This window comes from Streptomyces sp. NPDC057854 (assembly GCF_042797055.1).
Taxonomy (GTDB): domain Bacteria; phylum Actinomycetota; class Actinomycetes; order Streptomycetales; family Streptomycetaceae; genus Streptomyces.
In genome coordinates this window covers 1-56,528 of sequence record NZ_JBHVMF010000024.1, presented here as the reverse complement: position 1 = coordinate 56,528, position 56,528 = coordinate 1, and the positions used below count along the sequence as shown (strand labels likewise).

Genomic DNA, 56,528 nt, shown 5'->3' with positions numbered 1-56,528 from the left:
GGTGGTGACCTTGTCGGCCTTCGCGACGTCCTGGAGCTCCTTGATGCGGGCGGGGCTCGGCTCGGACTCGGGGTCCATGCCGGAGATGCCCTCCTGGTCCAGGTGGTAGCGCTCGGCGAGGTAGCCGAAGGCGGAGTGGGTGGTGATGAAGGTGCGGGTGGCGGTGTTCTTGAGGCCGGTCTCGAACTCGGTGTCCAGCGCGCCGAGCTTCTTCACCAGGGCGTCGGTGTTCTTCTCGTAGTCCGCCGCGTGGTCCGGGTCGGCCTTGGCGAAGGCGGCGCCGATGCCCTTGGCGACCTCGGCGTACTTCACGGGGTCGAGCCAGACGTGGGGGTCGTTCCCGGCCTCGGAGCCGTGGTCGTGGCCCTCGTGGGACTCCTCGCCGGCGTGCTCCTCGCCCGCGTGCTCCTCGCCGGCGTGGGACTCCTCGGCGGCGTGGTCGTGGCCCTCGTGGCCTTCGCCGGCCCCGGTGCCGTGGGCTTCGAGGGTGGTGAGAGTGGCGGCGTCGACCGTGTGCGTGACGCCGGCCTGGGCGATGGCCTCGTCGACGGCGGGCTGGATGCCCTTGAGGTAGAGGAGCACGTCGGCGTCGGCGAGCTCGCCGATCTGCCGGGGCTTCAGCTCCAGGTCGTGGGGTTCGACGCCGGGCTTGGTGAGGGTCTGGACGGCCACGTGGCCGCCGCCTATCTGCTCGGCCAGGTACTGCATGGGGTAGAACGACGCGATGACGTCCAGCTTGCCGTCCGCCCGGTCGGCGGCCGAGGAGCTTCCCCCGCAGGCGGAGAGGGTGACGAGGCCGAGGGTGACGGCTCCGGCGACGGCGGTGGTGGGTATCAGACGGCGTACGTTCATGACACTCATTTTCAACAAAAGTGGAAACGGTTGTCAATTGCCCGAACTGTGGTACCGGCCACGCCCGCCCCGCCGGGAGCCGGCCGCCGAACCGATTTGATACGGGGGGTGCGGGCGCCGGTAACCTGTGGCATTCGCACTTCGTCGTCGTAATGAAGAGAGCACCGTGGCCGCCGACAAGATCGACACCATCGTCAGCCTGAGCAAGCGCCGTGGCTTCGTTTTCCCCTGCAGTGAGATCTACGGCGGTCAGCGCGCCGCCTGGGACTACGGGCACCTGGGCGTCGAGCTCAAGGAGAACATCAAGCGCCAGTGGTGGCGTTACATGGTCACCTCGCGCGAGGACGTCGTCGGCATCGACTCGTCGGTCATCCTGGCGACCGAGGTCTGGGAGGCCTCCGGTCACGTCGCGACCTTCACCGACCCCCTGACCGAGTGCACCTCCTGCCACAAGCGCTTCCGCGCCGACCACCTGGAGGAGGCGTACGAGGAGAAGCACGGCCGCCTCCCCGAGAACGGCCTCGCCGACCTCAACTGCCCCAACTGCGGCAACAAGGGCACCTTCACCGAGCCCAAGAACTTCTCCGGCCTGCTCTCCACCCACCTCGGCCCGACCCAGGACTCCGGCTCCATCGCCTACCTGCGTCCCGAGACCGCCCAGGGCATCTTCACCAACTTCGCCCAGGTGCAGACGACCGCGCGCAAGAAGCCCCCGTTCGGCATCGCGCAGATGGGCAAGTCCTTCCGGAACGAGATCACTCCGGGCAACTTCATCTTCCGGACCCGCGAGTTCGAGCAGATGGAGATGGAGTTCTTCGTCAAGCCGGGCGAGGACGAGCAGTGGCAGGAGTACTGGATGCAGCAGCGCTGGAACTGGTACACCGGCCTCGGCCTGCGCGAGGAGAACATGCGCTGGTACGAGCACCCGCAGGAGAAGCTGTCCCACTACTCGAAGCGCACCGCCGACATCGAGTACCGCTTCCAGTTCGGCGGCAGCGAGTGGGGTGAGCTGGAGGGCGTCGCCAACCGCACCGACTACGACCTCTCCGCGCACGCCAAGGCGTCCGGCGCCAACCTGATGTTCCACGAGCAGGAGAGCGGCGAGCGCTACACGCCGTACGTCATCGAGCCCGCCGCCGGCGTCGGCCGCACCATGCTCGCCTTCATGCTCGACGCGTACACCGAGGACGAGGCCCCCAACGCCAAGGGCGTCATGGAGAAGCGCGTCGTCATGCGCCTCGACCACCGCCTGGCCCCGGTCAAGGCCGCGGTGCTGCCGCTCTCCCGCAACCCGCAGCTCTCCCCGAAGGCCAAGGGCCTCGCGGCGGACCTGCGGCAGAACTGGAACATCGACTTCGACGACGCCGGCGCCATCGGCCGCCGCTACCGCCGCCAGGACGAGATCGGCACCCCGTTCTGCATCACCGTCGACTTCGACACCCTCGACGACAACGCCGTGACCGTCCGCGAGCGCGACACCATGAAGCAGGAGCGCGTCTCCCTGGACCAGATCCAGGGCTACCTGGCCGCCCGCCTGATCGGCTGCTGACCCGGACCCGCGCGTACGGCGGAGCCCCCGGTCCCGAGAGCGGGACCGGGGGCTCTCCCGTGCCCCGGGCCGGAAAAACCGGATGCCCCGGGCCCGGCCGCCCCGCTAGCGTGCGGGGCATGCACGCACACCTCCCGATCTACGAGTGAGAGCGGTGCCGCTCCGGCGGACCACCGACGACCCACCGCACACCTCACCGAAGGGGAGAACCCCATGGCCAAGGGCCGCAACAACCTCCTCGGCGTCGGCGGACAGCGCAAGAAGCTGTCCCGCGCCGACCAGCAGGGCGCGCAGCGCGACCGCGCCGCCGACCGCCGCACGGCGGACGAGAAGAAGCAGGACCTCCTGAAGAAGATGCGCGAGCGCAGCCGGAGCGCGGAAAGCGGTGACAGCGCGGACACCGCTGCCACCGCAGACAGCGCCGCCGGCGCTGCCACCGCTGACTCCGCAGGCACCTCCGCGGAGTAGGACCCGGGGCGAAGGGCCCGGGCCGCCCATGCGCGGCCCGGGCCCTTCGTCGTACCCCGGGCCCGCCGCCCCACGCGGCCGGCCGGGGCCCCTCAGCCCGCCGCTCGCGGCAGCCGGAGGGCGTACAGGCCGGTCAGCAGGGCCAGGCCCAGCTGGACCAGCAGCGTCGTCGCCAGCGCCGTCCCCACGGAGCCCGAGGCCGCCAGCGACAGGAAGAGCGAGCCCAGCGTCGCCACGCCCAGCGCCAGCGCCGCCTGCTGGGTCGTCACCATCACCCCGCTGCCCACGCCCGCGCGCTCCGCCGGGACCTCGGACAGCACCACCCGGAACAGCACCGGCAGCTGGAGCCCCTGCCCCAGTCCCGCCACCGCCATCCCCGGCGCCAGCGTCCACGGCGTGACGTCCGGCCAGGAGTGCCAGGCCGTCCACGCCAGCATCCCCAGCCCGGCCGCCTGCACCACCGCGCCCGCCGGGATCACCCGGGTCCCCCAGCGGGCCACCAGCCGGGGACCGGCCAGCGAGGCGCCGAAGAAGGCCAGCGCCATCGGCGCGAGGGCCGCGCCCGACGCGACCGGGCCCAGCGCGAGACCCTGCTGCAGCGCCACCGCGATCACCAGCATGAAGCCGCCGAAGCCGCCGGACAGCGGCAGCACCAGCACCAGGCCCCGGCGCAGCGGCGTCAGCCGCAGCAGCGACGGCGGGACCAGCGGGGTGCCGCCCGCGCGCTCCACCCGCCGCTCGGTCCGCCAGAACACCGCCGCCGCCACCGGGAACGCCGCCAGCGCCCCCCACGCCCACACGGGCCAGCCCGCCGCCCGGCCCTCCGTCAGCGGGACGAGCAGCGCGGCGAGCGCGACGGCCAGCAGCACCGTGCCCCGCACGTCCAGGGGCGCCGGAGCCGCCGCCCGGGTCTCCGGGACCGCCCGCAGCGCCGCCGGCAGCACCGCCAGGATCACCGGTACGTTCACCAGGAACGCGGCCCGCCAGCCGAGCCCCGCCACGTCCGCCGCGACCAGCAGGCCGCCCAGCATCTGGCCGGAGACGAACGCGAGGCCGTTGGTCGCCCCGTACAGCCCGAGCGCCCGGGCCCGGCGGGCTCCCGTCGTCGAGGAGTGAAGGGTCGCGAGCACCTGCGGCAGCAGCAGCGCCGCCGCGGCACCCTGTGCCACCCGGGCGGCGACCAGGCTCCACGCCGTCGGCGCCACCCCGCACAGCAGCGACGTCACGCCGAAGGCCAGCAGGCCCGCCAGGAAGAGCCGGCGCCGGCCGAACAGGTCCCCGAGCCGGCCGCCGAGCACCAGCAGCACCGCGTACGCCAGCCCGTACCCGGCGACCACCAGCTCCAGCACGGTCTCGTCCGCGCCGAGGTCCTGCCCGATCGACGGCAGGGCCACGTTGACGATGAAGAAGTCGACGAGGGGCAGCGCCGCCCCCAGCAGGACGGTGCACAGGCCCAGCGGGCCGAGGGCGGGCGCGGGCGGCCGGGCGGCCCGGGTCGTTGTCGTGGTCACCCCCCGACGATCGGCCGCCCGCCCGCCTGGTACCAGAGCCTCCTCATCCTGGTACCAGAAGTGCCTGGCACCCGGCTGCCCGGACGGGCAGGCTGGACCCATGGACATCGTCGCGACGACCGGACCGGACGCCCGGCGGCGGGAACTGGCCGCCTTCCTGCGCAGCCGCCGCGAGCGCATCACCCCCGAGCAGGTCGGCCTCGTGCCCGGCCGCCGGCGCCGCACCCCGGGCCTGCGCCGCGAGGAGGTCGCGCAGCTCTCCGCCGTCGGCGTCACCTGGTACACCTGGATCGAGCAGGCCCGGGACATCCAGGTCTCCCCGCAGGTCCTCGACGCCCTCGCCGGCGCGCTGCTGCTCGACCCCACCGAGCGCGCCCACCTCTTCGCCCTCGCCGGGCAGCCCGACCCGCGCCCCGGCACCCCGAGCCCCGCCGTCACCCCGGCGGTGCGCGCCCTGCTCGACCAGCTGGAGCCGGTGCCCGCCGCCGTCCAGAACAGCCGCTTCGACCTCCTCGCCCACAACCGCACCTTCGGGCGGCTCTTCCGCGACCTCGACGCGCTGCCGCCGGAGGACCGCAACACGCTCTGGCTGGCCTGCACCGATCCCGAGTTCCGGGCCGCCGTCACCGACCTGGAGGAGCTGATCCCGCTGCTCGCCGGGAAGCTCCGCGCGCAGATGGCCGAGCACCTCGCCGAGCCCGCCTGGAAGCGGCTCGTCCAGCGGCTGGAGGCCGCCTCGCCCGAGTTCCGCGCGGTCTGGGCCCGGCACGACGTCGTCGCCCCCGGCGGCCGGACCAAGGTCGTGCGCAACGCCCTCGTCGGCCCGCTCCGCTTCGAGCACACCAACCTGTGGCTCGGCCCCGCCCCCGGACCCGTCCTCGTCACGTACGTGCCGCTGGACGAGGAGACCCGGTCCGGCTGCGCCCGGCTGCTGGAGCTGGTGGCGCGGGAGGGGCGCCCGCTCGCCGTGGCCTGAGGTCACCCGCGCGGGTGCGGGACAATGGGCCCATGACCGCGTTCTCCCCCCTCTCCATCGGCCCGCACGTCGTGCAGCCCCCGGTGGTGCTCGCGCCCATGGCCGGCATCACCAACGCCCCCTTCCGGACCCTCTGCCGCGAGTTCTCCGACGGCAAGGGGCTGTTCGTGAGCGAGATGATCACGACCCGGGCGCTGGTGGAGCGCAACGAGAAGACGATGCAGCTCATCCGCTTCGACGCCACGGAGCAGCCCCGCTCGATCCAGCTGTACGGGGTGGATCCGGTGACCGTCGGCAAGGCGGTCCGGATGATCGTCGACGAGGACCTGGCCGACCACATCGACCTCAACTTCGGCTGCCCGGTGCCGAAGGTGACCCGGAAGGGCGGCGGCTCGGCGCTGCCGTACAAGCGCCCGCTGCTGCGGGCGATCCTGAACGAGGCCGTGTCGAACGCCGGGGACCTGCCGGTGACCATGAAGATGCGCAAGGGCATCGACGACGACCACATCACGTACCTCGACGCGGGCAGGATCGCGGTCGAGGAGGGCGTGACGGCGATCGCCCTGCACGGGCGGACGGCGGCGCAGCACTACGGCGGCACGGCCGACTGGGACGCGATCGCGCGGCTCAAGGAGCACGTGCCGGAGATCCCGGTGCTGGGCAACGGCGACATCTGGTCGGCGGACGACGCGGTGCGGATGATGCGGGAGACCGGCTGCGACGGCGTGGTCGTGGGCCGGGGCTGCCTGGGCCGGCCGTGGCTCTTCGCGGACCTGGTGGCGGCGCTGGAGGGCGGCGGGGAGTACCGGACGCCGGGGCTGCGGGAGGTCGCGGAGGTGATGGTGCGGCACGCGACGCTGCTGGGCGAGTGGATCGGCGACGAGTCGCGCGGTGTCATCGACTTCCGCAAGCACGTGGCCTGGTACCTGAAGGGCTTCTCGGTCGGTTCGGAGATGCGCAAGCGGCTGGCGGTGACCTCGTCCCTGGACGAGCTGCGCGCTCAGCTGAGCGAGCTGGACCTGGACCAGCCGTGGCCGGCGGGCGCGGACGGTCCCCGGGGCCGTACGTCCGGGAACAACCGGGTCGTGCTGCCGGACGGCTGGCTGAAGGACCCCTACGACTGCGCCGGAGTGAGCGAGGACGCCGAGCTGGACACGTCCGGGGGCTGAGATTTCCGGCCTGCCGGGGGAGTGATCCTCGCCACCCCTGAGGGGGGTGACGCTCAGATGAGCGTGTTGCCGAGGGTTGCGGCATCTGAAGGGGTGGCACCGGGTGCCACCCCTTTTGCGTTCAAGAGTTGAACGCAAATGCGCAGAGAACCTGCTCATCTGAGCGCGTTGTCCCTGGTTTGGGTCAAGCGGACTTCGGGCCGTGAATGCGGAAGCTTCGCGTCGGTAACTTTCGAAGTGGTGGCGGACGGGTGGTTACGACCGTGTGACCGCTAGGCGTACCTCCCTAGAAGCCTTCGATCTGGGTATGTTCCTCGCCGTCAGGGCAGCCAACCGAGTCGTCGAGGAGTCGAGACCCGTGTCGGAAAACAATGATCAGAAGTTCGTGTACGACTTCACCGAGGGCAACAGGGACCTGAAGGACCTGCTCGGTGGCAAGGGGGCCAACCTCGCCGAGATGACCAACCTCGGCCTTCCGGTGCCTCCGGGCTTCACGATCACCACCGAGGCGTGCAAGGTCTACCTCGAGTCCGGCTCGGAGCCCGCCGCCCTGCGCGACGAGGTCTCCGCCCACCTGGACGCCCTCGAGCGGAAGATGGGCAAGAAGCTCGGCCAGGCCGACGACCCGCTGCTCGTCTCCGTCCGCTCGGGCGCCAAGTTCTCCATGCCGGGCATGATGGACACCGTCCTCAACATCGGCCTCTCCGACGAGTCCGTCGAGGGCCTGGCCCGCCAGGCCGACAACGAGCGCTTCGCCTGGGACTCGTACCGCCGCCTCATCCAGATGTTCGGCAAGACCGTGCTGGGCGTCGACGGCGAGCACTTCGAGGACGCCCTCGACGAGGCCAAGGCCGCCAAGAAGGTCACCAGCGACACCGACCTGGACGCCGCCGACCTCAAGAAGCTCGTCGCGCGGTTCAAGGAGATCGTGAAGGCCGACACCGGCCGTGACTTCCCGCAGGACCCGCGCGAGCAGATGGACCTGGCCATCAAGGCCGTCTTCGACTCCTGGAACGGCGACCGCGCCAAGCTGTACCGCCGCCAGGAGCGCATCCCGCACGACCTCGGCACCGCCGTCAACGTCTGCTCCATGGTCTTCGGCAACCTCGGCCCGGACTCCGGCACCGGCGTCGCCTTCACCCGCGACCCCGCCTCCGGTCACCAGGGCGTCTACGGCGACTACCTGCAGAACGCGCAGGGCGAGGACGTCGTCGCCGGCATCCGCAACACGGTGCCGCTGGCCGACCTGGAGTCGATCGACAAGAAGTCGTACGACCAGCTGATGCAGATCATGGAGACGCTGGAGACCCACTACAAGGATCTCTGCGACATCGAGTTCACGATCGAGCGCGGCCAGCTCTGGATGCTCCAGACCCGCGTCGGCAAACGCACCGCCGGTGCCGCCTTCCGCATCGCCACCCAGCTCGTGGACCAGGGCCTGATCGACGAGGCCGAGGCGCTCCAGCGCGTCACCGGCGCCCAGCTCGCGCAGCTGATGTTCCCGAAGTTCGACGAGGACGCCAAGGTCGAGCAGATCGGGCGCGGCATCGCCGCCTCCCCGGGCGCGGCCGTCGGCAAGGCCGTCTTCGACTCGTACACGGCCGTCAAGTGGTCCCGCTCCGGCGAGAAGGTCATCCTGATCCGCCGCGAGACCAACCCGGACGACCTGGACGGCATGATCGCCGCCGAGGGCATCCTCACCTCGCGCGGCGGCAAGACCTCGCACGCCGCCGTCGTCGCCCGCGGCATGGGCAAGACCTGTGTCTGCGGCGCCGAGGAGCTGGAGGTCGACACCAAGCGCCGCCGGATGACCACCGCCTCGGGCGCGGTCGTCGAGGAGGGCGACGTCGTCTCCATCGACGGCTCCACCGGCAAGGTGTACCTCGGCGAGGTACCCGTCGTGCCGTCCCCGGTCGTCGAGTACTTCGAGGGCCGCATGCACGCCGGCGCCGACGACGCCGACGAGCTGGTCCAGGCCGTGCACCGGATCATGGCCTACGCCGACCGCGTCCGCCGCCTGCGGGTCCGCGCCAACGCCGACAACGCCGAGGACGCCTCCCGCGCCCGCCGCTTCGGCGCCCAGGGCATCGGCCTGTGCCGCACCGAGCACATGTTCCTCGGCGAGCGCCGCCAGTACGTCGAGCGCCTGATCCTCGCCGACACCGACGCCGAGCGCGACGACGCCCTCAAGGCGCTGCTGCCGCTCCAGAAGGCCGACTTCGTCGAGCTCTTCGAGGCGATGGACGGCCTGCCGGTCACGGTCCGCCTGCTCGACCCGCCGCTCCACGAGTTCCTGCCCGACATCACCGAGCTGTCGGTGCGCGTCGCCCTCGCCGAGTCCCGCAAGGAGCCGCACGAGAACGACCTGCGCCTGCTCCAGGCCGTGCACCGGCTGCACGAGCAGAACCCGATGCTGGGTCTGCGCGGCGTCCGCCTCGGCCTGGTCATCCCCGGCCTGTTCACCATGCAGGTCCGGGCGATCGCCGAGGCCGCGGCGGCGCGGATCGACGCCAAGGGCGACCCGCGCGCCGAGATCATGATCCCGCTCGTCGGCACCGTCCAGGAGCTGGAGATCGTCCGCGAGGACGCCGAGAAGGTCATCGCCGAGGTCGTGGCGGAGACCGGCGTGGAGCTGAAGCTGGCGCTCGGCACCATGATCGAGCTGCCCCGCGCGGCCGTCACCGCCGGCCAGATCGCCGAGGCCGCCGAGTTCTTCTCCTTCGGCACCAACGACCTCACCCAGACGGTCTGGGGCTTCTCCCGGGACGACGTGGAGGCCAGCTTCTTCACCGCCTACCTGGAGAAGGGCATCTTCGGCGTCAGCCCCTTCGAGACCATCGACAAGGACGGCGTCGGCTCCCTGGTCCGCTCCGCGGTGCAGGCCGGCCGGGCCACCCGCCCCGACATCAAGCTCGGCGTCTGCGGCGAGCACGGCGGCGACCCGGAGTCGGTGCACTTCTTCCACGAGGTCGGCCTCGACTACGTCTCCTGCTCGCCGTTCCGGATCCCGGTGGCGCGCCTGGAGGCGGGCCGCGCGGCGGCCGGGTCGAAGGGCAGCGACAGCCGCTGACCCGAGGGGCCCCCGGGCCCCGCAGAGCCCCCGGGGCCGCCGCCGGCCATCCCTTCCGAACCCTCACCGGCGGGCGGCGGCCCCGGATCCGAAAGAGACGGGACGGACACCTTGTGCGGAGGTGTCCGTCCCGTCGTTTTCACGTCAGATTCATGCGCAATTACGTCCGCATTGAATTATTGGAAATTGAACGTCTGTGTTTGCGGATGTTTCGGCCGCGGCCCCCGGATCCCCACCCGGGGGCCCCAGCCTTTTCACGGTGTCGGGCAGGTGAGCCGCAACCCTCGCCGACCGCCGCCGGACGGGCAAAGCCCCCCACGGTCTTCACCACGTCACCTCGGTCCTGAAGGTTTCCTGCCCGACCCGCACAGCATTTCCGGTGGGCCCTGTTCGCCGCGATGCTTTTCAACTGTGGCTGAAACACCCTGGTAACGTGCAGTGATGGAGTGCATACTCGATCGCGGGGTGGTTGCGAGTGCACAGGTGGGGACTTCATGCTTCGTATTCATTTCACCGCGGACGATCTGGCGGGGGTGCGGATCGCCGCCCGTCCTGACGTCCTGTGGGAAACGATTCTCAGCTTTCACCGTTTAAGGGACCGGCGCGGACCGGTGGTGTTCGGCGGATGGCGCACGGAAACGCGGACGCGGCTCGGCGGGGAGACCCGGCTGCTGGCCGCCCTCGTCCCGAGCCGCGGCTATTTCCCCGATTTCCTCACCCCGGCGGAGGGCCTGCACGGCCTCGACGACGGGCTCCAGGCGGTCCGCGCGACCCCGTCCGGCCGGCTCCGCTCGGAGCTGTCCCTGCTGGCCGCCGACCGGAGCGGCGGCCGGACCGTGCCGCACTCGCTGCGGGCCCTCGCCGACGGCGGCCCGGAGCCCTTCGACCGGCTCCTCGGGGCGCTGCGCAGCTACCACCGGGCGGCCGTGGAGCCGTACTGGCCGCACATCCAGGCCCGGGTGGAGGCGGACCGGGCGCGCCGGGGCCGGGCCGTCCTCGACGGCGGGGCGGAGGAGCTGCTGGGCTCGCTGCCGCCGATGCTGACGTGGCGGGCGCCGGTCCTGGAGGCGGCCTACCCGGTCGACCGGGACGTGCACCTGGACGGGCGGGGGCTGCTGCTCCAGCCGTCGTACTTCTGCCGGGGCACGCCGGTGATGCTGCGGGACCCGGCGCTGCCGCCGGTGCTGGTCTACCCGGTGACCCACGGGGAGGCGCCGACGGTCCGCCCGCCGGGCGCCTCCTCGCTGGCGAAGCTGGTGGGCCAGACCCGCGCGGAGGTCCTCCAGGCCATCGGGGACGGCGGGACGACGAGCGAGCTGGCGCGCCGGGCCGGGGTGTCGCTCGCCTCGGCGAGCCAGCACGCGGGCGTGCTGCGGGAGGCCGGCCTGATAGCGACCCTGCGGCACGGGAACGCGGTGCTGCACACGCTGACGCCGCTGGGCGCCGCGCTCCTCGGCGGAGGCGGGGCGGCCCAGCGGCGCGGGGAGGAGCGCTGTTACGCGCGGAACGGGCCGGTCACCTCGTAGGTGATGCCGCCGGAGGAGCTGCCGGAGGTGCCGCGCTGGCTGGAGAAGTACAGCCGCTTGCCGTCGGGGGAGAAGGCGGGGCCGCAGATCTCGGAGGAGGACTGGCCGTTGATCCGCAGGAAGGGCGCGACGGTGTCGTCCGGCGTGATCAGGCAGATCTCCATGTTGCCGCCGTCCTCGGCGACGAACAGGTCGCCGGAGGAGGAGCCGGTGACGTTGTCCACGCCGGTGAGCGGGGCGGCGCCGCTCGGCACCAGCGAGTCGTCGTAGGCGAGCTCGTAGGTGTTGTTCAGCAGGTTGAGCTGCCAGAGGCGGTTGTCGCCCTTGGTGGTGAACCAGACGGTGTCGTTGGCGTAGTGGCAGCCCTCGCCGCCGCTGAACTTCTTCGCGCCGGAGACCTGGGTGCGGGTGGTGGTCGGGGAGCCGTCCGGGTCCGGCACGTTCTGCCAGGTGAAGGAGCCGGAGGTGGCCGTGCCGGCCTTGAGGACCTGGAGGGTGCCGGACGAGAGGTTCCCCCAGGTGGTCGGTATGAACCGGTAGAAGCAGCCGTCCGACTCGTCCTCGGTCAGGTAGATCACCTTGCGGACCGGGTCGGCGGCGGCGGCCTCGTGCTTGAAGCGGCCCATGGCGTCCCGGCGGACGGCCGCGTTCACGCCGTAGGGGTCGCTCTCGTAGACGTACCCGAGGCTGACCTCCTCGCAGGAGAGCCAGGTGTTCCACGGGGTCTTGCCGCCCGCGCAGTTCTGCCGGGTGTTCGACAGGATCCGGTACGCGCCGGTGATGGCGCCGGTCGAGGAGAACCGGACCGCGCTGGCGCCGCCGCCGGGGTTGATCTCCGAGTTGGAGACGTAGATCCAGCCGGTGCCGTCGGCGTAGCAGGCGCCGCCGTCGGGGGCGTTGTGCCAGGTGTACGAGGTGCCGGGGACGGTCTGTCCCGAGCGGGCGATGACCCGGCTGGTGAACCCGGCCGGCAGCATGATGCCGTTCGCGTCCGACGCGCCGAGTGCCCCGTACGGCCCGGCGCCGGGCTGGGCCGGGGCCGCGTAGGCCGCGCCACGCATCAGGGTGCCGCCGAAGGCCGCCGCCGAGGTGCCGATGACCGCTCCACGCAGGAAACTGCGTCGCTCCACGTTTTCTCCAGGGGGTGTGTGACCGCCCGCCGCACGGTCAGCGGCGGGGCCGCGCGAGGGGAATCTAGGAGTGCGGAGTTGACTGTGCATCAACAAACGGTGACGGGGAAGGGGCGGGCGGGGGGCGGGGGACCCGGGGCCGGCGGCGAACGCTAGGTTCGCGCCATGACGATCACCGCACAGCTGCTCGGATCGGTACGGCTGCCGGGCGGGGCGGACCTCGTGGACGGCCCGGTCCGCGAGGCGGGCCCCGGCGGCCTCGCGCTGCGGCGGGCCGGCCGCCTGGAGGTCCACCGGCTCCCGGCGCTCTTCTCCGGGGCGCCGGAGCCGGCCGCCGTCTTCCCCGCGCCCTGGCCCGGCTGGGACCGGGGCGTGGACGCGGTCGCCCCGGACCTGGGCTTCGCCGTCTTCGCGGGCCAGCGGGCGGTCCGGGCGGTGGCCGCGGACGGGCGCGCGCTGTGGGAGTACCGGCACGGCTGCTGGGGCCCGGTGATCGGCCACCCCCACACCGGCGACGACCAGGAGGTCTGCTCCGGCCTGGAGCACGGCTCGGTGCTGGTCTCCGCCGACGGGCGGCTCGTCTGGGCCCACGTCGTCGGGGAGGACGAGCAAGAACGGTGGGCGGTGCTCGACGCCCGGGACGGGTCCGAGATCGGCCGGATCCCGCTGGAGGACAGCGTCGCCGCGGGCTCCCACCAGCGCACCCTGCCGGACGGGGAGACCGTCCTGCTCTGCGTAGGGATGGGCCAGGACGGGGTGCTGCTGTACGCGGGGCGCCGGGACGGAGCGGCGGTGACGGTACGGGACCTGGGGGACGGGCTCGACCGGATCCTGCTCGACGTCCACCCCGCGCGCCCCCGCCACCTGACCGTCGAGCACGGCTGCCACGACCTCCAGCTGCACGCCCCCGACGGCAGCGTCCTCGCCGAACGGGACGCCGCGGACCTCGGGGGCGACCGGAGGTGGGACTTCGCGGCGGGGTTCGCCGGCCCGGACACCGTCGTCGCCGTCGCCGAGACCGCCGGCGGCGAGGACGGCCCGGGCCACTGGCTCCTCGACGGAGAGCTGCGGCCGCTCGGCCCCGTCGCGTACCCGTCCCGCGTCTCCGGCTGCGTCCGCCCCCTCGGCGACGGCACCTGGCTCACCCACGACCGGGCGACCGGCACCCTCAGCCGCTGGACCCGCGCGGCGTCCTGAGCGCGGGCGGGACCTTCGGCACTGGGGGTGCGGGGGCGGGGGAGGGGAGACTGGACGCATGCGCGAGACACGGGAGCCCACCGACATCGGCGGTCGCGACGACCTCGACGTGCTGCTGCGCCGGTTCTACGGGGCCGCCTTCGCCGACCCCCTCATCGGGCCGTTCTTCACCGAGGTCGCCGGCACCGGCCTGGAGGTCCACCTGCCGCGCATCGCCGACTTCTGGGAGCGGGCCCTCTTCCGTACCGCCGCGTACGGCCGGGACGCCTTCGCCCCGCACGCCGCGCTGCACTCCGCCCGCCCCCTCACTCCCGCCCACTTCGGGCGCTGGGTCCAGCTCTGGCACGCCACCGTCGACGGGCGGCACCGCGGCCCGCGCGCGGACCGGGCCAAGGCGATGGGGGAGCGGATCGCCGTCTCGATGCTGAAGCGGCTCGGCGGGCCCGGCGCGGAGGCCGCCGCCGCGTCCGGCGGGACCGGCGGCTTCGTCCCGCTGGCGGCGCTCACCCTGCGCGCGGCGGGCTGAACGAAAAAATCCGTCCGGCGGGCGATGAGTTCGGGCCGTCCCGCCCGTCTTACCTCTCGACAGCACCGCACGACGGAGGAGAGAGAGCGCCATGGCCCCGCAGATGATCTTCGTGAACCTGCCCGTGAAGGACCTCGACGCCAGCAAGAACTTCTACGAGAAGCTCGGGTACGCGATCAACCCGCAGTTCAGCGACGAGACCGCCGCCTGTGTGGTGATCAGCGACGCCATCTTCGTCATGCTGCTCACCGAGGAGAAGTTCGCCGGCTTCACCGCGCCGGGCAAGGCGATCGCCGACGCCTCCGCCACCACTCAGGTCCTGCTGACCCTGAACGCGGAGAGCCGCGAGAAGGCCGACGAGCTGGCCGACCGGGCCCTGGAGGTGGGCGGCAGCCCGGCGAAGGAGCCGATGGACCTGGGCTTCATGTACGGCCGCTCCTTCGCCGACCCGGACGGGCACCACTGGGAGGTCTTCTGGATGGACGAGTCCGCCGCGCAGGGCTGACCGCCCCCTCCGGCGGGCTCAGGCGGAGACGCCGCCGTCGATCACCAGGTCGGTGCCGACGGTCGAGCCCGCCGCGTCCGAGGCGAGATGCAGCACCGCCGCCGCCACCTCGGCCGCCGAGACGACCCGCCCCAGCGGCGACTGCTCCTTCATCCGGAGCTCCCGGTCGGCCTCCGTCTCGCCGGGAAGCAGCGACATCGCGGACTCGGCGGCGCCCGGGCTGACCGCGTTGATCCGCACCCCGTCGGCGATGTGGTCGCGGGCCGCGGCGCGGGTGAGCGCGGAGACGGCGGCCTTGGAGACCTGGTAGCCGAAGACGCCCGGGACGCGGACGTGCGGGCCCAGGTTGGACGAGATGTTGACGATCGCGCCGCCGCCGTGCGCCCGCATGTGGGCGACCTCGGCCTGGAGGGCGTGCAGGACGCCGGTGACGTTGGTGTCCAGCAGGGCCTGCCAGTCGTCGAGGGGGAAGTCGGCGGCGCTGTGGCCGCCCCGGAAGATCCCCGCGTTGTTCACCGCGACGTGCAGCCCGCCGTACGTCTCCACCGCGCGGCGGACCAGGGCGCGGGTGGACTCGGCGCTGGTGACGTCGGCGGTGACGGCGGTGGCCGTCCCGCCGGCGGCCTCGATCAGCGCCACCGTCCCGTCGAGCGCGGCGGCGGTGCGGCCGGCCGCCACCACCCGCGCGCCCTCGGCGGCGAAGGCGCGGGCGATCTCCCTGCCGAGGCCGGAGCCGGCGCCGGTGACGAGGGCGACGCGGCCGGTGAAGCGAGCGGACATGGGTTCCTCCCCGAAGAGTTGCGGACCACAGCTTTATGGACCGTACGTTCCAGAATGAAGGCCGGAAAAAGGGCGCCCCTGAGGGCGCCCGTCGAGCGGTGGCTCAGTCCAGCAGGCGCAGGGCCTCCTCCGCCGCGTCCCGCACCCGGGCCGGGTCCGCCGACGCCTTGCCGACCACCCGGATCCCCTGGAGCAGGACCAGCAGCGTCCGGGCGAGCGCGCGCGGATCGCGGCCCTCCGGCAGCTCGCCCTGGGCGCGGGCCCGGACCAGCGCCGCGTGCAGCAGGGTCTCGACCTGCTCCCAGCTCAGCTCCACCCGCCGGGCCACCGCCGGGTCGCGCGCGGCGAGTTCCGACGCCGAGTTGGTGACGAAGCAGCCGTTCCGCCGCCCGTCCCCGTCCGTCGCCTCGGCGGCGAAGCGGCGGACCAGCGCCCGCACGGCCGGCAGTGCCGGGCCCGGTCCGGCCAGCTCCCCGAAGAGCTCCCCGTCCCGGGTCTCCTGGTAGCGCTCCAGCGCCTTCAGGTACAGCTCGTGCTTGCTGCCGAAGGTCGCGTAGAGGCTGGCCCGGCCGATGCCGAGGTGCTCCACGAGGTCCGCCATCGACGTCGCCTCGTAGCCGCGCGCCCAGAACAGGTCGAGCGCCGCCTGGAGCGCGGCCGAGGGATCGAATTCCTTGGTCCTGGCCACGCGGTGACCGTACGTCTTTCTGGAACGAGCGGTCAAGTCAGCTGAGGCGGACCGGATAGACCGCCACCGCCACCTCGTCGTCGTCCAGGCAGCGCCCGGTCACCAGGTCGAAGCGCTGCTTCAGCAGCGGCGACGCCACGTACGGACGCCCGTCCGCCGTGCCGAGCAGCCCCCGGGACAGCACCTGCGCCCCGGTGAAGGGATCGCGGTTGTCGATCGCGTACGCCCGCCCCGCCCGGTCCCGGAAGACGGCCGCCTGCCGGCCGTCCGGCAGCAGCGCCGCCAGGCCGCGGCCCGGGGTGAGCCGGGCCTCCTCGCAGACCGTCATCCAGGAGTCCTCGGCGGGCGAGAGTTCGAGGGTCTTCATCGGGACAGGGCTCCTTCCGGGGTGCCGATGGTCAGGACGGTGAGGTCCGGCTTGATCTGGTCCCGCTCGGGCACGAACCGCACGGTCGGGTCGGGGGTCTCCGGCGCGTTCACGAAGGAGACGAAGCGGCGCAGCCGCTCCGGGTCGTCCAGGGTCTCGGCCCACTCGTCCCGGTAGCCGGCGACGTGCGCCGCCATCAGCGTCTCCAGCTCGCCGCACAGGCCGAGCGAGTCCTTCACGATCACGTCGCGGAGGTGGTCGAGCCCGCCCTCCAGGCGCTCCAGCCACACCGACGTCCGCTCCAGGCGGTCCGCCGTCCGGATGTAGAACATCAGGAACCGGTCGATGAGCCGCACCAGTTCGGCGTCGGACAGGTCCTGGGCCAGCAGGTCCGCGTGACGCGGGGTCGCGCCGCCGTTGCCGCCGACGTACAGGTTCCAGCCGTTCGCCGTGGCGATCACGCCGAAGTCCTTCGACTGGGCCTCGGCGCACTCGCGGGCGCAGCCGGAGACCGCCGACTTCAGCTTGTGCGGGGCGCGCAGGCCCCGGTAGCGCAGCTCCAGCTGGATCGCCATCCGCACCGAGTCCTGGACGCCGTAGCGGCACCAGGTCTGCCCCACGCAGGACTTCACCGTGCGCAGCGCCTTGCCGTAGGCGTGTCCGGACTCGAAGCCGGCGTCCACCAGCCGGGTCCAGATCGCCGGGAGCTGGTCGACGCGGGCGCCGAAGAGGTCGATCCGCTGACCGCCGGTGATCTTCGTGTAGAGGCCGAAGTCGCGGGCCACCTCGCCGATCACGATCAGCTTCTCCGGGGTGATCTCGCCGCCGGGGATGCGAGGGACCACCGAATAGGAGCCGTTGCGCTGGAGGTTGGCGAGGTGGTGGTCGTTGGTGTCCTGGAGCGCGGCCTGCTCGCCGTCGAGGATGTACCCGTTGTTGAGGGAGGCGAGGATCGAGCCGACGGTCGGCTTGCACACCTCGCAGCCCTCGCCGCCCTTCGCGCCGTCCCGCCCGTGCGAGTCGAGCAGCGCCGCGAAGGAGGTCACCCGCAGGGTGCGGGCGATCTCGTAGAGCTCGCTGCGGGTGTACGGGAAGCAGCCGCACAGCCCCGTGTCGGCGGCCTTCGGGAGCAGCTTCTCGATGACCTTCACGCAACTGCCGCAGCCGGTGCCGGCCTTGGTGCACTTCTTCACCTCGGGCAGCGTGGCGCACTGGGTGATGGCGTGCTTGGTGACGTTGTGGCAGGAGCAGATGACGGCGTCGTCGGGGAGCGCGGACGGGCCGAGCGCCACGGGCGCCCCGGCGCCCGCCGGGAGGACCAGCTGTTCGGGGGAGACCGGCGGCTTCGAGCCGGTGAGCGGGCGCAGCAGCCCGTACGCCTCGGCGTCGCCGACCAGCACGCCGCCGAGGAGCCGGCCCTCGCCGTCCACCACCAGCTTCTTGTAGACGCCGGTCCGGGAGTCGGAGTAGACGACGTCGAGGCAGCCGTCGGCGGTGCCGTGCGCGTCGCCGAAGGAGGCCACGTCCACGCCGAGCAGCTTCAGCTTGGTGGAGAGGTCGGCGCCGGTGAAGCCGTCGCCGGTCTCCTCCTCGGCGAGCACCGAGGCGACCGTCTGCGCCATCTCGTAGCCGGGCGCGACCAGGCCGTAGACCCGCCCGTCGGCGGCGAGCGCGCACTCGCCGATGGCGAAGACGGCCGGGTCGGAGGTGCGGCACCGCGCGTCGACGGCGATGCCGCCGCGCTCGCCCACGTCGAGCCCGCACTCCCGGGCCAGCTGGTCCCGGGGACGTACACCGGCCGAGAACACCACCATGTCGACGCCGAGTTCGGTGCCGTCCGACAGCTTCATGCCGGTCACCGACCCGTCGGCGGTGAGGACCTCCTGGGTGCCGGTGCCGGTGTGCACGGTCAGCCCCATCTGCTCGATGGTGCGCAGCAGGGCGGCGCCGCCGCCGTCGTCGACCTGCACCGGCATCAGCCGCGGCGCGAACTCCACGATGTGGGTGTCGAGTCCGAGGCCCTTCAGCGCGCCGGCCGCCTCCAGGCCGAGCAGGCCGCCGCCGACGACCGCGCCGGTCGTGGCCGTCCTGGCGTACTCCTCGATGGCGAGCAGGTCCTCGATCGTGCGGTAGACGAAGCAGCCGGCGGCGTCCTTGCCGGGCACCGGCGGCACGAAGGGGTACGAGCCGGTGGCGAGCACCAGGTGGTCGTAGCCGACGGTCCGGCCCGACCGGGTGGTCACGGTCCGGGCCGCCCGGTCGACGCTCACGACGGGTTCGTCGGTGTGCAGCTCGATGCCGTGCCGCTCCAGGAAGCCGTCCTCGACCATCGACAGCTCGTCGGGCGTCCTCCCGGAGAAGTACGAGGTCAGCTGGACCCGGTCGTAGGCCGGGCGGGGCTCCTCGCAGAGCACCACGATCCGGGCCCGCTCGGTGACGCCCCGGTCGGCGAGCGCCTCCAGGAAGCGCTGGCCGACCATTCCGTGGCCGACCAGGACGATGGTGGGGGTGGTCATGCGGAGCCTCCGTCGTGGGTGAGCAGGTGCAGCAGGGGGGCCTCCGGCAGGGCTTCGTCGCCCTCCCAGGCCCGGGCGAGCGCGCCGACCGCGGCCAGGTCGCCGAGGAGGACGCCCCCGACGAGCCGGTTGTCGCGGACGACGACCTTGCGGTACGCGCCCCGGGTGGCGTCGGTCAGCTGGACGACGTCGTCGCCCGGCAGGGGCGTGGCCTCGCCGAAGGCGGCGAGGTCCAGCGGCCGGGCCCCGCCGAGCGTGAGCCGGGTGAGGGCCCGGGTGCCGGTGTAGCGGGGGCCCGCGGTGCCGGACAGCACGTCCGCGAGGACGTCGGCCTGCTCCAGCGCGGGCCCGGCGAGGCCGTACACCCGGCCGTCGTGCTCGGCGCAGTCGCCGATCGCGTGGATGGACGGGTCGGAGGTCCGCAGCTCGTCGTCGACGACGATCCCGGTCCGCACGTCGAGCCCGGCCTCGCGGGCCAGCGCGACCCGGGGGCGCACCCCGCAGGCGAGGACCACGACCTGGGCGTCCAGGACGAAGCCGTCGGCCAGCTCGACCGCCGTCACCGCCCCGTCCCGCTGCCGCAGGCCGCTGACCCGGCACTCGGTGTGGGTCTCGACGCCGAGCCCGTCCAGGTGCGCGCGCAGCAGGACGGAGGCGTGCGGGTCCAGGTGGCGTTCCATCAGGCCCTCGCCCTGCTGGGTGAGGACCACCTCGGCGCCCAGCGCGGCCAGCGCCCGCGCCGCGGACACGCCGAGGAGGCCACCGCCGATCACGACGGCGCGGACGCCCGGGCGGACGGCCTCCCGCAGGGCGAGGCAGTCGTCGAGGGTGCGGAAGGAGTGCACGCCCCGGGGGAGCTCCGCGCCGCGCAGTCCGCGCAGCGGCGGCAGCACCGGGTTGGAGCCGGTGGCGAGGACCAGCCGGTCGTAGCCGACCCGCGAGCCGTCCGCGCACGTGACGGTGCGGGCCGCCCGGTCGATCGCCACCGCCCGGATCCCGCGGCGCACCGGCTCGCGGGGCTCGGGCAGGGCGATGACCTCGGGGGCGTACCGCCCGGCGAGGACGTCGGCGAGCAGCACCCGGTTGTACGGGGCGTGCGGCTCCTCGCCGAGGAGGGTGACCGGCAGGCGCTGGGCGAGGCGGAGGCCCGCCGTTCCGCCTCCGACCACCACGATCCGTGTACTCATACCGGGAAGGGTGCGGGCCGGGTGTTTCCCGGTGGCATCCCGTCTGTTTCCCGTACGGAACGCTGATCTCCGCGGGCGCGGGGGCGGGCTGTGAGGGCGGCGGGCCCCGCAAGCTCAGAGTTCGCTCAACGATCACGGGATCCGTGGACGGGGCAACGATCCCGTCCCTAGGCTCGCCGCATGCCCGAGATCACGCTCACCACCCTGGTCCTGCTGTGTCTGGCCGCGCTCGTCGCGGGCTGGATCGACGCCGTGGTCGGGGGAGGCGGGCTGCTGCTCCTGCCGGCGCTGCTGATCGCCTTCCCGAACGCGGCGAACGGCTACGTCCTCGGGACCAACAAGGCGGTCGCGATCGTGGGCACGACCGGCGCGGCCGTCACGTACGCGCGCAAGACGAAGGTGCCGGTGGGGACGGCGGTGCGGGTCGGGCTCGCGGCCCTCGCGGGCTCGTCGTTCGGCGCCCTGTTCGTGACCATGGTCAGCAAGGAGGTGCTGCGTCCGCTGATCATCGTCGTGCTGGTCGCGGTGGCCGCCTTCGTGATCCTGCGGCCGTCGTTCGGCGTGCGGGCGGAGGCGGACCGGGCGCCGCTCACCCGGGCCCGGATCGTCACGGCGATCGTCCTGGTGGGCGGCGGGATCGGCTTCTACGACGGTCTGTTCGGGCCCGGCACCGGCACCTTCCTGGTGCTCGCGCTGACCGCCGTGCTCCACCTGGACCTGGTGACGGCCTCCGCCACCGCCAAGATCGTCAACGTCTGCACCAACGCGGGCGCGCTCGTCACCTTCGCCCTGGCCGGCACGGTCTACTGGCAGCTGGCCGCCCTCATGGCGGCCTTCAACCTGGCGGGCGGGACGATCGGCGCCCGGATGGCGCTGAGCAAGGGCTCGGGGTTCGTCCGCGCGGTGCTGCTGGTGGTGGTCCTCGGCATGGTCGCCAAGCTGGGCTGGGACCAGTGGAGCGGCTGACCGGTCCGGCTCAGCGCACGCCGATGAGGTGCCCGAAGGCCACCACGTTCCCCTGGTAGCCGCCGCTCTTCGCGGAGAACCCGCCGCCGCAGGTGATCACGCGGAGCTCGGCGCGGTCGGTGGCGCCGTACACCTTCTCGTCGGGGAAGGCGTCGTTGTCGTACACCTCGACGGCGTCGACGGTGAAGACGGCGGTCCTGCCGTCCTCGCGGTCGATCTCGATCCGGTGGCCCTTCTTCAGGGCGCCGAGGGTGTAGAAGACGGCGGGGCCGCCGGCGTTGTCGACGTGGCCGGCGACGATCGCGGTGCCCTTGGCGCCGGGCGTGACGCCGTCCGCGTACCAGCCCGCCAGGTTGCGGTCCTCGGCGGGCGGCACCTCCAGGGCGCCCTTCGCGTCCAGGCCGAGCCGGGTCATGGGCGCGTCCACGTCGGTCTCCGGGATGCGCAGCCGCACCGGCGGCGACGACGGCAGCGGGTCGGCGGCGGCGTCGGTGTGCACGCTCGGCCCGGCGGCGAACGCCTGGGCGGCGGACGGGACGGGCGGGGTGACGTCCTCCGAGCCGTTCTGGACGAGCCAGAGGCCGACGCAGGCGGCCACCGCCAGGCCCCAGCCCTTGCTCCTGTTGCTCACGTCTGCCTTCCTCACGGGGGTGTCAGCGGGAAGGTCCCGCCCCCGGCCGGCCGTGTGCGGGAGCCGGGCGGGGGCGGGACGGGCGGTGTGATCAGTGGCCCTGGGCGCCGCTCGCCCGGCGCCGCATGAGCCACACACCGCCGACGGCAGTCGCGGCCAGCACCGCCGCGCCTGCCGTGACCTGGGCGGTGTCGGGGCCGATGCTGCCGCCGACACCGGTCTTGACGTGACCGCTGGGCTCGCGGTGCTTCACGGTCAGCTCGCCGCGGGCGGTCCGGCCGTTGTCGCAGGCGACGGCGATCCAGTGGGTGCCCGGCTTGGCGTGCTGGGGCAGCGTGAACTGCCCGACCACGACCTCCTTGTGGGTGCTGGGGCTCAGCTGGAACTCGCCGGCGCCGACCGAGTTCGCGTCGCCGACGCCGTGCCCGTTCTTGCCGCAGGCGAGGGTGTTCACGGTGACGGTGGTGCCGGGGGAGGCGGTGGAGGGGTAGATCTCCAGCGTCTGGGGGCGGCCGTCGTTCTCGTTCTCGTTCGCGTACGCCGTCGGCGCGGCGAAGGCGCCGAGCGCGACGACCGTCAGCGCGGTTCCGGTGAGCAGGCGGGCAGTGGGGCGCATGGTGGGGTTCCTCCGGGGCGCGCGGTCGTTCGGTCTTCCGTACGACCGAGGAAACGGCCCCGGCGCGCGCCCCGCCTGCTGATGGCGCGTCAGGATTGCTCCGTCCGATACGGCGCGTCGACTGGAATCACGGCGTTTCCGCAGGTCGGGGCGGGTTTCGCGGCGTCAGGTGGCGTGTCGTGCCGAACGGGTGAGCGGGGCCCGGAAGGGGGCCCGAGCGGGGCCCGGAGGAGGGTTCGAGCGGGGGCCCGGAGGAGGGGCCGGGCGGGGCCGAGAGGAGGGTTCGGGCGGGGCCCGGAGGAGGGGCCGAGCGGGGCCCGGGAGCCGAGCCCGTGAGGGCTCCCGGAGTGAGTCCGGCGGGCCCCGGGGCGTACGTCAGTCCTCGTCCGCCGGGTCGCCCTTGCCCCGCTTCATCGTGGCCAGCCGCTCCAGCCACTGCCGGGCGTCGGCGCCGAAGTCGCGGCTGCCGACCTCGTGGTGCGCGGCCACGAAGCGCAGGGCCTTCGGCTTCTTGTCCCAGTACGGGTCGGCGCCCTCCCGGAACCGGCGCAGGAAGATCTCGCAGCCGACCGCGTTGGTGTGGAAGGTCAGCTCCACCCGGGGCGCCCGGCCCTCCCCGCCCCGCCGGTCGGCGAGCCGGAAGCCCTGCCACAGGTAGAGGTGGTACTCGGCGCGGCCCGGCGGGGACTCGTGGACCCGGGAGCTCTCGAAGGCGTACCCCTCGGCCGCGAAGGCGTCGAGGACCGCCTCGTGCAGTGGCAGCGTCTCCACCCGCACCGGGTCCAGGTCCGTCGCCGCCTTGACCCCGACCGCCTCGACCTCGGTCCGGACGCCGATCGAGACGCCCAGCCGCTCGCCGCGCGACTCGTTCGGCGGGGTCTCCCACTTCAGTCGCTCGGAGAACGCGATGCGCCGCTCCTCGCCCTTCTTCAGCTCGAACCAGCCGCTCGCACTGGGATAGCAGAGGGTCGTGCCGTCGTCCGTGCCGTCGCCGTCGCCCTTGTGGTGGAGGGAGGCGTTGACGACCATCCGCATGCGTATCGACTCGATCTTCAGGTCGCGTTCGGGCGCGCGGACCACGACCTCGCCGCGCAGCCTGCCGCCCGGGCGGACCGGCTCGTCGGGGATGAGCGTGTCGATCTCCAGCGGAACCCCGCCGCCGCCGAAAAGTCTCTTGAACACCATGGGCGCAGGCTAGTCGGCGGAACCGCCCCCGTCACCGGAGACGATCATCTCGCCCGGCACCTCCGCGTAGGCGGCGAAGACCCGTGCCATCAGCGCCTCGTCGACCGGGTACGTCACCCCGTCGACGCCCGTCACCGGCGCGATCGTGCGCGAGTTCGCCGTGAACGCCGCCCGGAATCCCGGCAGTTCGGCGAGAGTGACGGGCCGGCGGACCGACGGCAGCCGGGGCTCCAGGAGCGCCATGGTGATCCCGGCGAGCTGCGGGGCCGCCGGCCACACCACCGAAGTGCCGTCCCAGAAGGCGACGTTGGCGACCGCGCCCTCGGCGACCTCGCCCTCCGGGGAGGTCAGCAGCGCGTCGTCGAACCCGGCCCGGCGCGCCGCGTCCCCGTGGTAGCGCTGCGCGAAGCCGCCCAGGTGCTTGAGGTGCGCCGCCGGCCGCAGGTAGCCGACGGACATCAGCCGCTGCGGGGCTCCCGGACCGTCGGGCGCGGCCTCCCGGACCGCGACGACCACCCGGACCCGGGGCCCGTCCTCGTACCCGTACACCCGCGCCGAGCAGTCCCGCCGGCCCGACGCCCGGACGGCCCGCGCCAGCAGGTCCCGGACCCGGTCGCCCGGCAGCGGCACGCCGAACAGCTCGCGGGTCGCGCCGTCGAGGCGGTCGAGGTGCAGGCCGAGGCCCTTCACCCGGCCGTCCCGCACCTGCATCGCGGTGAAGTGGCCGTAGCCGCCCATCACGGCGGCGAGCTGCCCGGGATCGGCGGCGGGGACCCCGTCGAGCTCGATGTGCACGGGCGCCGGGGAGGGTGTCGTCGTCATGGCCCCACGGTAGTCCCGGCGGCCCCGGCGAAGATCTTTTCGGCCGCGCTTGACCTCAACCAAACTTGAGGTACCACGCTTCTCGCCATGGACATCACGAACTCCGCCGCCGCCCAGGCCGCCGCCCCCCTGACCCTCGCCCTCGTCGTCGCCAGCGACCGCGAAGGCCGCTTCGCCCCCGTCATCGCCGACTGGTTCCGCACCCGCGTCGCCGAGCGCCCCGACTTCACCCTCACCGTCCTCGACCTCGCCGAGGTCCGCCTCCCCACCTCCCTCTCCTACGACCCCGACCCCGCCGTCCGCGCCGAACTCGCCCGCGTCACCCCCGTCCTGGAGGCCGCCGACGCGTACGTCGTCCTGACCCCGGAGTACAACCACTCCTTCCCCGCCTCCCTCAAGAACCTCATCGACCGCCACTACACCGAGTGGCGCGCCAAGCCCGTCGGCTTCGTCTCCTACGGCGGCATCTCCGGCGGCATCCGCGCCGTCGAGCAGCTCCGCCAGGTCTACGCCGAGATGCACGCCGTCACGGTCCGCGACGGCGTCGTCCTCCCCAACGCCCACGGCCTGTTCGACGACGACGGCTCCTTCAAGGACCCCACCGGCCCCGAGAACGGCGCCAAGCTCATGCTCGACCAGCTGGCCTGGTGGGGACGCGCCCTCAAGGACGCCAAGTCCCTCCGCCCGTACGCCGCCTGAGGAGCCCGGCCATGACCCTGCTGCGCCTCCTCGCCGGGCGGCTCCGGCCCCACCGCGCCCCCCTCGCCCTACTCGTCGTCCTCCAGCTCCTCCAGAGCCTCGCCTCCCTCACCCTGCCCGCCCTCAACGCCGGCGTCATCGACGAGGGCGTCCTCCGCGGCGACACCGGCCGCATCCTCTCCGGCGGCGCCGTCATGGCCGGCGTCACCCTCCTCCAGGCCGCCGCGGCCGTCGCCGTCACCTTCACCGCCGCCCGGATCGCCCTCGCCGTCGCCCGCGACCTGCGCTCCGAGGTCTTCCGCCGCATCCAGGACTTCTCCGCCCTGGAACGCGGACGCTTCGGCACCGCCTCCCTCATCACCCGCGCCACCAACGACGTCCAGCAGATCCAGACCTTCACCGTCCTCGTCCTCACCCTGCTGGTTGCCGCCCCGCTGCTGTGCGCCGGCGGACTCGCCATGGCCCTGCGCCAGGACGTGCCGCTCGCCCTCGTCCTGCTCCTCTTCGTCCCCGTCATGACCCTCGCCGTCGGCGCCGTCGTCCTCCGCATGCGCCCCCACTTCCGGGGCATGCAGGACCACCTCGACCGGGTCACCCGCGTCCTGCGCGAACAGATCACCGGCGTCCGGGTCGTCCGCGCCTTCGTCCGCGACCGCCACGAACGCGCCCGCTTCGCCGCCGCCAACGACGCCCTCCTCGACACCGGCCTGCGGGCCGGCCGGCTCCAGGCCGTCATGTACCCGGTCGTCCTGCTGATCTGGGAGGCCACCACGATCGTCCTCATCTGGGCCGGCGCCCACCGCATCGACTCCGGGGCCGTCCGGGCCGGCGCCCTCGTCGCCTTCCTCGGCTACCTCCTCCAGACCGCCATGTCCGTGATGATGGCGCTCTTCCTCCTCATGCACCTGCCCCGCGCCGAGGCCGGCGCCGCCCGCGTCCGCGAACTCCTCGGCACCGTCCCCGCCCTCACCCCGCCCGCCGATCCCGTCCGCACCCTCCCCGGAGCCGGCCGCCTCACCCTGGAGGACGTCGGCTTCCGCTACCCCGGCGCCGAGGAACCCGTCCTCAGCGGCGTCACCCTGCACGCCGCCCCCGGCGAGACCACCGCGATCATCGGCTCCACCGGCAGCGGCAAGTCCACCCTCCTCGGCCTCGTGCCCCGGCTCCTCCACGCCACCGACGGCCGGGTCCTCCTCGACGGCACCGACGTCCGCACCCTCGACCCCGCCCTCACCGCCGCCACCGTCGGCCTCGTCCCCCAGAAGCCCTACCTCTTCACCGGCACCATCGCCACCAACCTGCGGTACGGCCGCCCCGACGCCACCGACGACGAGCTGTGGCACGCCCTGGAGACCGCCCAGGCCGCCGACTTCGTCCGCGCCCTCGACGACGGCCTCGACGCCCCCGTCAGCCAGGGCGGCGCCAACCTCTCCGGCGGCCAGCGGCAGCGGCTCGCCATCGCCCGGGTCCTCGTCGCCCGCCCCCGCGTCTACCTCTTCGACGACTCCTTCTCCGCCCTCGACAACGCCACCGACGCCCGGCTCCGCGCCGCCCTGCGCCGCGAGACCGCCGGCGCCACCGTCCTCCTCGTCGCCCAGCGGGTCTCCACCATCCGCCACGCCGACCGGATCGTCGTCCTCGACCGGGGCCGCGCCGTCGGCACCGGCACCCACGACGAACTCCTCGCCACCAGCCCCACCTACCGGGAGATCGTCCGCTCCCAGCCCACCGAGGAGGCCGCCGCGTGACCACCGCCACCGCACCCCGCCCCACCGCCCCCGCCCGCCGCGGCCCCGCCCCCCAGCCGGGCGGCGGGCCCGGCGCCCCCGGCACCCCCTCCCTCGAACGCTCCCTCCACTTCCGCGCCTCCGCCGTCCGCCTGCTGCGCACCCTCGCCCCCGACCGCGCCCCGCTCACCGCCGCCCTCGCCACCGGCGCCGCCGCCGTCGGCCTCACCGTCCTCACCCCGCTCCTCCTCGGCCGCGCCACCGACCTCGTCCTCACCGGCGCCGCCGGCCCGCACGGCGTCGACTTCCCCGCCGTCGCCCGCCAGCTCTCCGCCGCCGGCGCCGCCGTCGCCGGCGCCTCCCTGCTCACCTGGGGCCAGCAGCGGCTCGTCACCGACGTCGCCCAGCGGGCCGGCCACCGCCTCCGCGCACGCGCCCAGCACAAGCTGGCCCGGCTGCCCCTCGGCTACCTCGACGGCCAGCCCCGCGGCGAGGTCCTGTCCCGCGTCACCAACGACGTCGACAACGTCACCCAGACCCTCCAGCAGGCCCTCAACCAGATGATCCGGGCCGTGCTCACCCTCCTCGGGGTGCTCGCGATGATGCTCTGGATCTCCCCGGTCCTCGCCCTCGTCGCCCTCGGCACCGTGCCCGTCTCCCTCGGCCTCGCCGCCCTCGTCGCCCGCCGCGCCCAGCCCCAGTTCGCCCGCCAGTGGGCGGTCACCGGCCGGCTCGGCGCCCACACCGAGGAGACCGTCACCGGCCACACCGAGGTCGTCGCCTTCGGCCGCCGCGACGAGGCCGTCCGCCGCTTCGACGAGCTCGGCGACGAGCTGTACCGGGCGGGGCTGCGCGCCCAGGTCGTCTCCGGCCTCGTCCAGCCCGCCGTCACCCTCGTCGGCAACCTCACCTACGTCCTCATCGCCGTCCTCGGCGGACTGAAGGTCGCGAGCGGCACCCTGACCGTCGGCGACGTCCAGGCCTTCGTCCAGTACTCGTACGAGTTCAACGGCCCCGTCAACCAGGTCGCCGCCATGGCCGCCCTGCTCCAGTCCGGCATCGCCTCCGCCGAGCGGGTCTTCGACCTCCTCGACGCCGACGAGGAGAGCCCCGCCCCCGCCGCCCCCGAGAAGCCCGCCCGGCTCCGCGGCCGGGTCGTCCTCGACCGCGTCTCCTTCCGCTACGACCCCGGCCGGCCGCTCCTGGAGGACGTCTCCCTCACCGTCGAACCCGGCCGCACCGTCGCCCTCGTCGGCCCCACCGGCGCCGGCAAGACCACCCTCGTCAACCTGCTGCTCCGGTTCCACGAGCCCACCGGCGGCCGGATCCTCCTCGATGGCACCGACACCGCCCGGATGGACCGCGAGGAGCTGCGCTCCGGCATCGGCATGGTCCTCCAGGACACCTGGCTGTTCGGCGGCACCATCGCCGACAACATCGCCTACGGCGTCCCCGGCGAGGTCTCCCGCGAGCGGATCACCGCCGCCGCCGAGGCCGTCCACGCCGACCGGTTCATCCGCACCCTCCCCGACGGGTACGACACCGTCCTCGACGAGGACGGCGGCGGCCTCAGCGCCGGCGAACGGCAGCTCGTCACCCTCGCCCGCGCCTTCCTCGCCGACCCGGTGATCCTCGTCCTCGACGAGGCCACCAGCTCCGTCGACACCCGCACCGAACTCCACGTCCAGCGGGCCATGTCCGCCCTGCGCGCCGGCCGCACCAGCTTCGTCGTCGCCCACCGGCTCTCCACCATCCGGGACGCCGACACCATCGTCGTCATGGACGGCGGCCGCATCGCCGAGCAGGGCACTCACGAGGAACTCCTCGCCGCCGGAGGGGCGTACGCCCGGCTGCACGCGGCCCAGTTCGCCCCTACCGTGGAGGGGTGATCGTCACCGTCCGCACCACCACCGACGCCCGCGCCAAGGCCGACGCCCTGGCGCGCGGCGCCGTCGAGGCCCGGCTCGCCGCCTGCGCGCAGATCTCCGGCCCCGTCACCTCCGTCTACCACTGGCGGGGCGCGATCGAGACCACCGAGGAGTGGGAGGTGGTCCTCAAGACCACCGAGGCCCGCTACCCGGCCCTGGAGGCCCACCTCCTCGCCGCCCACGACTACGAGACGCCCGAGATCCTCGCCACCCGGGTCACCCGGGTCGCCGAGCGGTACGCCCGCTGGGTCGAGGAGGAGACGAGCGGCGGCCCCGACGCGGCGGACCTGCCCCAGGAGGAGCGGCCGTTCTTCGTGTACGGGACGCTGCGCCCCGGCGGCTACAACCACGACCGGTTCCTCGCCGGCCGGATCGGCACCGAGGCCGCCGCCGTGCTGCCCGGCGCCGTCCTGCACGACGGACCCGGCTACCCGTACGTCGTCCCGCAGGCCGGCGGCCGGGTGGTCGGCTCCCTCCTCACCCCGTCGCCCGGCGACTACGGCGCCCTGTTCGGCCTGCTCGACCGCCTGGAACTGCCCGTCGGCTACGAGCGCACGGCCATGGACGTGATCCGCACGGAGGACGGGGCCACGGTCTCCGCCTGGGTCTTCGTCGCCGCCCCGGACGCCCCCCTCGGCCCGGTCATCGAGAGCGGCGACTGGTTCGACCGCCCCTGATCACTCCCGTACCGGCTCCAGCCGCACCGCGCACACCTTGAACTCGGGCATCCGGGAGACCGGGTCGAGCGCCGGGTTCACCAGGGTGTTCGCCCGGCCCTCCCCGTACCAGTGGAACGGCATGAAGACGGTGTCCGGGCGGATCGCCCCGGTGATCCGGGCCGGTGCCACCGCCCGCCCGCGCCGCGACACCACCGCGACCGGCTCGCCCTCCGCGACCCCCAGCCGGTCCGCGAGCCGCGGGTGCAGCTCCACGAACGGGCCGGGCGCGGCGGCGTTCAGCTCCGCCACCCGCCGGGTCTGCGCCCCGGACTGGTACTGGGAGACGACCCGGCCGGTGGTGAGGACCACCGGGTACTCGGCGTCGGTCTCCTCGGCGGCCGGCCGGTGCGTCACCGGCACGAACCGGGCCCGCCCGTCGGCGGTCGCGAAGCGGTCCAGGAACAGCCGGGGCGTGCCCGCGTGCCCCTCGTCGGGGCAGGGCCAGAAGACGCCCTGCTCCTCCTCGATCCGCCGGTAGCTGATGCCCGAGTAGTCGGCGGGCCCGCCGGCCGAGGCCCGCCGCAGCTCGCCGAAGACCTCCTCCGGGTCGGTGGGGAAGCCCTTCTCCCAGCCGAGCAGCCCGGCGAGCGCGTGCAGCACCTCCAGGTCGGTGCGGACCCCGTCCGGCGGGGTGAGGGCGCGGCGGCGCAGCAGCACCCGCCCCTCCAGGTTGGTCATGGTGCCGGTCTCCTCGGCCCACTGGGTCACCGGCAGCACCACGTCGGCGAGGGCGGCGGTCTCGGAGAGCACCACGTCGGCGACGGCGAGGAAGTCGAGCGACCGCAGCCGCTCCTCGACGTGGGCGGCGCGCGGCGCGGAGACGACCGGGTTGGAGCCCATGAGGAGCAGCGACCTCACCTCGCCGCCGAGCGCGTCGAGGAGTTCGTAGGCGCTGCGCCCCGGCCCCGGCAGGGTCTCGGGGGCGACGCCCCACACGCCGGCGACGTGGGCGCGGGCGGCGGGGTCGTCGAGCTTGCGGTAGCCGGGCAGCTGGTCGGCCTTCTGGCCGTGCTCCCGGCCGCCCTGGCCGTTGCCCTGGCCGGTGAGGCAGCCGTAGCCGGAGAGCGGCCGGCCGGCCCGCCCGGTGGCGAGGCACAGGTTGATCCAGGCGCCGACGGTGTCGGTGCCCTTGGACTGCTGCTCGGGGCCGCGCGCGGTCAGCACCATGGAGTTCTCGGCGTCGCAGAACAGCGCGACCGCCGCGCGCAGGTCCGGCACCGGGACGCCGGTGATCCGCTCGACGTGCTCCGGCCAGTGGGCCATCGCCCCGGCGCGGGCGGCCTCCCAGCCGGTGGTGCGCGCGGCGACGAACTCCTCGTCGACGCGGCCCTCGGCGACCACCAGGTGCAGCAGGCCGAGGGCGAGCGCGAGGTCGGTGCCGGGGCGGGGGGCGAGGTGGAGGTCGGCCTGTTCGGCGGTGCGGGTGCGGCGCGGGTCGACGACGATCAGCTTCCCGCCGTTCTCCTTCAGCTCGGTGAGGTAGCGCAGCGCGGGCGGCATGGTCTCGGCCAGGTTGGAGCCGACGAGGATCACGCACCCCGTCCGGGGGATGTCCTCCAGCGGGAAGGGCAGGCCCCGGTCGAGGCCGAAGGCCCGCTGGTGGGCGGCGGCGGCCGAGGACATGCAGAAGCGCCCGTTGTAGTCGATCTGCGAGGTGGCGAGGACGAGCCGGGCGAACTTGCCGAGCGCGTACGCCTTCTCGTTGGTGAGCCCGCCGCCGCCGAAGACCCCCACCGCGTCGGGACCGTGGCCGGCGCGGGTCCGGCGCAGTCCTTCGGCGACGGCGGCGAGCGCCTCCTCCCAGGAGGCCGGTTCGAGCGCCCCGGAGTCGGGGCGGCGGACCAGGGGCTCGGTGAGCCTGACCCGGGAGGAGAGTACGGCGGGGGCGGTGCGGCCCTTGCCGCACAGGGCACCCCGGTTGACCGGGAAGTCGGTCCGCTCGACCACCTCGGCGGGCAGCTCCGCCGTGCCGGTCGGGCGGAGCCGCATGCCGCACTGCAGGGCGCAGTAGGGGCAGTGGGTGGGGACAGCGGTGACGTCGGACATGCCGCCCAGCGTGCGGCGCGCGTGTTACGGACGGGGGCGCCGCGTATTACGGGCGCGGTGCTCTCCGCTCAGGTCAGCGGACGGCGGCGGGTGAGGCGACGGCGGTGCGGACGCCGCCCGCCAGGGCCTCGGCGACGCCGGTCTCGCGCGGGCCGAGGAAGCGCGGGTCGGGACGGACGGCCGCGTCGAGGGCGGCCTTGCCGGCGGCGGCGAGCTCCCGGACGGTGCCGTAGTACCAGGTGGCGTCCCGGGGTTCGGCGACCCCGACGCCGTACGCGTCCACCCCGGCCCGCGCGCACAGGGCGACGGCCCGCTTGATGTGGAAGTCCTGGGTGACGAGGACGGCCCGGTCGACGCCGAAGATCTCCCGGGCGCGCACGCAGCTGTCCCAGGTGTCGAAGCCGGCGTGGTCGCTGACGACCTTGCCGTCCGGGACGCCCCGGGCGGCGAGGTAGGCGCGCATGGCGCCGGGCTCGTCGTACTCGGTGCGGCTGTTGTCGCCGGTGACGAGGAGGACCTTCACCTTGCCGGTGCGGTACAGCTCGGCGGCGGTGTCGAGCCGGTGCGCGAGGTACGGGGTCGGGCGCCCGTTCCAGAGGCCGGCGCCGAAGACGACGGCGACGTCCCGGGCGGGCACGTCGGCGGTCGTGCGGAGCCGGCCGGCGGCGGCCGTGTGCATCCAGGTCGCGGGGAGCAGCGCGAGGACGGCGGCGGCCATCACGGCCTGGACGGCGCGGCGGCGGCCCCGGACGGTGCGGGGGAACCGGACCTGCATCGGCGGGGCCTCCGGGTGGGTCGGGGAGAGGGCGGTCACCCCGTTCGACGCGCTGCGGCGGGCTCCGGTTCGGCGGCGGCCCGGGACGTGCCGTAGAGCACACCGGCGAGGCCCATGCCGAGCAGCATCCCGAGGAGCTGGGCGGCGGCGTAGGCGGGCACCGAGGCGGGGGCGATGCCGGTGAACGAGTCGGTCAGCGACCGGCCGACGGTGGCCGCCGGGTTGGCGAAGGAACCGGAGGAGGTGAACCAGATCGCCGCGCCGATGTAGCCGGCGACCGCGACGGGGGCCAGCTGGGGGCGGCCGATGTGCCGCAGGCCCTGGACGACGAGGACGAGCCCGGCGGTGGCGACCGCCTCGCCGAGCAGCAGGTGGAGGGCGGCGCGCGGCTCGGTGGACCAGGAGCCGGGCGGGCGGCCGAACATCGCCTCGGCGAGCAGCGCCCCGGCGACGGCACCGGCCACCTGGGCGGCGACGTAGGCGAGGACCTCGTGGCCGCCCTGCTCGCGGCGGCGGCCCCACCACTCGGAGAGGGTGACGACCGGGTTGAAGTGGGCGCCGGACAGCGGCCCGAGGAGTGCGATGAGCAGCCCGAGGCCGAGGGCGGAGGCGGTGGCGTTGGCGAGCAGCCGGACGCCGATGTCCTGGCTGAGGGAGTCGGCGCGGAGGCCGGAGCCGACGATCACGGCGACGAGGGCGGCGGTGCCGGTGAACTCGGCGGCGGCGCGCCGGGGGAGCGACGCGGGGGACATTCTCATAATGGAAAAGATATTCCGTGATTCGGAACGAAAAAAGAGGGGAGGAGAGGGGTGCGGCTTCCGTACGATCCGGCGGTGACCGACGAAGAGATGCTGACCGCCGCCGTGCGGAACAACGCCGCCTGGTGCCACGCGATGAGCCGGGCCCACGGCCTCACCGGTGCCTTCGGCCCCCGGGCCTGGACCAGCCCCCGCCGCACCCCGCTCTACTACCCCGACGGCGTCTCCCTCACGGCCGACGCGACCGCCGCCGACGTCCTCGCGGGCGTCGACCGCACCGCCGGCGCCTCCGTCAAGGACTCGTACGCCCGCCTCGACCTCGCCCCCGAGGGCTTCCGGCCGCTCTTCGACGCCACCTGGATCGGCCGCCCCGCGGGCGTCCCCGCCGCCACCCCCGGGGGAGCGGCCGACTGGATCCGGATCGACACCCCCGACGCGCTCGCCGCCTGGGCGCTCGCCTGGAGCGGCGGCGACGCCGGCGCCGCGGACCTCTTCCGCCCGGCCCTCCTCGGCGACCCGGCCGTCACCGTCGTCGCCGTCCCCGGACCCGGCGGGCGGATCCTCGGCGGAGCCGTCCTCTCCACCGGCGCCGGCGCCACCGGCGTCTCCAACCTCTTCGCCGCCGACGGCACCGAGCCCGCCGCCGTCTGGGCCGCCGCCCTCGCCGCCGCCGACCCCGCCCTCCCCGTCGTCGGCTACGAGTCCGGCGACGACCTGACCGCCGCCCGCGCCGCCGGCTTCGCCGACCTCGGCCCGCTCCGGATCTGGCTCGCCGCCTGACGCCCGGCGCCCACGCGCGCGCGTGCTGACACCCGTCCGCCCGCGCGCGTGAGCCCGGCGAAACACCCGCGCGCCGGGCCCGGAAACGAGCCGTGACCGGCGCGCAACGGCGAGGCAACGTGCCGCCGCCAGGATCGGTCCATGACGGAGCCGGACAGCACGTTCGCGGACGCCGCCGGCCTGCTGGGCCGGATCGTGGACCAGCTCGGACTCCAGCTCCGCCGGGTGCGTCCGTACGCCCGCCCGGCGGAGAAGACCGAGCAGGAGGTACCCCGACCGTGCAGACCCCCAGCGCCCCCGTCCCCTCGCCCGTCCCCGCCCCCGTTCTCGTCGCCGTCGGCCACGGCAGCCGCGACCCCCGCGCGCGTGCCGCCCTCGCCCGGCTCCTCGACCGGGTCCGCGAGCTCCGCCCCGGCCTCGACGTCCGCCTCGCCCACATCGAGCTGAACGCCCCGCTTCTCGACACGACGCTCGCCGCGCTCGCCGCCGAGGGCCGCGAGGCCGTCCTCGTCCCGCTCCTCCTCGCCCCCGGCTACCACGTCACCCACGACCTGCCCGCCGCCCTCGCCGCCGTCCCCGGCCTCCGCGCCCGCGCCGCCGCCCCCCTCGGCCCCCACCCGCTGCTCGCCGAGGCCCTCGCCGACCGGCTCGCCGAGGCCGGCTGGACCCCCGCCGACTCCGCCGCGCGCACCACCGGCGTCGTCCTCGCCTCCGCCGGCTCCCGCGACCCCCGCTCCGCCGCCACCCTCCGCCGGATCGCCGCCGCCCTCGCCGACCGCCTCGACGGCACCCCCGTCCTCGCCGCGTACGCCTCCGCCGCCGCCCCCACCGTCCCCGAGGCCGTCGCCGCCCTCACCGCCCGCGGCCGGCACCGGATCGCCGTCGCCTCCTGCTTCACCGCCCCCGGCCTCTTCGCCGCCCGCGCCGCCGCCCACGCCCCCTGGATCGCCGCCGACCCGCTCGGCGCCCACCCCGCCCTCGCCCGCCTCGTTCTGCACCGCTACGACGGTGCCGCCCGGGCCCGCACCGGCCGCACCGCCACCCCCGCGCGGGAACCCGCGTCCATCTGAACCCTTTTGTCGGTCCCTCCGGTTACCGTCGAGACATGGCAGGCTACGACGGCACCAGCGAGACCCCCGGGTACGACCCGACCGCCACCGAGCGCTGGGCCGCCGAGCCCGACAAGCGCCCCGGCCGCACCGCCTTCCAGCGCGACCGCGCCCGCGTGCTGCACTCCGCCGCCCTGCGCAGGCTCGCCGGGAAGACCCAGGTCGTCACCCCCGGCACCCGCGGCCACTCCTGGGACGCCAGCCCCCGCACCCGGCTCACCCACTCCCTCGAATGCGCCCAGGTCGGCCGCGAGCTCGGCGCCGCCCTCGGCTGCGACCCCGACCTCGTCGAAGCCGCCTGCCTCTCCCACGACATGGGCCACCCGCCCTTCGGGCACAACGGCGAACAGGCGCTCAACGACGTCGCCAAGGACTGCGGCGGCTTCGAGGGCAACGCCCAGTCCCTCCGCCTCCTCACCCGCATCGAACCCAAGCGCTTCGTCCCCGGCCCCGACGGCGAACCCGTCCCCGTCGGCCTCAACCTCACCCGCGCCGCCCTCGACGCCGCCACCAAGTACCCCTGGCCGCGCGGCGACCACCCCACCGACCCCGGCTCGTCCAAGTTCGGGGTGTACGAGGACGACCAGCCCGTCTTCGAGTGGATCCGGCGCGGCGCCCCCGAGCAGCGCAAGTGCTTCGAGGCCGAGGTCATGGACTGGTCCGACGACGTCGCCTACTCCGTCCACGACTTCGAGGACGGCCTGCACGCCGGCCACATCGACCCCAACCTCCTCTACGCCGAACCCGAGCGCGCCGACGTCTTCGCCGTCGCCATCGGCCGCTACGTCCCCGAGGACACCGACCCCGCCGAACTCGCCGAAGCCCTCGACCGGCTCATGGAGCAGAGCTGGTGGCCGCACGGCTACGACGGCTCCGCCGCCGCCCAGGCCCGCCTCAAGGACGCCACCAGCCAGCTCATCGGCCGCTTCTGCCTCGCCGCCGAGGGCGCCACCCGGCAGGCGTACGGCTCCGGCCGCCTCACCCGCTACGGCGCCGAACTCGTCGTCCCCCGCTCCGCCCGCAACGAGTGCGCCGTCCTCAAGGCCGTCGCCGACCGGTACGTCATGCAGCGCGCCGAACAGGAGGCGCTCCGCGCCGACCAGCGGATCGTCGTCGCCGAACTCGCCGAGGCGCTCGTCGCCCGCGCCCCCGACGGACTCGAACCGCAGTTCCGCGCCCTGTTCGCCGCCGCGCCCGACGACCGTTCCCGCATGCGGGTGATCGTCGACCAGATCGCCAACCTCACCGACGCCTCCGCCCGCGCCCTCCACCACCGCCTCCGGACCCCGCGCGCCTAGGCGCCGTGCGCCCCCTTCCGCCTTCCGGCGCCGTGCGGGACCCTCGCATGCACGTCCAGGGGCGCTGCCGCCCGGCCCCGGCTCGGGGGCGTAGCGTAGAGAACCGGTCGCAACGAGGAGGAATCAACGTGGTCGACGCAGATCAGACCTTTGTCATCGTCGGCGGGGGCCTGGCCGGCGCCAAGGCGGCGGAGACGCTCCGCGCGGAGGGCTTCAACGGCCGGGTGATCCTCATCGGCGACGAACGCGACCACCCCTACGAACGACCCCCGCTCTCCAAGGGCCTCCTCCTCGGCAAGAAGGACCGGGACGCCGCCCTCGTCCACGAGCCCGGCTGGTACGCCGCCCACGACGTCGAGCTCCACCTCGGCCAGACCGTCACCGCGATCGACCGGGACGACCGCACCGTCCGCCTCGGCGACGGCACCGCCCTCCGCTACGACAAGCTGCTCCTCGCCACCGGCTCCGAGCCGCGCCGCCTGGACGTCCCCGGCACCGGCCTCGCCGGCGTCCACCACCTGCGCCGCCTCTCCCACGCCGAGCGGCTCCGCGACGAGCTCAAGGCCCTCGGCCGGGACAACGGGCACCTGGTGATCGCCGGCGCCGGCTGGATCGGCCTGGAGGTCGCCGCCGCCGCCCGCACCTACGGCGCCGAGGTCACCGTCGTCGAGTACGAGCCGACCCCGCTCCACCGCGTCCTCGGCCCCGAGCTCGGCCAGCTCTTCGCCGACCTCCACACCGGGCACGGCGTCCGCTTCCACTTCGGCGCCCGCATCACCGAGATCACCGGCCAGGACGGCATGGTCCTCGCCGTCCGCACCGACGACGGCGAGGAGCACCCCGCCCACGCCGTCCTCGTCGCCGTCGGCGCCGCCCCCCGCGCCGCCCTCGCCGAGAACTCCGGCCTCGCCCTCGTCGACCGCGCCGACGGCGGCGGCATCGCCGTCGACGCCTCGCTGCGCACCTCCGACCCCGACATCTACGCCGCCGGCGACGTCGCCGCCTTCGACCACCCCTTCCTCCACCACCGCATCCGCGTCGAGCACTGGGCCAACGCCCTGAACGGCGGCCCCGCCGCCGCCCGCGCCATGCTCGGCCAGGACGTCTCCTACGACCGGATCCCGTACTTCTTCACCGACCAGTACGACCTCGGCATGGAGTACTCCGGCTGGGCGCCCCCGGGCTCGTACGACCAGGTCGTGGTCCGCGGCGACACCGGCAAGCGCGAGTTCATCGCCTTCTGGCTCAAGGACGGCCGGGTGATCGCCGGGATGAACGTGAACGTGTGGGACGTCACAGAGCCGATCCAGCGGCTCATCCGCTCCCGCGCCCAGGTCGACACCGACACCCTCTGCGACGCGTCCGTGCCCCTGGACAGCCTGCTCTGACACGTACGGGCGAGCCGTAGACTCTACGCGTGGCAGGCAGGATCAACGATGACGACGTGAAGGCGGTCCGGGACGCGGTCCCGATCGACTCCGTGGTGTCCGAGTACCTCCAGCTCCGCAACGCCGGCGGCGGGAACCTCAAGGGACTCTGCCCCTTCCACGACGAGAAGTCGCCCTCCTTCCAGGTCAGCCCCAGCAAGGGACTCTTCCACTGCTTCGGCTGCCAGGAGGGCGGCGACACCATCGCCTTCGTGATGAAGATCGACCACCTCTCCTTCTCGGAGACCGTCGAGCGCCTCGCCGCGAAGGCCGGCATCACCCTCCGCTACGAGGAGGGCGGCTACAACCCCGGCCACCAGCGCGGCGAGCGCATCCGCCTGATCGAGGCCCACAAGATCGCCGCCGAGTATTACGCCGGCCAACTCGCCTCCCCCGAGGCCGAGATCGGCCGCCGGTTCCTCGCCGAGCGCGGCTTCGACCAGGCCGCCGCCGAGCACTTCGGCGTCGGCTACTCCCCGGCCGGCTGGGACCACCTCACCCGCTTCCTGCGCGGCAAGGGCTTCTCCGACCGCGAGCTGATCGTCTCCGGCCTCTCCCAGGAAGGCCGCCGCGGCCCCATCGACCGCTTCCGCGGCCGTCTCATGTGGCCCATCCGGGACGTCGGCGGCGAGATCGTCGGCTTCGGCGCCCGCCGCCTGCGCGAGGACGACAACGGCCCCAAGTACCTCAACACCCCCGAGACCCCGGTCTACAAGAAGTCCCAGGTCCTCTACGGCATCGACCTCGCCAAGAAGGAGATCGCCAAGACCAGCCGGGCCGTCGTCGTCGAGGGCTACACCGACGTCATGGCCTGCCACCTGGCCGGCGTCACCACCGCCATCGCCACCTGCGGCACCGCGTTCGGCGGCGAGCACATCAAGATCCTCCGCCGGCTCCTCATGGACAACGGCTCGGCCCGCGTGATCTTCACCTTCGACGGCGACGCCGCCGGCCAGAAGGCCGCCCTGCGCGCCTTCGAGGACGACCAGAAGTTCGCCGCCGAGACGTACATCGCGATCGCCCCCGACGGCATGGACCCCTGCGAGCTGCGCCTCGCCAAGGGCGACGACGCCGTCGCCGACCTCGTCGAGCCCCGCACCCCCCTCTTCGAGTTCGCCCTCCGCCAGATCGTGAACCGCTACGACCTGGACACCCCGGCGGGGCGGGCCGCCGCCCTCGACGAGGCCGCCCCGATCGTCGCCAAGATCAAGAACGTGGCCTCCCAGCACGAGGTCGCCGTCCAGCTCGCCGGCCTCGTCGGCATCCTCGACACCCAGTTCGTCGTCCGCCGGGTCGCCCAGATCGCCCGCTGGCAGCGCGGCGGCGGAAAGGACCAGGGCGGCCCCCCGCGCGGCGACGCACGGCGGCAGCAGCGCTCGTACGGCGAGGTCCAGGCCCCCAGCGGCCCCGCCGGTCCCGCGCTCAACCTGCGCAGCCCCGCCCACCGCACCGAGCGCGAACTGCTCAAGCTCGCCCTCCAGTACCCGGCGCTCGTCTCCCCGGCCTTCGACGCCTACGGCATCGACGAGTTCACCGCCCCGCCCTACGCCGCCGTCCGCCAGTGCATCCAGGACGCCGGCGGCGCCGACGGCGCCCCCGCCGACTACCTCGACGCCGTCCGCGAGGCCGCGCCCGACGACACCGTCCGCGCCCTCGTCACCGAACTCGCCGTCGAGACCGTCTTCGCCAAGACCGTCGACGAGGTGTACGCCGGCGCCCAGCTGGTCCAGGTCCGGCTCCGGGCCGTCGACCGGCGCATCCGCGACGTCCAGGGCACCCTCGCCCGGCTCGGCGCCCACGGCGACCCCGAACGGCTCGCCGCCGTGCAGAACGAGCTGTGGGTCCTCACCCAGTACGGCCAGTCCCTCCGCAACCACGGCGCCGCCGCCCTCTGAGGCACGTTCGGTCACGGACCGGACTCAAAAAGTCACCGCACGCCCCTCGTGGCGGCGATGTGTCGTACCCCACACTGGGCGGGGTGACGGAGCCGTTCCGCCCTTCCTGGAGGTCGCCCGCCGTGCAGACCGAGATCCAGACCACCGACCCGGACGAACTCCCGGCGCTCCCCCCGCTCCCCGAGGTCCCGGTCCAGCGGCGCCGCACCGCCGACCCCGGCGGCCACGGGCCGTCCGCCGACCTCTTCCGCCAGTACCTCCGCGAGATCGGCCGCATCCCCCTCCTCACCGCCGAGGAGGAGGTCGAACTGGCCCGCCGCGTCGAGGCCGGCCTCTTCGCCGAGGAGAAACTGGCCCGCACCCCGGACCTGGACTCGCAGCTCGCGTACGACCTCGACCGGCTCGTCGTCCTCGGCCGGATCGCCAAGCGCAAGCTCATCGAGGCCAACCTGCGGCTCGTCGTCTCCGTCGCCAAGCGGTACGTCGGCCGCGGCCTGACCATGCTCGACCTCGTCCAGGAGGGCAACCTCGGCCTCATCCGGGCCGTCGAGAAGTTCGACTACGCCCGCGGCTACAAGTTCTCCACCTACGCCACCTGGTGGATCCGCCAGGCGATGTCCCGGGCCCTCGCCGACCAGGCCCGGACCATCCGCGTCCCCGTCCACGTCGTGGAGCTCATCAACCGGGTCATCCGCGTGCAGCGCCACCTCCTCCAGGAACGCGGCACCGAACCCACCCCGGAGGAGGTCGCCGCCCAGCTCGACCTCACCCCGGAGCGGGTCCGCGAGGTCCTCCGGCTCGCCCAGGAACCCGTCTCCCTGCACACCCCCGTCGGCGAGGAGGAGGACGTCGACCTCGGCGACCTCATCGAGGACGGCGACGCCGCCTCGCCCGTCGAGTCCGCCGCCTTCCTGCTGCTCCGCCGCCACCTGGAGGACGTCCTGTCCACCCTCGGCGAGCGCGAGCGCAAGGTCGTCCAGCTCCGCTACGGCCTCGACGACGGCCGCCCCCGCACGCTGGAGGAGATAGGGCAGCTCTTCGGCGTCACCCGCGAACGCATCCGCCAGATCGAGTCCAAGACCCTCTCCAGACTCCGCGACCACACGTACGCGGACCAGCTGCGCGGCTACCTGGACTGAGGACGCGCGAAGGGCCCGCGCCGCCTCCGGCACGGGCCCTCCGACCTGCGGCCGGACACCCGGTCAGTCGACCTCCACGGCCGCCTCCGCGAACTGCGCCGCGTACAGCCGGGCGTACGCCCCGCCCGCCGCCAGCAGCTCCTGGTGCGTGCCCTGCTCCACGATCGAGCCGTTCTCCATCACCAGGATCACGTCCGCGTCGCGGATCGTGGAGAGCCGGTGCGCGATGACGAAGGAGGTACGGCCCTGGGCCAGCCGGGCCATCGCCTTCTGGATGAGCACCTCGGTCCGGGTGTCGACCGAGCTCGTCGCCTCGTCGAGGACCAGCAGCACCGGGTCCGACAGGAACGCCCGGGCGATGGTGATCAGCTGCTTCTCGCCCGCGCTGACCGCCGCCCCGTCGTCGTCCACCACCGTGTCGTACCCGTCCGGCAGGGTGCGGACGAACCGGTCGGCGTGGGCCGCCCGCGCGGCCTCCTCGACCTCCGCCCGGGTCACCTCGCGGGTGGCGCCGTACGCGATGTTGTCGGCGATCGTCCCGCCGAACAGCCACGTGTCCTGGAGGACCATGCCGATCCCGGCCCGCAGCTCCTCCCGGGACATCGCCGCGATGTCCGTGCCGTCCAGCGTGATCCGGCCGCCGGTCACCTCGTAGAACCGCATGAGCAGGTTGACCAGCGTCGTCTTGCCGGCGCCCGTCGGGCCGACGATCGCGACCGTCTGGCCCGGCTCCACGCTGAGCGACAGGTCCTCGATGAGCGGCTTGTCGGGCTCGTAGCGGAACGAGACGTGGTCCAGCTCCACCCGGCCCTTCACGTCGCGCGGCTTCTCGGAGACCGGCGCGTCCGGCTCCTGCTCCTCCGCGTCGAGCAGTTCGAAGATCCGCTCCGCCGAGGCGACGCCCGACTGGACCAGGTTCGCCATCGACGCCACCTGCGTCAGCGGCATCGAGAACTGGCGCGAGTACTGGATGAAGGCCTGCACGTCGCCGATGGACAGCGTGCCGCTCGCCACCCGCAGCCCGCCGACCACCGCCACCAGCACGTAGTTGATGTTCGAGACGAAGAACATCACCGGCTGCATCATGCCGCTGTTGAACTGCGCCCGGAAACCGGCCTCGTACAGCGCCTCGTTCTGCTCCCGGAAGCCCTCCGCCGCCTCGTCCTGCCGGCCGAAGACCTTCACCAGCGTGTGCCCGGTGTACATCTCCTCGACGTGCGCGTTGAGCGCGCCCGTCGACTTCCACTGCTGCACGAAGTGCGGCTGCGAGCGCTTGCCGATCCGCGCCGCCACCACCACCGACACCGGCACCGTCACCAGGGCGACGAGCGCGAGCAGCGGCGAGATCCAGAACATCATCGCCAGCACGCCGACGATCGTCAGCAGCGAGTTGATGAGCTGGCCCATCGACTGCTGGAGCGTCTGCGAGATGTTGTCGATGTCGTTGGTCGCCCGCGACAGCACCTCGCCGCGCTTCGCCCGGTCGAAGTACGACAGCGGCAGCCGCGCCAGCTTCGTCTGGACGTCCTCCCGCATCCGGTACACGGTCCGGTTGATCACCTTGATCGACATCCGGGTGGACACCAGCATCAGCAGGCCCGCCACCACGTACACCGCCAGCGCGAGCAGCAGCACCTCGCCGACCGCGCCGAAGTCGATGCCCCGCCCGGGCGTGAAGGCGACCCCGGACAGCATGTCCGCCATCCCGCCGTCGCCGTCCGCCCGCAGCCGCTCCAGGGCCTGCGCCTTCGTCACGCCCTCCGGCAGCTGCCGCCCGACCACGCCCGCGAAGACCAGGTCGGTCGCCCTGCCGAGGATCTTCGGGCCGACCACCGCGCCCGCCACCGACAGCACGCCGGCGAGCAGCATCACCCACAGCGCGCCCTTCTCCGGCGCCAGCTGCCGCAGCAGCCGCTTCGAGGACCCCTTGAAGTCCATCGACCGCTCACCCGGGGCGCCCCCGGCCATCATGCGTCCGCCAGGACCGGCCATCAGGCAGCCTCCGCCTCGGTCAGCTGGGAGAGCACGATCTCCCGGTACGTCTCGTTCCCCGCCATCAGCTCGTGGTGCCGCCCGCTGCCGACGACCCGGCCCTCGTCGAGGACCACGATCCGGTCGGCGTCCCGGATGGTCGACACCCGCTGGGCGACGATCACCACGGTCGCGTCCGCCGTCTCCGCCGCGAGCGCCGCCCGCAGCCGGGCGTCCGTCTCGTAGTCGAGCGCGGAGAACGAGTCGTCGAAGAGGTAGATCTCCGGCCGCTGCACGAGCGTCCGCGCGATCGCGAGCCGCTGCCGCTGCCCGCCGGACACGTTGGTGCCGCCCTGCGCCACCGGCGCCTCCAGGCCGCGCTCCAGCTTCCGTACGAAGTCGGCGGCCTGGGCCACCTCCAGGGCGTGCCACAGCTCCTCGTCGGTCGCGTCCGGGTTCCCGTACCGCAGGTTCGACGCCACCGTCCCGGAGAACAGGTACGGCTTCTGCGGCACGAGCCCGACCGTCCGCGCCATCAGCGCCGGGTCCAGCCGCCGCACGTCCACCCCGTCGACCAGCACCTCGCCGCCCGTCACGTCGAACAGCCGCGGCACCAGGCCCAGCAGCGTCGACTTGCCGGAGCCGGTCGAGCCGATGATCGCGGTGGTCTCGCCGGGCCGGGCCACCAGCTCCACGTCTCGCAGCACCGACTCCTCCGCGCCCGGGTACCGGAAGTCCGCGCTCCTGACCTCCAGGTGCCCGCGCCGGCCGAGCTCCGTCACCGGCTCCGCCGGCGGGACGACGCTCGACTCCGTCGCCAGGACCTCCTCGATCCGCTCGGCGCACACCTCGGCGCGCGGCACCATCATGAACATGAAGGTGGCCATCATGACCGCCATCACGATCTGCATCAGATAGGCGAGGAAGGCGGTCAGCGCGCCGATCTCCATCCCGCCGCTGTCGATGCGGTGCGCGCCGAACCAGACCACGGCCACGCTGGACACGTTCACCACCGTCATCACGGTCGGGAACATCAGCGCCATCAGCCGGCCCGTCGCCATCGACACGTCGGTCAGCTCGCGGTTGGCGCCGCGGAAACGCTCCTCCTCGTACCCGTCCTTCACGAACGCGCGGATCACCCGGTTGCCGGTGATCTGCTCGCGCAGCACCCGGTTCACCGTGTCCAGGCGCTCCTGCATGGTCCGGAAGAGCGGTCGCATCCGCTTCACGATCAGCGAGACGGAGACGCCGAGCACCGGCACCACCGCCAGCAGCACGCCGGAGAGCGGCACGTCCTGGCCGAGCGCCATCACGATGCCGCCGACGCACATGATGGGCGCGGAGACCATCAGGGTGAACGCCATCAGCACCAGCATCTGGACCTGCTGGACGTCGTTGGTCGTCCGGGTGATCAGCGACGGCGCGCCGAACTGGCCGAGCTCGCGCGCCGAGAACGACTGCACCCGGTCGTACACGGCGCCGCGCAGGTCCCGGCCGACCGCGGACGCGGTCCGCGCGCCGAAGTACACGGCCCCGACGTTGCACAGCACCTGCACCACGGACACGCCGATCATCAGCGCGCCGAACCGCAGGATGTAGCCGGTGTCCCCCTGGACGACACCGTGGTCGATGATGTCGGCGTTCAGGGTCGGCAGGTAGAGGCTCGCGCAGGTCGCCAGGAACTGGAGCAGGACGAGCAGGGCGAGGGGTTTTCGGTAGGGCCGCAGGTGGGTTCGGAGAAGTCTTATGAGCACGGTTCCCACTATCGCGCCGCGGCCCCGACCGTTACGACGCGTTTTCCGCGTGTCAGGCGTAAGTCAGGCGTACGTCAGGCACCTCAGGCGTACGCCAGGCACGTCATGCGTACGTCAGGCACGTCATGCGTCGAAGGCCCCCGGGTGGATCTGCTCCCGCGCCGCCGCGAACTGCCGGCGCACCGACTGGCCCACCGCCAGCTCCTCGCCCGGCTCCAGGATCTGCGCCGCCGCGCCCTGCCAGGCCGGGGGAGCGGACGGCGCGAGGGTGCCGCGCGCGACGCCCAGCGCCCAGGCGGCCTGCCGGGCCGCGCCCAGTGCCGCGTAGTCGGCCGGCTGGGGGACGACGACCTGCGCGCCGAACAGCGCGGGCGCCAGGGCCTGGACGGCGGGCAGCGCCGCCGCCGCGCCGAGCAGGAAGATCCGCCGGACCTCGACGCCCCGGCCGCGCACCACGTCGAGCGCGTCGCCGAGCCCGCACAGCATGCCCTCGAACGCGGCCCGCGCCAGGTGCTCGGGCTTCATGGCCTCGCGCCGCAGCCCGGTGAGGGTGCCGGCGGCGTGCGGCAGGTGCGGGGTCCGCTCGCCCTCCAGATAGGGGAGCAGCACCAGGCCGGAGGAGCCGGGGGTGGACTTCAGGGCGAGCGCGGACAGCTCGTCGAGTGACTCCAGGCCCAGCATCTCGGCGGTGCCGCGCAGGGTCCGGACCGCGTTGGAGACGGAGACGACCGGCAGGTGCATGCCGGTGGCGTCGGCGTACGAGGTGACGGCGGCGCCCGGCCGGTCCACGGCCTCGTGGTGGACGGCCATGACGGAGCCGGAGGCGCCGAGCGACACGACGGCGTCGCCGGCGCCGAGGCCGAGCCCGAAGGCGGCGGCCATGGTCTCGCCGGTGCCGGCGGAGATCAGCAGCCCCTCGGGCGTGGTGCCGGCGGGCTCGGCGGGCCCGAGCACCTCGGGCAGCGCGGCGCCCTGCCCGAGGGCCAGCTCGACGAGGTCGGGGCGGTAGGCGCCGGTGCGGGCGGACCAGTAGCCGGTGCCGGAGGCGGCGCCGCGGTCGGTGGTGCGGCGGGCGGGGCGGCCGAGGAGCTGCCAGACCAGCCAGTCGTGCGGCTGGAGGACGGCGGCGGTCCGCCGCGCGTTCTCGGGTTCGGTACGGGCCAGCCAGCGCAGCTTCGCGACCGGCAGCCCCGCCTGCGGGACGGTGCCGACGGCCTCGGCCCAGGCGTCGCGCCCGCCGAGCGCGTCCACGAGGTCGGCCGCGGCGACCTGGGCCCGCTTGTCGTTGCCGACCATCGCGGGCCGCACCAGGCCGCCGCGGTCGTCGAGCGGCACGACGCCGTGCGCCTGCGCGCAGACGCCGATGGCCTCCACGCCTTCGAGGAGCCCGCCGGTCGCGGCCTCCCCGAGCGAGAGGAGCCACGCCTGCGGGTCGACGTCGGTGGCCTTGGCGTCCACCGGGTGCGGGGCATGCCCCTGCCGCAGTACGGCGCCCGTGTCGGTGTCACAGACGACGATGCGCGTGGCGTCCGAAGAACTGTCGAGTCCGGCGACTATCCCCATGACACCCGATTCTGCCGCACGCGCGGCCGGAGCGGGTCAGGTGTTGGTGGTGCCCCAGTCGTCGTCCTCGCCGACCTGCCCGTTGGCGTGCGCGCGCCCGCGCAGGGCGGACACCCGGTCGGCGACGGACGGCGGCAGGCGGTCGCCCACCTTGTCGCCGACCACGTGCGCCGCCTTCCCGGCGTACTGCCGGCCGGTCTGCGCGGCGGACTCGGCGGCGTTGCGCACCGCCGGGTTCTGCGCGAAGTCCTTGGCGGCCTTCTTCATCCGTTCGTACCGTTCCCGCCCCGCGCGCGTGCCGATCACGTAACCGAGCGCGAGTCCCACCGCGAACGTCAGCTTGTACCGCACACTGCGATCCTTCCCTGGAAGGTCCTGGGGATGCCCTCGGGATACCGATTGGCGGAGCACCCCCCTGCTTGCGCTAATGTATGTCTCGCAGCGAGCGCCCGCCGCCCGGGAGAACCGGGGCAGGACCGTTCGGTGCACCGCAGCAATCCCCTGTAGCTCAATTGGCAGAGCAGCCGGCTGTTAACCGGCAGGTTACTGGTTCGAGTCCAGTCGGGGGAGCGCGATCCCCTGTAGCTCAATTGGCAGAGCATTCGGCTGTTAACCGGAGGGTTACTGGTTCGAGTCCAGTCGGGGGAGCAGATCGAAAGAGGACCCTGAGGGGTCCTCTTTCGCTTTCCCGGGAACCATCCGCTCCGCTCCGCTGTCTTCCCCGGTGAGCAGACCCGCTCCTGCCGATCACCCGAAGCAGGAGATCGTATGAGCGGCTATGCTGCGGCAGGACGGCGCGCACACTTGTACGCGCGTCGGTCGGGGGCGGTAGCTCAGCCGGTTAGAGCAGCGGACTCATAATCCGTCGGCCGTGGGTTCGAGTCCCACCCGCCCCACAGAAGAAAAACGTTCTTACCTGCGGAAGCCCTCCGGGAGGAGGGTTTCCGCGCGCAGCGGCCACCTCTCGGCGGCGCGGCGGAACAGGCGTCCGCACCGTGCCCTGCGAGGGCGGCGGAGCACGAGGTGTAAAGCCGCATCGATGTTCCCACGGGAACCCCGCGGCTCCTGGATGTGACACGCCGCACATCGCGCGGAACGTCTGCGCTCTCTTCTCCACCCTGCTCGGTCTGTTCGACCGAGGCCGGCGACCCCATCGAGACCCTGGCGCCCGAAACCGCAGTGGCGATGCGCAGGTCGAGGCCGTGCGCCCCCGGTCACCTCAAGCGTGTCGGTACCGACGCAGGACGCCCGAGGGTGGCGGCTGCGGAGCGTGCCGACCGTATTCTGGGAGACGACGGGAAGGAGCCGCTGTGAGCGTCGAGGCGATCATGCACACCGCGTTCCCCGAGGGATACGCGGTCTTCTTCGGTGTCGACGGGAAGGTGATCATGACCCCCCAGAGCCTTGAGCACTCCAGCACGATCCGCTCACTGCAGATCGACACCCTCGCTCTGGGCCGGCACGCCAAGGTGACCTCCGACGTGTACATCGACTTCCCGGCCGACGAGAACTCCGCCCCCGATCTCGCGATCCTGCGCGAGGACGCGGAGAAGCAGGGCAAGCGCTACAGCTTCGAGGACGTCCTGCTGATCGCGGAGGTGGTATCCGTCTCCTCCGCGCGCAAGGACTACGACGACTGCACCGCCAAGTACGGCCGCTACGGCATCCCCGTCTACCTGGTGGTGGACCCGTACGCCGCGGAGGTCGTCGTCCACAGCCGGCCCACCGGAGCCGGCTACATCGCGGCGCACACGCACCAGTACGGCACCGGAAAGCTCCCCATCGACCTCGCTGACGGGCGCACCTTCACCCTCGACCTGGACGAGCTGCCCCGGCCCGAGCCGGAGACCGGCGGGCGGTGAAGACCGTCGCCCTGTGACGGGCCGTCCCGCGGTGCGCCGACGACGCCATCGCTCGGCCACCACGCGCGCCCCCGCGAGGTGCTCACTCGGGCAGTTCGGGGGCGCGCTTGTGGTGGATCAGGGCGGCGCCCAGGGCGTCGGCGGCGCGGCGGGCTTCGGCGGGGTCGCAGTAGACGGCCGCCCAGCGGGCCGCCGTCACGATCTCGGCCGGCGCCCGGCCGTCGCGGATGTGCAGCCGGAGGTCGTCGTCGCGATCCCGCGCGCTGTCGTACCGCGTGAGGAGCGAGGTGCGCGGGCAGGCCGGGTTCTCCTTCGGGAGGCTCGTCCCGCACTGCGCTGTGTCCTCGTCGATCTCCTTGCGTCCCACGCAGAGCCCGGCCTTCTCCAGCGCGTCGGCGAGGGCGCCGACCGTGGCGTAGGCGGGCTGCTCCGGGATGTCGGGGAGCGGGTAGGGGGGTGGGAGGACGACGGCGTCGAGGGCCTCGGCGATCCGCCGCGAGTAGCGGGCCTCCTGGTTCGGCACGACGCGGACGAACCAGTTGCCCGCCGCCACGATCGTGTTGCCGCCGCCGCGCCACGAGTCGATGGAGTCGCCGACCTCGTCCCGGCTGAAGTCGGTGGTGTTCAGCACCTGGATCTGGTTCTCGACGCGCGTCCCGCCGATCTCGGTGGTGCAGGCCGCGCTGCTGCGACCGGACTGCCGGATCACCGTGCACGGGAGTCCGGCCTCCTCAAGGGCCGCCACGACCTCGTCCGCCGAGGCGTAGACGGGATCCTTCGGTACGTGGGCGGGCATGGGGACCAGCGGATCCGGCCCACCCGGCTTGAACCGGTCGCCGCAGCCGGTGACGGCGAGCAGCAGCAGCGCCGGGACGAGGGCGCGCAGCGTCTTCTTCATGGTCAGTCGTTTCCGGGAGGGGTCGGAGGGGGGTTGGGGCTGGGCGACGGCGTGCCGGGCTCGGGCTCACCCGTTCCCGTCCCCGTGGTCTGGCCCGCACGATAGAGCGTTTCGAGGGAGACGCCATGGCCGGCGGGCGTCTGCGACTCCAGCTGCCGCAGGGCCTCCAGCCGCTCCTCGTCCGTCAGGGCCTCCCAGGCCATCGCGTCGTCCAGGTGCGGCTCGATCGCGTCCCAGTTCTTGCCCCGGGCCTTGATGTCGCCGCCGCGGTGCTCCGACTCGTCCCCGTACTGCTCGTTCTTCTCCCGGACGTCCGGGGTGTCGGCGGCGTACAGGGTGAAGAGCTGCTTGTCGGTCTTGGCGCCGTATTCGTCGTCTCTCAGGGCGGCGAGGTGGTAGGCGCTGAGCCGGACGTCCAGCTCGGGCTGGTGCTCGATCAGGGCCGCGAGCTCCGTGTCGCTGAGGTCGGCCAGATAGCGGCCGTCCTCCAGCTGGAACTTGTCCCGGTACTTCTCCACGACCGTCCTGGCCGTGTCCGTCTTCATGTGCGTGATGCCCAGCGACTTGTCCGGTTTCGCGGTGAGAGTCAGGCTCCAGTCGAAGAAGCGGCCGAACTCCGTCAGCGGGCCGCGCAGGCTGGGGTTGTGGTTCTGGTACCACTGCTGCTCCTGCCAGAGGATGGCCAGCAGCAGTTTGCGGCTGATGCCGGTCTCGGCGGAGGCGAGGTTGACGGCGGTGAGGACGTTCGGCGGGACGTTGATGGGGTGGAGTCCGTCCAGGCCGCCGGAGAGGCGCAGGGCGATGCCGAGCGGGCTGTTCGGCAGGAGCGCCGCCTGGGCGAGCTTCGCGTCGCCGAGGGACGTCATGCCCTCGACGGTCCGCAGGGAGCGGGCGGCGGCGGTGTCGGCCCGGCTCGCGCGGGTCAGCGCGTCGGTGATGATGCCCTGGGCGTGGGACCGCTCGGTCTCCTTGTCGGCGGCCGCGTCCCCCGCGCTCGCCTTCGAGACGTTGACCCGGCCGCTGTCGTCGACCTGGAAGCCCTGGCGGTGCGCGTAGTCCAGGGCGCTCGACAGGTCGCGCTGCGCGGCGGCGATGTCGTCGGCGAGGTCGTCGTACGTCCGGGCCAGGGCGCGCAGGCCGACCGCCGCGGCCTCGTAGTCGCCGGCGTGCTTGACGAACTTCTCGCGGGCGGCTCGCCCCGCGTCGCCCACCCAGCACTGGCGGAGCGTGGCGGCGACCTCGTCGCGGGCGTACGAGGCCAGGGCGTCGCACTGCTTGGCGGCGGCGACGGCGTCGTCCGCCGCGTCGCGCCACTGCTGGGGCCTGGCGGTGGTGAGTTCGGGTACGGAGACCATCAGGCGTCCTCCAGCCAGTCGGCCGCGGCCCGGAGCCGGGCGGCGACGGATCCGTCCTCGCTGATCTGGGTGTCCATGCCCTTGGTCAGGGCGTCGGCGGCGTCGTCGACGAGGTCGCCGAGCGAGCGCAGGCGCCGCTGCCAGGCGGTCACGCAGCTGTTGCTGGCGCCGCCCGCCTCCCACCCGGCGTGGGTCCCGCCGACGGCGGCGGCGTCGTCCAGCTTCGTCTTTCCCCGGGCTTCGCTGTTCGCGGTCCGCAATCCCGACGCCTTCGCGCGGACGGGGTCGTCGCGGAGGCCCACGTCGCCGTGCTGGACGCCGCCCCCGCCGCCGCGTCCGTCGGCCGAGGCGAGGGTCGTGCCCGTCTCGCGCCTGCGCAGCGCGTCGGCCTTGAGCTGGTTCCATTCCTCTTCGAACGTCATGGCTTTCCCCCTTTGCATCCGTGCTGCGGCAACGGATGTCAGACAACCCTACAAGCCCCCTCGGACACCTGTCCGGTGACTAACGGTCAGGTGGTGGGCCCGGGGACGCGAGCAGCCAGCGGGTCAGGCGGACGGGGTCCACGCGGTGGCCCAGGGTGCGGAGTTCGCGGTGGAGGGGGCGGAGGAGTTCGGGGCGGGGGAGGGGGGAGCGGGCGGTCGCGGTGACGGCCAGGGCCAGGCCCGTCCAGGTCTCCGGGGCGTCCGGGTCCTCCGTCAGGAGGCGGGCGTACGCCGGGGCGGCGGTGGGGTCGCCGGCGAGCAGGGCGTGGTCGGCGGCGGGGGCCGTGGGGCGGGGGACGGCCGACGGGGTGAGGAGGTGGCGGATCAGGCGGACGCGGGTGTGGGGCCAGCGGGTGCGCAGGTCGGGGGCGAGGGCGGGCGGCGGAAGGTCCGGGGGAGCGGCGGCCGCGAGGAAGGACTCGGCCAGGGCGCGGACGTCGGCGGGCGCCGGGGCGAGGTGGCGGATCCGCCACTCGGTGCGGTGGTCGTCGGCGGCGAGCGCGGCCCACGCGTCGACCCCGGGCCGGACCCGGCCGTCCGTCTCCCACGCGTCGAGGCGGGCGCTCATGCCGGCCACGAAGCGGTGCCCGTGGGCGGTGAGCGCGGGGTCGGCGGCGAGGGTCCGGACGGCCTCCCGGGTCTGCCGGCGGGCGAGCGCGAACTCGAACTCGGCCGGGGCCCGTTCGGCCGCGGGGGTACGGTCCAGGTGCCGGGACCAGAAGTCGGTGATGCCGAGGAAGGCGTACGCCCCCTGGAGCAGGCCGCTCAGCGGGCGGGGGTCGTCGCGCCAGGGGGCGTGGTGCCGCTCCTCGCCGCCGTCCCGCTCCAGCGTCAGCAGGTGCAGCAGCGCGCCCAGTTTCGTGTGCTGGAACTCGTGGACGAGGGTGACCGCGAAGGTCACCGGGTCCGGCGGCAGCGAGGTCAGCAGCCCGCCGAAGGCGTCGCCGGACGACGCGCTGAGCACCACGCCGGTCGGCGACGGGTCCACCGGCGTCAGGCTCCGTAACCCCACCGCCAGCGCCTCCGCCGCCTCCGGGTCGCACGCCTCCAGCACCCCCACGGCCCGCGCGAAGCCGTCCTGCCAGCGGGCCGCCGTTCCCGGGGCGAGCCGGGCCGGCGGCAGCGGGTCGCCCAGGTCGCGGTAGGGGTCGACGTCGTCGAGGCGGCACTCCACCGGCCGCCCCGCCACGCGCGCGTGCAGCCCGCGCAGCGCCAGCCAGCCCGGCGCGTCGCCCGGGGGCCCGGCGGGCGAGCCGACGGCCTCCCGGTGCGGCTCGACCGTCAGCCGGCCCGCCGCCACCGCCACCTCCGCCGTGCCGAGGGCCGGGCGCCCCGGCAGCACCGCGAGCCCGAGCCCCGGGAACATCACGGCGCCGTCCCGCAGCGGCACGGTCGCCGTCAGCGGCAGCCCGGCGCGCAGCGCGGCGACGGCGCAGAGCGCGTACACCTGTCCGAGGTCGCTCCAGAGCGGGCCGTCGCCCCACGCGGTGTGCCGCAGCCGGCGCAGCCCGTGGCCCAGCCAGCTGCCCACCTGCGGATGGAGCAGCAGCTCCCGGAACTCCTCGGGGGCCTGCTCCTGCGCGGCTGTCAGCGTCTCCCACGCGCTGTCCACGGACGGCAGCGGGCCCAGCGCGCCGGGCGTCCGCGCCGCCGTGTCGAGCAGCGCGCGCAGCAGCAGGAGCCGCCTGCTGTACTCGGTCCGCCGCAGGAAGCGGACGGTGTCCGGGCCGCCCCGGCCCGCGGCCAGGGCGTCGAAGTACGCCGACGGGATGAGATGGTGCGTGGCCCGGGCGGGCTCGTGACCTGCGTCGGTCTGCACGGGTCTCCTCCCGGCGGACCGTCAGTCGAACCGCTTGGGCGGCTCGGACCCTCCGGCGAAGTTCACCCGGGGCCGCTCGACCTGCCGCAGCAGCCGCTCCAGCGACCCCGCGTGCAGCCGCGGCGGCTGCGCCTTGAGGGCGGAGAGCGGGACGTCGCTGAGATCGACCAGTTCCGATCCCAGGTACGCCGGCGCCGCCCGCTCCGCTTCCGTGTGCTCCCGCATCGACATCCCCCTTGCCCTGCTGAACCCCGTCGGCCTTTCATGATGACGCAGCCCGGGGGGTTCCGGAAGGGCGTGATCAGGCGGGTGCGCCCCCTGTCCGGGGCCCCAGCCGGCGCTCCGCCCACTCCGCGAGCAGGCGCTGCTCCCGCGAGCCCGGTTCGAGCAGCGCGAGGGCGTCGACCAGGGCCTGGAGGCCGCCGGGGTGGCGCCGGCAGGTCCGGACGATGCTGATGATGTCCGGCCGGGGCGCCCCGAGGCGGGGGATGGAGCCGGCCAGGTCGGCGGGGAGCATGCCGAGCACGAGCTGGCGCTGGTTCTGGTCGGTCATGCTGGGCCAGTCGGCGAGCAGCGCGATGAGTTCGGCGAGGGCCGCGTCCGGCACCGGCTCCTCCGGGACCGGCCGGGGAGCGGGGACGGCGGCGGGCGCTGCCGGGGCGGCGGAGGCGTCGAAGCGGTGCTCGTCGCCCGCCCAGGTCCGGTGCCACAGCGAGGTCGGCCGCTGGCCGCCGCCGGTGAACTCCCGCAGCACGGTGCCGGCGACCGCCGCCATGTCCGGCGGCCAGGCGCCCCCGTCGCCGGGCGCGTCCAGCGCCGCCAGCACGGCACGGGAGAAGGCGCCCGTCTGCCGCACCGGGTCGTTGGCCGCCCGCTGCCCCCGCCCGGAGGCCAGCAGCACGAACTGCTCCCGGCCGGGGAGCCGGTCGCCGCCCGGCGGGACGTCCCGCGGCAGGGTCCGGCTGAGCATCAGGTCCTCGACGAAGGTCTGGCAGGAGTCGATGAGCCAGATCTGGCGCCGGAAGCCGGGCACCAGGTCGGTGGAGAAGGCGGTGAGCCAGGCGTCCAGGTCGAGGTTGCGCCGGTCGTCGGGGCCGGCGTCGGCGTAGAACAGCCGCCGGTGTCCCTGCGGGTCGGTGACGCCGTGCCCGCCCCAGAACACCCACAGCAGGTCGCCCTCCAGGGCCGGCAGCCGCCCGGTCAGCACCTCCTGCACGGCCTCCCGTCCGGCGGGCGCCTCCGGCACGTCCACCTCGGGGCCGCCCGCGCCCGGCAGCGGCGCGGTGAGCAGGGAGATGTGCGCCGCCGGCACCCCGCGCCCGCGCAGCCAGGCGGTGAACCGGCGGGCGTCGGCGGCGGGCCCCGGCAGGTCCCAGGACGGTCCGGCGGCGTACCGCTCGGCGCCGACGACGACCGCGTACGTCCGCTCCGGCCGGGCCCCGGTCACGGCAGCTCCGCCGCGAGCGTCCGGTACAGCTCCGGATTGCCCCAGTAGGCGCTGTGCGCGAGCGGGAACGGCTGCCGGCCGTCCACGGCGACGTCCTCGACCCGCCCGGGGAAGACGCCGGCGCCGACGTAGCCGAGCAGGTCCCGGGGGTCGTACACGTTGATCCAGCGCGGTACGTGGGCGGGCAGCGGCCGGCCGTGCTCCAGGCTCGGCAGCGCCCCCAGCTCGTACAGGAACGGCGCCTGGGAGCCGACGGTGACGAGCAGTTCGACCTCCGGCAGCTCCCGCTCCACCAGCAGGTCCAGGCAGGCGATCCCGCCGAGACTGTGGGCGAGGAGCACCACCGGCGGCGCGGCGGCCCGGACCGCTTCCGCGACGACGTCCCGGACGGCGGCGCCGCGGGCCAGGTACAGCAGGACGTCCCCGGCGGCGGGGTGGGCGGCGTCGGTGAGGGCGGACCGCCGCTTCACCGCCTGCGCGGACGCCAGGTTGAGCGCCAGCCGCCCGGCGAGCCGCTTGGCCTTCCGGGCCACCGGCCCGCGGTGCGTGCCGGCCTGCGGGAGGACGTCGGCGAGCAGGGCGGTGATCCGGTCGACGGCCGCGTCGCGGGCGGTTCCGTCGAAGGCGGCGGCCGTCCCGGCGCGTTCGGTCCGGCGGCGCACGGCCTCGGCGGCGCAGGCCCGGGCCAGCACGTCCGGGGCGTCGGCGGCGGCGGGGGAGCGGAGGAAGGCCCGGCCGTCCGGCGAGGTGACGACGGCGGCGGTCGCGGCGGTGAACTCCGCGCCGATCCCGGCGGCGTCGAGCAGGTCCCGCAGCGGCGCGTCCGCGCCCAGCGACAGGGCCGCCGCGGACAGCGCCTCGCCCGGCGGCAGCGCGCCCGGCGCCAGCTCCGTCCGGCCGCCGGACTCGGCGGCGAGCAGGCGCAGTTCGAGCAGGGGATCGAGATAGAGCAGCCCCCACAGCTCCACCTCCTCGTCCTCGGCGCCGCCGCCGGCGCCCGGGGCCGTGAGGTCGCGCCCGGTCCCGTACCCCGGCACGGAGAGGCCGCCGGAGCGCAGCGCGGAGCCCGCGCGCCCGCCCCAGTAACAGGGAGTGACGGTGACTTCGGGCCGTGACGCCCGCAGTCCGTCCCGTACCCGCTCCAGGCTCTCGGAGTATCCGGGCTCGCGCACCCCCGTGCCGTGTACGAACAGCACCGTCGTCACTGCTGACCCCCGTCCGCGATGGCATACGCCAAATGGCTTTCACGATAGGGCACTTGCCGCCCGCGCGGCTACACTGCGTAGGGGGACGGCGCACGGCCGCGCACGCCCCGGAAGGGGTATGCCGGTGAGCACGGACTCCGTCGTCGCGCACGTCGTCGCGGCCCTCGCCGTGGTGATCGCGGCCTCGCACGCCGCCGGCGCGCTGGCCCGGAGATGCGGCCAACCCCCCGTGATCGGACAGCTGTTCGCGGGCATCGCGCTCGGGCCCAGCCTGCTCGGGCTGCTGCCCGGCGGGCTCCACGAGCGGCTGTTCCCCGGCGAGATCGAGCCCGTTCTCACCTCGCTGGCCCAAGTCGCCCTGGTCTTCTTCCTGTTCGCCGTCGGTTACGAGCTCGACCTCGGGCTGCTCCGCCACCGGACCGCCGTCACCGCCGTCTCGCTGACCGGCTTCGGCCTCCCCATGCTGCTCGGCGCCGGCATCGTCCTGGCCCTCCCGGACGCCTTCGCCGAGGTCAACGGCGGTCGCCCGGTCGACGCCACCTTCGTCCTCTACATGGCGGTCGCGCTCTCCATCACCGCCGTGCCCGTCCTCGCCAGCATCATCAAGGACCAGGGCATCGCCCGCACCCGGCCCGGCACCCTCGCCATGGCCTCGGCCGGGGTCATCGACGCCCTCAGCTGGCCGGTGCTCGCCGTCGTCCTGGTCGGCGGCGCGCACGGCTCGGCCCGGGAGTGGGCGGTCAGGGCCGCGCTGCTGGCCGGCTACGTCCTCGTCATGCTCGGCGCCGTACGGCCCCTGCTGGCACGGTGGTTCCGGCACGGCGGCGCCGCGGCCCACCGGGTCCCGCTCGCCGTCACCCTCGCCCTCGCCTCCGCCTGGGCGACCCACGCGCTCGGCCTGCACGTCATCTTCGGCGCGCTGCTCGCCGGCCTCGTGATGCCCCGGCTGCCCGACGGCTCCCCGGACGCCCGGATCCTCGGCCCGCTCCAGCAGATCGGCGGGCTGCTGCTCCCGATGTTCTTCGCGCTCTCCGGGACGGCCGTCGTCCTCGGCGGACTGCACGCCTCCGACCTGCTGCTCCTCGCGGTGATATGCGCCGCGGCGGTGGTCGGCAAGGTGGGCGCGGGGGCGCTGGCGGGGCGCGGCACCCGGCAGCCCTGGCGGGACGCGCTGCTGATCGGCGTCCTGCTCAACACCCGGGGCCTGACCGAGCTCATCGTGCTCAACGTCGGCCTCCAGGCCGGGGTGATCGGCCCCCGGCTGTACGCGCTGCTCGTCGTCATGGCGCTGGTCACCACGGCCGCCACCGGACCGCTGATCCGGGTGCTGCGCCGCCCGGACGAGCCGGCGCCCCCGCCGCCGGTCGAGCGGAAGGTGCCGGACGGCCGGCCCGTGCCGGTGGCCGCCGACGCGGAGGCGGCGCCGAGCCCCTGACCGCCACCGGTACGCCGCCGGCCGGGCCCCCGCGGACCCGGCCGGCGCGCCCGTTCCCGTACCGCCGGGAGACCCCCTGGAACCGCCGGGAACCGCCTGGAACCGCCTAGTGATCTGAGTCAGAGATTCGTCGGCAGTAGGCGGCGACTTTGTCGAGGATCTCGTCGGCGGTCTTCGTCCAGACGAACGGTCTGGGGTGC

The 56,528-nt window shown here is 73.9% G+C and carries 48 protein-coding genes and 3 tRNA genes (1 of these 51 running past the window's edge); 25 read left to right on the top strand and 26 right to left on the bottom strand.

From position 1 onward, the window contains the following. Positions 1 to 852: the 5' portion of a metal ABC transporter substrate-binding protein gene (locus ACFVQZ_RS29095; RefSeq protein WP_383627616.1), read on the bottom strand. Its footprint begins 180 nt before the window's first position; 852 of the gene's 1,032 nt are visible here — the first part of the coding sequence; it begins with the start codon at positions 850 to 852; the stop codon falls past the left edge of the window. A 166-nt stretch (positions 853 to 1,018) separates the two neighbouring features. Between ACFVQZ_RS29095 and ACFVQZ_RS29090 the strand changes: the two genes are divergently transcribed. Both ACFVQZ_RS29090 and ACFVQZ_RS29085 read left to right on the top strand, forming a co-directional pair. After that, on the top strand, positions 1,019 to 2,401 hold the full coding sequence (locus ACFVQZ_RS29090) for a glycine--tRNA ligase (RefSeq protein ID WP_030494164.1): 1,383 nt from the start codon (positions 1,019 to 1,021) through the stop codon (positions 2,399 to 2,401). 213 nt (positions 2,402 to 2,614) lie between these two features. Further along, the gene (locus tag ACFVQZ_RS29085) at positions 2,615 to 2,869 is read left to right on the top strand and encodes a DUF6243 family protein (protein ID WP_383627613.1); all 255 of its coding nucleotides are present in this window, start codon (positions 2,615 to 2,617) and stop codon (positions 2,867 to 2,869) included. A 92-nt stretch (positions 2,870 to 2,961) separates the two neighbouring features. Here the strand turns inward: ACFVQZ_RS29085 and ACFVQZ_RS29080 are convergent, their stop codons facing one another. Then, complete coding sequence (locus tag ACFVQZ_RS29080; RefSeq protein WP_383627610.1) at positions 2,962 to 4,380, bottom strand: MFS transporter; 1,419 nt, start codon at positions 4,378 to 4,380, stop codon at positions 2,962 to 2,964. Positions 4,381 to 4,480: 100 nt separating this feature from the next. Here ACFVQZ_RS29080 and ACFVQZ_RS29075 point away from each other — a divergent pair, with 100 nt between their 5' ends. The 4 genes from ACFVQZ_RS29075 to ACFVQZ_RS29060 all read left to right on the top strand — a co-directional run bounded on the left by ACFVQZ_RS29075 (position 4,481) and on the right by ACFVQZ_RS29060 (position 11,121). Then, positions 4,481 to 5,356 carry a helix-turn-helix domain-containing protein gene (locus ACFVQZ_RS29075; RefSeq protein ID WP_383627607.1) on the top strand — a complete coding sequence of 292 codons (876 nt, stop codon included), beginning with the start codon at positions 4,481 to 4,483 and terminating at the stop codon, positions 5,354 to 5,356. Between the two features lie 32 nt (positions 5,357 to 5,388). Next, complete coding sequence (dusB, locus tag ACFVQZ_RS29070) at positions 5,389 to 6,525, top strand: tRNA dihydrouridine synthase DusB (protein WP_383627604.1); 1,137 nt, start codon at positions 5,389 to 5,391, stop codon at positions 6,523 to 6,525. A 358-nt stretch (positions 6,526 to 6,883) separates the two neighbouring features. Next, the gene (gene ppdK / locus ACFVQZ_RS29065) at positions 6,884 to 9,595 is read left to right on the top strand and encodes a pyruvate, phosphate dikinase (protein ID WP_030494169.1); all 2,712 of its coding nucleotides are present in this window, start codon (positions 6,884 to 6,886) and stop codon (positions 9,593 to 9,595) included. Positions 9,596 to 10,089: 494 nt separating this feature from the next. After that, a complete protein-coding gene (locus ACFVQZ_RS29060; RefSeq protein ID WP_030494170.1) occupies positions 10,090 to 11,121 on the top strand; it encodes a helix-turn-helix domain-containing protein in 1,032 nt (343 codons plus the stop codon). Here ACFVQZ_RS29060 and ACFVQZ_RS29055 read toward each other — a convergent pair. Beyond that, entirely contained in the window at positions 11,091 to 12,251 is a 1,161-nt protein-coding gene (locus tag ACFVQZ_RS29055) for a PhoX family protein (protein WP_383627601.1), read from the bottom strand. The genes ACFVQZ_RS29060 and ACFVQZ_RS29055 overlap by 31 nt on opposite strands. 165 nt (positions 12,252 to 12,416) lie before the next feature. On the opposite strand from ACFVQZ_RS29055, the gene ACFVQZ_RS29050 reads away from it, so the two are divergent. From ACFVQZ_RS29050 to ACFVQZ_RS29040, 3 genes are all read left to right on the top strand, one after another. Further along, positions 12,417 to 13,448, top strand: a complete 1,032-nt coding sequence (locus tag ACFVQZ_RS29050) for a hypothetical protein (protein ID WP_383627598.1) — start codon at positions 12,417 to 12,419, stop codon at positions 13,446 to 13,448. A 58-nt stretch (positions 13,449 to 13,506) separates the two neighbouring features. Further along, positions 13,507 to 13,974: a group III truncated hemoglobin gene (locus ACFVQZ_RS29045; protein ID WP_383627595.1), complete on the top strand. Its 468-nt coding sequence runs from the start codon at positions 13,507 to 13,509 to the stop codon at positions 13,972 to 13,974. A gap of 91 nt (positions 13,975 to 14,065) precedes the next feature. Next, positions 14,066 to 14,479 carry a VOC family protein gene (locus tag ACFVQZ_RS29040; protein WP_030494174.1) on the top strand — a complete coding sequence of 138 codons (414 nt, stop codon included), beginning with the start codon at positions 14,066 to 14,068 and terminating at the stop codon, positions 14,477 to 14,479. 18 nt (positions 14,480 to 14,497) lie between these two features. On the opposite strand, the gene ACFVQZ_RS29035 is transcribed toward ACFVQZ_RS29040, so the two are convergent. The 5 genes from ACFVQZ_RS29035 to ACFVQZ_RS29015 form a co-directional block, all read right to left on the bottom strand. Next, positions 14,498 to 15,259: an SDR family NAD(P)-dependent oxidoreductase gene (locus ACFVQZ_RS29035; RefSeq protein WP_383627592.1), complete on the bottom strand. Its 762-nt coding sequence runs from the start codon at positions 15,257 to 15,259 to the stop codon at positions 14,498 to 14,500. A gap of 103 nt (positions 15,260 to 15,362) precedes the next feature. Then, positions 15,363 to 15,947, bottom strand: coding sequence for a TetR/AcrR family transcriptional regulator (locus ACFVQZ_RS29030; protein ID WP_030494176.1), 585 nt, complete (start codon positions 15,945 to 15,947; stop codon positions 15,363 to 15,365). 37 nt (positions 15,948 to 15,984) lie between these two features. After that, positions 15,985 to 16,314, bottom strand: coding sequence for a nitrite reductase small subunit NirD (gene nirD, locus ACFVQZ_RS29025; RefSeq protein WP_030494177.1), 330 nt, complete (start codon positions 16,312 to 16,314; stop codon positions 15,985 to 15,987). Further along, positions 16,311 to 18,830: a nitrite reductase large subunit NirB gene (gene nirB, locus ACFVQZ_RS29020; protein ID WP_383627588.1), complete on the bottom strand. Its 2,520-nt coding sequence runs from the start codon at positions 18,828 to 18,830 to the stop codon at positions 16,311 to 16,313. The genes nirD and nirB overlap by 4 nt, the downstream gene beginning before the upstream one ends. Next, positions 18,827 to 20,017, bottom strand: a complete 1,191-nt coding sequence (locus ACFVQZ_RS29015; RefSeq protein ID WP_383627585.1) for an NAD(P)/FAD-dependent oxidoreductase — start codon at positions 20,015 to 20,017, stop codon at positions 18,827 to 18,829. Before ACFVQZ_RS29015 ends, nirB begins: the two co-directional genes overlap by 4 nt. A 180-nt stretch (positions 20,018 to 20,197) precedes the next feature. Between ACFVQZ_RS29015 and ACFVQZ_RS29010 the strand changes: the two genes are divergently transcribed. Then, positions 20,198 to 20,983 (top strand): TSUP family transporter, encoded by a 786-nt coding sequence (locus tag ACFVQZ_RS29010; RefSeq protein WP_030494180.1) that lies wholly within the window; start codon positions 20,198 to 20,200, stop codon positions 20,981 to 20,983. 10 nt (positions 20,984 to 20,993) lie between these two features. Here ACFVQZ_RS29010 and ACFVQZ_RS29005 read toward each other — a convergent pair whose 3' ends face one another. The 4 genes from ACFVQZ_RS29005 to ACFVQZ_RS28990 all read right to left on the bottom strand — a co-directional run bounded on the left by ACFVQZ_RS29005 (position 20,994) and on the right by ACFVQZ_RS28990 (position 24,237). Next, the gene (locus tag ACFVQZ_RS29005; protein ID WP_383627582.1) at positions 20,994 to 21,614 is read right to left on the bottom strand and encodes a class F sortase; all 621 of its coding nucleotides are present in this window, start codon (positions 21,612 to 21,614) and stop codon (positions 20,994 to 20,996) included. Between the two features lie 91 nt (positions 21,615 to 21,705). Beyond that, on the bottom strand, positions 21,706 to 22,230 hold the full coding sequence (locus ACFVQZ_RS29000; RefSeq protein ID WP_030494182.1) for a hypothetical protein: 525 nt from the start codon (positions 22,228 to 22,230) through the stop codon (positions 21,706 to 21,708). A gap of 375 nt (positions 22,231 to 22,605) precedes the next feature. Then, on the bottom strand, positions 22,606 to 23,415 hold the full coding sequence (locus tag ACFVQZ_RS28995) for a sporulation protein (RefSeq protein ID WP_383627579.1): 810 nt from the start codon (positions 23,413 to 23,415) through the stop codon (positions 22,606 to 22,608). 9 nt (positions 23,416 to 23,424) lie between these two features. After that, positions 23,425 to 24,237 carry an aminotransferase class IV gene (locus ACFVQZ_RS28990; RefSeq protein ID WP_383627576.1) on the bottom strand — a complete coding sequence of 271 codons (813 nt, stop codon included), beginning with the start codon at positions 24,235 to 24,237 and terminating at the stop codon, positions 23,425 to 23,427. An 87-nt stretch (positions 24,238 to 24,324) separates the two neighbouring features. On the opposite strand from ACFVQZ_RS28990, the gene ACFVQZ_RS28985 reads away from it, so the two are divergent. The 4 genes from ACFVQZ_RS28985 to cutA are packed head-to-tail and all read left to right on the top strand — an operon-like array spanning position 24,325 to position 29,268. Continuing rightward, entirely contained in the window at positions 24,325 to 24,936 is a 612-nt protein-coding gene (locus tag ACFVQZ_RS28985; RefSeq protein WP_383627573.1) for an NADPH-dependent FMN reductase, read from the top strand. Between the two features lie 11 nt (positions 24,937 to 24,947). Beyond that, positions 24,948 to 26,684 carry an ABC transporter ATP-binding protein gene (locus tag ACFVQZ_RS28980; protein ID WP_383627570.1) on the top strand — a complete coding sequence of 579 codons (1,737 nt, stop codon included), beginning with the start codon at positions 24,948 to 24,950 and terminating at the stop codon, positions 26,682 to 26,684. Further along, positions 26,681 to 28,552: an ABC transporter ATP-binding protein gene (locus ACFVQZ_RS28975; RefSeq protein WP_383627567.1), complete on the top strand. Its 1,872-nt coding sequence runs from the start codon at positions 26,681 to 26,683 to the stop codon at positions 28,550 to 28,552. Before ACFVQZ_RS28980 ends, ACFVQZ_RS28975 begins: the two co-directional genes overlap by 4 nt. Further along, entirely contained in the window at positions 28,549 to 29,268 is a 720-nt protein-coding gene (gene cutA, locus ACFVQZ_RS28970; RefSeq protein WP_383627565.1) for a divalent cation tolerance protein CutA, read from the top strand. Before ACFVQZ_RS28975 ends, cutA begins: the two co-directional genes overlap by 4 nt. Here the strand turns inward: cutA and ACFVQZ_RS28965 are convergent, their stop codons facing one another. The 3 genes from ACFVQZ_RS28965 to ACFVQZ_RS28955 form a co-directional block, all read right to left on the bottom strand. Continuing rightward, positions 29,269 to 31,356: a molybdopterin oxidoreductase family protein gene (locus ACFVQZ_RS28965; RefSeq protein ID WP_383627562.1), complete on the bottom strand. Its 2,088-nt coding sequence runs from the start codon at positions 31,354 to 31,356 to the stop codon at positions 29,269 to 29,271. A 73-nt stretch (positions 31,357 to 31,429) separates the two neighbouring features. Next, on the bottom strand, positions 31,430 to 32,131 hold the full coding sequence (locus ACFVQZ_RS28960; protein WP_383627560.1) for a vancomycin high temperature exclusion protein: 702 nt from the start codon (positions 32,129 to 32,131) through the stop codon (positions 31,430 to 31,432). A gap of 35 nt (positions 32,132 to 32,166) precedes the next feature. Next, a complete protein-coding gene (locus ACFVQZ_RS28955; protein ID WP_030498031.1) occupies positions 32,167 to 32,889 on the bottom strand; it encodes an aquaporin in 723 nt (240 codons plus the stop codon). 75 nt (positions 32,890 to 32,964) lie between these two features. Here ACFVQZ_RS28955 and ACFVQZ_RS28950 point away from each other — a divergent pair, with 75 nt between their 5' ends. The 6 genes from ACFVQZ_RS28950 (at position 32,965) to ACFVQZ_RS28925 (ending at position 40,537) form a co-directional block, all read left to right on the top strand. After that, a complete protein-coding gene (locus ACFVQZ_RS28950; protein ID WP_321193456.1) occupies positions 32,965 to 33,669 on the top strand; it encodes a hypothetical protein in 705 nt (234 codons plus the stop codon). Positions 33,670 to 33,947: 278 nt separating this feature from the next. Continuing rightward, the gene (locus ACFVQZ_RS28945) at positions 33,948 to 34,739 is read left to right on the top strand and encodes a sirohydrochlorin chelatase (RefSeq protein ID WP_051788435.1); all 792 of its coding nucleotides are present in this window, start codon (positions 33,948 to 33,950) and stop codon (positions 34,737 to 34,739) included. A 35-nt stretch (positions 34,740 to 34,774) separates the two neighbouring features. Further along, positions 34,775 to 36,076: a deoxyguanosinetriphosphate triphosphohydrolase gene (locus tag ACFVQZ_RS28940; RefSeq protein ID WP_383627555.1), complete on the top strand. Its 1,302-nt coding sequence runs from the start codon at positions 34,775 to 34,777 to the stop codon at positions 36,074 to 36,076. Between the two features lie 128 nt (positions 36,077 to 36,204). Continuing rightward, positions 36,205 to 37,464 carry an NAD(P)/FAD-dependent oxidoreductase gene (locus ACFVQZ_RS28935; protein WP_383627552.1) on the top strand — a complete coding sequence of 420 codons (1,260 nt, stop codon included), beginning with the start codon at positions 36,205 to 36,207 and terminating at the stop codon, positions 37,462 to 37,464. Positions 37,465 to 37,493: 29 nt separating this feature from the next. Next, the gene (gene dnaG / locus ACFVQZ_RS28930; protein WP_030498026.1) at positions 37,494 to 39,398 is read left to right on the top strand and encodes a DNA primase; all 1,905 of its coding nucleotides are present in this window, start codon (positions 37,494 to 37,496) and stop codon (positions 39,396 to 39,398) included. 122 nt (positions 39,399 to 39,520) lie between these two features. Next, positions 39,521 to 40,537 carry an RNA polymerase sigma factor gene (locus ACFVQZ_RS28925; protein ID WP_383627549.1) on the top strand — a complete coding sequence of 339 codons (1,017 nt, stop codon included), beginning with the start codon at positions 39,521 to 39,523 and terminating at the stop codon, positions 40,535 to 40,537. Positions 40,538 to 40,600: 63 nt separating this feature from the next. On the opposite strand, the gene ACFVQZ_RS28920 is transcribed toward ACFVQZ_RS28925, so the two are convergent. The 4 genes from ACFVQZ_RS28920 to ACFVQZ_RS28905 all read right to left on the bottom strand — a co-directional run bounded on the left by ACFVQZ_RS28920 (position 40,601) and on the right by ACFVQZ_RS28905 (position 46,176). Continuing rightward, positions 40,601 to 42,529, bottom strand: coding sequence for an ABC transporter ATP-binding protein (locus tag ACFVQZ_RS28920; protein ID WP_383627546.1), 1,929 nt, complete (start codon positions 42,527 to 42,529; stop codon positions 40,601 to 40,603). After that, positions 42,529 to 44,262: an ABC transporter ATP-binding protein gene (locus ACFVQZ_RS28915; RefSeq protein WP_383627543.1), complete on the bottom strand. Its 1,734-nt coding sequence runs from the start codon at positions 44,260 to 44,262 to the stop codon at positions 42,529 to 42,531. Before ACFVQZ_RS28915 ends, ACFVQZ_RS28920 begins: the two co-directional genes overlap by 1 nt. Before the next feature lie 123 nt (positions 44,263 to 44,385). Beyond that, complete coding sequence (locus ACFVQZ_RS28910; RefSeq protein WP_030498022.1) at positions 44,386 to 45,825, bottom strand: FGGY family carbohydrate kinase; 1,440 nt, start codon at positions 45,823 to 45,825, stop codon at positions 44,386 to 44,388. A 36-nt stretch (positions 45,826 to 45,861) separates the two neighbouring features. Next, entirely contained in the window at positions 45,862 to 46,176 is a 315-nt protein-coding gene (locus ACFVQZ_RS28905; RefSeq protein WP_383627540.1) for a YtxH domain-containing protein, read from the bottom strand. Between the two features lie 146 nt (positions 46,177 to 46,322). Between ACFVQZ_RS28905 and ACFVQZ_RS28900 the strand changes: the two genes are divergently transcribed. The 4 genes from ACFVQZ_RS28900 to ACFVQZ_RS28885 all read left to right on the top strand — a co-directional run bounded on the left by ACFVQZ_RS28900 (position 46,323) and on the right by ACFVQZ_RS28885 (position 47,687). Beyond that, positions 46,323 to 46,395, top strand: a tRNA-Asn gene (locus ACFVQZ_RS28900). 5 nt (positions 46,396 to 46,400) lie between these two features. Continuing rightward, positions 46,401 to 46,473, top strand: a tRNA-Asn gene (locus tag ACFVQZ_RS28895). A gap of 174 nt (positions 46,474 to 46,647) precedes the next feature. After that, positions 46,648 to 46,721 (top strand) — tRNA-Ile (locus tag ACFVQZ_RS28890). Between the two features lie 414 nt (positions 46,722 to 47,135). After that, positions 47,136 to 47,687, top strand: a complete 552-nt coding sequence (locus ACFVQZ_RS28885) for a Uma2 family endonuclease (protein WP_383627537.1) — start codon at positions 47,136 to 47,138, stop codon at positions 47,685 to 47,687. A gap of 82 nt (positions 47,688 to 47,769) precedes the next feature. On the opposite strand, the gene ACFVQZ_RS28880 is transcribed toward ACFVQZ_RS28885, so the two are convergent. From ACFVQZ_RS28880 to ACFVQZ_RS28850, 7 genes are all read right to left on the bottom strand, one after another. Further along, positions 47,770 to 48,585, bottom strand: coding sequence for a hypothetical protein (locus ACFVQZ_RS28880; RefSeq protein WP_383627534.1), 816 nt, complete (start codon positions 48,583 to 48,585; stop codon positions 47,770 to 47,772). A 2-nt stretch (positions 48,586 to 48,587) separates the two neighbouring features. Continuing rightward, positions 48,588 to 49,940 (bottom strand): hypothetical protein, encoded by a 1,353-nt coding sequence (locus tag ACFVQZ_RS28875; protein WP_383627531.1) that lies wholly within the window; start codon positions 49,938 to 49,940, stop codon positions 48,588 to 48,590. Continuing rightward, positions 49,940 to 50,362, bottom strand: coding sequence for a hypothetical protein (locus ACFVQZ_RS28870; RefSeq protein ID WP_030498017.1), 423 nt, complete (start codon positions 50,360 to 50,362; stop codon positions 49,940 to 49,942). The genes ACFVQZ_RS28875 and ACFVQZ_RS28870 overlap by 1 nt, the downstream gene beginning before the upstream one ends. A 79-nt stretch (positions 50,363 to 50,441) precedes the next feature. Then, positions 50,442 to 52,241, bottom strand: coding sequence for an HEXXH motif domain-containing protein (locus ACFVQZ_RS28865; RefSeq protein WP_383627528.1), 1,800 nt, complete (start codon positions 52,239 to 52,241; stop codon positions 50,442 to 50,444). 21 nt (positions 52,242 to 52,262) lie between these two features. Further along, positions 52,263 to 52,466, bottom strand: coding sequence for a hypothetical protein (locus ACFVQZ_RS28860; protein ID WP_321193454.1), 204 nt, complete (start codon positions 52,464 to 52,466; stop codon positions 52,263 to 52,265). Between the two features lie 76 nt (positions 52,467 to 52,542). Next, a complete protein-coding gene (locus ACFVQZ_RS28855; RefSeq protein ID WP_036416483.1) occupies positions 52,543 to 53,688 on the bottom strand; it encodes a caspase family protein in 1,146 nt (381 codons plus the stop codon). Continuing rightward, positions 53,685 to 54,893 carry a hypothetical protein gene (locus ACFVQZ_RS28850; protein ID WP_030498013.1) on the bottom strand — a complete coding sequence of 403 codons (1,209 nt, stop codon included), beginning with the start codon at positions 54,891 to 54,893 and terminating at the stop codon, positions 53,685 to 53,687. The genes ACFVQZ_RS28855 and ACFVQZ_RS28850 overlap by 4 nt, the downstream gene beginning before the upstream one ends. Positions 54,894 to 55,017: 124 nt before the next feature. Here ACFVQZ_RS28850 and ACFVQZ_RS28845 point away from each other — a divergent pair, with 124 nt between their 5' ends. Next, positions 55,018 to 56,328 (top strand): cation:proton antiporter, encoded by a 1,311-nt coding sequence (locus ACFVQZ_RS28845; RefSeq protein WP_321193452.1) that lies wholly within the window; start codon positions 55,018 to 55,020, stop codon positions 56,326 to 56,328. The last annotated feature ends 200 nt before the right edge of the window (positions 56,329 to 56,528 follow it).

Excerpts from the sequence above, each read along its gene's own strand:
- ACFVQZ_RS29085 (WP_383627613.1), top strand. The coding sequence starts at position 2,615 with ATGGCCAAGGGCCGCAACAACCTCCTCGGCGTCGGCGGACAGCGCAAG.
- ACFVQZ_RS29075 (WP_383627607.1), top strand. The coding sequence starts at position 4,481 with ATGGACATCGTCGCGACGACCGGACCGGACGCCCGGCGGCGGGAACTG.
- dusB (WP_383627604.1), top strand. The coding sequence starts at position 5,389 with ATGACCGCGTTCTCCCCCCTCTCCATCGGCCCGCACGTCGTGCAGCCC.
- ACFVQZ_RS29060 (WP_030494170.1), top strand. The coding sequence starts at position 10,090 with ATGCTTCGTATTCATTTCACCGCGGACGATCTGGCGGGGGTGCGGATC.
- ACFVQZ_RS29050 (WP_383627598.1), top strand. The coding sequence starts at position 12,417 with ATGACGATCACCGCACAGCTGCTCGGATCGGTACGGCTGCCGGGCGGG.
- ACFVQZ_RS29045 (WP_383627595.1), top strand. The coding sequence starts at position 13,507 with ATGCGCGAGACACGGGAGCCCACCGACATCGGCGGTCGCGACGACCTC.
- ACFVQZ_RS29040 (WP_030494174.1), top strand. The coding sequence starts at position 14,066 with ATGGCCCCGCAGATGATCTTCGTGAACCTGCCCGTGAAGGACCTCGAC.
- ACFVQZ_RS29035 (WP_383627592.1), bottom strand. The coding sequence starts at position 15,259 with ATGTCCGCTCGCTTCACCGGCCGCGTCGCCCTCGTCACCGGCGCCGGC.
- nirD (WP_030494177.1), bottom strand. The coding sequence starts at position 16,314 with ATGAAGACCCTCGAACTCTCGCCCGCCGAGGACTCCTGGATGACGGTC.
- nirB (WP_383627588.1), bottom strand. The coding sequence starts at position 18,830 with ATGACCACCCCCACCATCGTCCTGGTCGGCCACGGAATGGTCGGCCAG.
- ACFVQZ_RS29015 (WP_383627585.1), bottom strand. The coding sequence starts at position 20,017 with ATGAGTACACGGATCGTGGTGGTCGGAGGCGGAACGGCGGGCCTCCGC.
- ACFVQZ_RS29010 (WP_030494180.1), top strand. The coding sequence starts at position 20,198 with ATGCCCGAGATCACGCTCACCACCCTGGTCCTGCTGTGTCTGGCCGCG.
- ACFVQZ_RS29000 (WP_030494182.1), bottom strand. The coding sequence starts at position 22,230 with ATGCGCCCCACTGCCCGCCTGCTCACCGGAACCGCGCTGACGGTCGTC.
- ACFVQZ_RS28995 (WP_383627579.1), bottom strand. The coding sequence starts at position 23,415 with ATGGTGTTCAAGAGACTTTTCGGCGGCGGCGGGGTTCCGCTGGAGATC.
- ACFVQZ_RS28990 (WP_383627576.1), bottom strand. The coding sequence starts at position 24,237 with ATGACGACGACACCCTCCCCGGCGCCCGTGCACATCGAGCTCGACGGG.
- ACFVQZ_RS28985 (WP_383627573.1), top strand. The coding sequence starts at position 24,325 with ATGGACATCACGAACTCCGCCGCCGCCCAGGCCGCCGCCCCCCTGACC.
- ACFVQZ_RS28980 (WP_383627570.1), top strand. The coding sequence starts at position 24,948 with ATGACCCTGCTGCGCCTCCTCGCCGGGCGGCTCCGGCCCCACCGCGCC.
- ACFVQZ_RS28965 (WP_383627562.1), bottom strand. The coding sequence starts at position 31,356 with ATGTCCGACGTCACCGCTGTCCCCACCCACTGCCCCTACTGCGCCCTG.
- ACFVQZ_RS28960 (WP_383627560.1), bottom strand. The coding sequence starts at position 32,131 with ATGCAGGTCCGGTTCCCCCGCACCGTCCGGGGCCGCCGCCGCGCCGTC.
- ACFVQZ_RS28955 (WP_030498031.1), bottom strand. The coding sequence starts at position 32,889 with ATGAGAATGTCCCCCGCGTCGCTCCCCCGGCGCGCCGCCGCCGAGTTC.
- ACFVQZ_RS28940 (WP_383627555.1), top strand. The coding sequence starts at position 34,775 with ATGGCAGGCTACGACGGCACCAGCGAGACCCCCGGGTACGACCCGACC.
- ACFVQZ_RS28920 (WP_383627546.1), bottom strand. The coding sequence starts at position 42,529 with ATGGCCGGTCCTGGCGGACGCATGATGGCCGGGGGCGCCCCGGGTGAG.
- ACFVQZ_RS28910 (WP_030498022.1), bottom strand. The coding sequence starts at position 45,825 with ATGGGGATAGTCGCCGGACTCGACAGTTCTTCGGACGCCACGCGCATC.
- ACFVQZ_RS28880 (WP_383627534.1), bottom strand. The coding sequence starts at position 48,585 with ATGAAGAAGACGCTGCGCGCCCTCGTCCCGGCGCTGCTGCTGCTCGCC.
- ACFVQZ_RS28875 (WP_383627531.1), bottom strand. The coding sequence starts at position 49,940 with ATGGTCTCCGTACCCGAACTCACCACCGCCAGGCCCCAGCAGTGGCGC.
- ACFVQZ_RS28870 (WP_030498017.1), bottom strand. The coding sequence starts at position 50,362 with ATGACGTTCGAAGAGGAATGGAACCAGCTCAAGGCCGACGCGCTGCGC.
- ACFVQZ_RS28860 (WP_321193454.1), bottom strand. The coding sequence starts at position 52,466 with ATGCGGGAGCACACGGAAGCGGAGCGGGCGGCGCCGGCGTACCTGGGA.